Origin of the sequence: Proteiniphilum acetatigenes DSM 18083, assembly GCF_000380985.1 — a bacterium.
GTDB lineage: Bacteria > Bacteroidota > Bacteroidia > Bacteroidales > Dysgonomonadaceae > Proteiniphilum > Proteiniphilum acetatigenes.
This window is the reverse complement of the sequence record NZ_KB905713.1, coordinates 1-43,941: the sequence shown is the minus strand read 5'-3', so window position 1 is coordinate 43,941 and position 43,941 is coordinate 1. Positions and strand designations below refer to the sequence as shown.

The following is a 43,941-nucleotide window of genomic DNA, read 5'->3' as shown; positions in this document are numbered from 1 at the left end:
AAACGTCTCCATAAGGAATGATTTGAAACTTTTGTTTAACTTCGTGGTTAGTTCAATTAGAACATCACCGCAGATACCTCTATATTGGTTAAGTATGCTGGTTTTATCCATCTTTAATAGACTTTGATCAGCTATAAAGATACTGATAATCAGCTGCTTAACCATCTTTTTTATGTTAAACTATGTTATGTAAATCATTGAATTTTAATTAGTTAATTGAATATTTACCGAAGTATTGTCTTTATTAACAAGATAAAAATTCGTAACCGGGGATTGGCACTGCAAAAGGTCAATGGAGCGTCTAATTTTCAACTGTTAGCCATGCTTTTCTGTGAATTTATCTCGTTATTAGTGGTAGCCTTGATAGTCGGGTTGGTATTGTCGGAATTATTATATCCTTCTTTTGTGAAGTTTTCAATGATTGAAGTGCCCAAATCATTCTTTCTTCGAGATGTCCTTCTATTCGGATTGTCCATACTTCTGTTGTCACTATTTTTTGCTTTTGTACCCATAAGTTATTTCATGAAACGAAGTATTCAGGAAAATCTTCTTCCGGAAATACAGCGGAGTGGTGGTGTGAAAGATCGTTTCACACTAATAACAATTAGCTACTGAAGAAGAGATCAAAAGAATAGGGACTGAAAAAGTCGGAAATCGTTCAGTTAGTATTTTAAATATGGAGGAATTATATGCCGAATATACCAAGTCCGAACGCTATTTGCTTATACTATTGAGTGTGATGACCGGGGTCACAATCCTGATAGCTCTTTTCGGGATTTACGCCATGATCACCCTTGCATGTAACAGGCAGCGAAAAGAGATCGCCATACGTAAAGTAAATGGAGCAAAGGCAAGGGAGGTTTTTTTACTCTTTTTCCGGAGATACTTTATAATTACACTGTTTTCTTGCATAGTGGCATTCCCTGTAGGGGGGTATATTATGCAACGCTGGCTGGAGCAATATACCCGACGTGTTGAGATGGAGTGGTGGCTCTTTACTGGGATATTTGTACTCATTACGCTGATCGTGTTTGTAAGCATCTTTTCCCGTGTGAGTCGTGCCGCGAAGGAGAATCCGGCAAAAGTGGTTAAATCGGAATAATTCAATGTGACGATTTGCCAATAAGACTAATATGCCAATTCGAAGATATACTGATTTACTGACTCGAAGATGTGTCGATATGTTAATGTGTCAATTATAGAAATCATCTGCCGAAGATACGCGGCATAACAAATAAATAAATGAAAATAACCATTCGTACACTCAACCGATTCCGCCTGTACACGGTGGTCAATATCCTGGGGCTGGCATTGGGCCTGACGTGTGTTATCCTTATTGTCCGTTACGTGCATCAGGAAACAACGGTGAATCATTTCGCGGCCGATCTCTCCCGGACGTATCTAATGAGTATTGAAGAACAAATCGGACAAATCCGCTACGGTGGAGCAGAGAATCCGAATAATGATAACAATTACCGGGACCCAATGAACCAGAATGGTATTGAGTATTTTTCTGTTTTCATTCCTTTTGAAGAAGATTATATCCTTTACGAGGAGCATCGCTACAACACGAAATTGATCGTTCACTAAAGGGTTGATATGGAAAGGAACGGTCGAATTGATCCTGTTCCTATTGTTGGCATTTATTCTCTCGATGGCTTTTGTAGAACTAATTTACCCGTTATACAGCGATTATACGAGGTTAGATCATAAAGGAATTTATGAAAATTTTATACAGTATCTGTCAAAAAGCAAATTGATAAATATAGCGTTTTCCTTATAGGGGGGCTTTAGCTTTATATTTCTTGTACTAAGTCTGATACCGATCTGTTTTTTTGTGAAGAGAAAAAGAGAAGAAAGGAACCGATCTATGGGGAAGGGGATAATTATACAGATGCCAATGTAGTGGTAGTCGAACCCAATTTCCTCTCATTTTTCGGCATGCGGATGGAATCGGGAGAATGGTTATCTGAAAATGAAATTCCACAATATGTGATAAACCAGACAGGAGCAGAGATGATAAACCTGCCGGCAGATTTCAGTAAAATTTATGATATTCCAGAAGCAGGAGGGGCTCAATTCCATATTAGTGGTATTCTAAAAGATTATCACTATTTCCCTATTCAATATCCTTTGGAGAAAACATTTTTCCATATTCCTTCGGAAAGAGAAAGAGCCAATTTGTTACTGAAAACACCCTACATTTATATTAAGATTATCCCGGAAAATAAAGACCGGGCGCTTACTTTTGCCAAACAACACTATAAAGATTTCAGCAAAGGTGAAGTTACGCCTGAGAAGCAATTTCAATACCTGCCTGATATAATGAGGGAATTGAATGTAGCCGATATCTATATGTCAAGGATTTTCCTTACATTGGCCCTCATCTGCATTCTGATCTCCTCGTTGGGAATTTATTTATTGGTGGCATTATCCACCGAACAGCGGAAAAAAGAGATGGCTATCCATATCATTAACGGGGCTGCTTTCATAGATATATTGAAACTGTTCCTTGACAGGTATCTTGTATTGGCGTTGATGGCCAATGCACTCTCTTTACCCTTGGGTTACCTTTTTGTCCATCGATGGTTGCAAACCTATGCCTATCATTTTCAATTATCATTTTTAATGTTTGTACTCGTGCTATTGATCACGATAATGATCGTCATCCTGTCTGTCGCGATACAGGTAACACGGGTACTGAAAATGAATCCGGCGGAAGTAGTGAAATCGGAATAAAGGGATTCGATTTCACGAAAGGGCTTCGGGCTCCGGTGGACGGCTGGTTGTTCTGAATTTGCTTTCGGGTAGCGGGATGAACTCCTTGTTGTCGTTGGGAGGAAGGATGATCCTGCCCGACTGCCAGTCGGCCTTGGCCTGTTCGATGCGCTCCCGGCGTGAGGAGACAAAGTTCCACCAGATAAACCGCTCACCGAGGGGTTCACCACCCAGCAGCATGATGGTACAATCGCTCTTGGCGATTAGCGTTGGGTGCTCTGTCTTGGAGAAGACCAGCAGTTGCCCCATCGTATAGACTCTTCCGGATACCTCCAGCGTTCCTTTTGCAATATACACCCCTCTCTCGGAGTGTTCCCGTGGAAGATCCAACTTGGCACCGGCATCGAGCCTGACGTGCAGGTAGAAGAGAGGGGAGTGGGTACTTACCTTGCTTTGAAGGCCGTACGCTTTACCCGCTATAAGGCGCATCCAAATGCCCTTGTCAGAATAGATGGAGAGTTGCTCGGGCTGGTAATTGGTAAAGGTGGGTTCACACTCCTCGTCGCTCTCGGGAAGCGCCACCCAGGTCTGTAACATCTCCAGTGAGCTGTTGGCTAACAATTCCGGGTCTTCGAATCGCTCGGAATGGGATATGCCCTTGCCGGCAGTCATCCAGTTCACTTCTCCGGGTCGGATGGTTTGCAGCGAACCCAGACTGTCGCGGTGGGTTACCCGGCCGTCAAAGAGGTAGGTGACGGTAGAAAGCCCGATATGGGGGTGGGGCAGCACATCCATTGCGGTCACTTCTGCCGGTTGCAGCGTAAGGGGACCGGCATGATCCATGAAAATAAAGGGACCTACCATGCGTCGTTCGCGGAAAGGCAGGATGCGGCGCACTTCAAGCGTTTCGCTGATGGCGGCGCGGCGCGCGTTGATGATTAGTTCCGGCATAATATTATTTTTTACTGGTTGAGTCGCTTTATACAGTTTTAATTCATCCTCATTAAGTTCTATTTTTAACGTTATGTCAATAAATATTGATGGGCAGGAATAACGGAAATAAACCCTACGTCGGTACGAATGGTATCGGATGAAGCAGCAGTAACGATTATGCCATTATCGGTTTTGAAGTATTCCATAGCTGCAAGCAGTCCGCTCACTTCCCGTTCTTCATTTTCGAGGGTCAATTCCCAACAAACCTGTATAACCTGTGTCGTTTGATCTTTCTGGCGGACAACAAAATCGCATTCCTTGTCTTTTTCATTGAAATAATATACTTCTTTGGTCTTCCTGCGCCAATGCCAGAATACGACGCTTTCAAGTAAATGCCCTAAATTCCGACTGAAAGATGTACTGCCTATTTGTACCAACCCGGGATCAATCACATACATTTTCTTGGGGCTTAACATCTGCGCCTTATGCGACCAGTCAAATTTTGGAACCAAAGAAACCAGATATGAATTCTCAAAATAAGAAAAATAACTCAATACAGTTGAGCCGGACTTAACGCCAATGGCCGATGTCAATCTTGACGGAACCACAAGCGTACCGTTGTTGGCAAGCATATACGAGCAAAGTTTCTTTATTGAACCGGGGTCTTTCACACCATAGCGGACTATGATATCACGATTGAGTATATCTTCAATCAGAAATTCCAGGATTTCAGGTAGTTTTTGTTTTAGAAAGCCGGGAAAGCCGCCTTCATTCAGATAGGCCAATAGAGTTTCCGGATTAGCCTGAGCATGGTGGAAATCCAAATATTCGGCAAAAGAAAATGGAAAAAGTTCTTTGGTTATATGCCTTCCGGTCAGTTTTGTACCTAATTCGACACTCAGCGAAGTGGCATTTGAACCCGTCACGATAACCTGAAAATTCTGGTCTAATTTCTGGCGAATGTAAAGCTCCCATCCTTCAATAATTTGAATTTCATCAAAATAGAGCACTTTCAGTCCCGATTCATCAATCACCTTATCCAATAAAACAAAGTCTTTAATGTCAAAACCGTAAAGCCTTATATCCTCAAAATTCAAATAGAATATATCCTGAAATTGCTTGCGCACAAATTGCCGTAAGAGCGTACTCTTGCCACAACGTCTGACCCCAGACAGTATCAAGGCGTGTGTGGGAATATTCGGTAAGTCCGGAAGCAAGGTCCTTTCTATCACGTCTTCGGCTTCTGTGAAAGCATCCTGCTTTTGTTCCCACGTTATTTCTGCCAATGACGACTGTTGCATTTTTATGCTCATATCTTTTTTATTACAAATATATAGTGATTTTTGTATTATGCAAAATATTTCATTTGAAATGATGTATATATTTCATTTGAAATGATGTATATGTCTTATTATTGTTGATGTATTTATTTTTATCTAATATGAATTTAATTAAACGACTCATTCGGATTGTTTTACCCTCGAATAATTCTTCCCGGCTACGAACGATACCTTACTTTCCGAAAAGTTGGACCACACCTCATGCTTAGCACTTGTGTGAACATTATCCCGAAAACGGATGTTTACTTGACAGGTACATCCCTCGCTTTTGGATGTAGTTGGATATGAATTGTTTCAATCCCAAAATAATAAGTAATATGGATAAAATCACTTTAAACGCATTTATTATGTTGAGTATTGTATTGTTTGCTGCCGGATGTACCGGTAGCGGTAGCAGTGAAGAGAGACGATCGGAAGTGATTGTACCGGATGTGCAAGCAGTGAATCGCCCCCATGTAGCAGTATTGCTTACTGAGGGATTCCAGGATGCCGAGGCTTATATGCCGATCGGTTATCTGGAAAATAAAGATATGGATATTACGGTGATAGGTCCTGAAACGGGACGGGTGAAAGCGTATAACAGCGATTTTGAAATAGTTGTACAAAAGAAAGTAGGAGAGGTGAGCGTCGATGAATTTGACGCGCTGGTACTACCTGGAGGAAAAGCCCCTGCTGCATTGAGAGAAGACCCGACGGTAGTGGAGTTCGCCAAGAACTTTTTCAATTCAGGGAAGCCGGTAGCCGCCATCTGTCACGGTCCACAAGTATTGGCTACAGCAGGAGTACTTAAGGATGTAACCACCACTGGGGTGGGATCTATCCGGGGGGAACTGGAGGAAGTCGGTGCGAATTACGTGGATGAAGCACTGGTAATAGATGGGAACCTGATCACATCGAGGGTACCGGACGATTTGCCGGTCTTCAGTAAGGCCATCGAGGACGCGATCAAAAAGGCCCGCTGATTCCATATTCATTTAGTGTAGTATGTTAATAACAGCTTTATGCCGGTTACGGGAAACCGTGATGCAGGGGTAGGGCTGTTTTTCAATACATAGAAAACATGCCATACATTGATTATTACAAAATACTGGGAGTCGATAGGAATGCATCGGCGGAAGATATCAAAAAGGCTTACCGCAAGCTGGCGCGTAAGTTGCATCCCGACCTGAATCCGAACGACAAAGAGGCTCAAAAGAAGTTTCAGGAGCTCAATGAGGCCAATGAGGTGTTGAGCGATCCGGAGAAACGCGCCAAGTATGATAAGTACGGTGAGAACTGGAAGCACGGCGAAGAATATGAGAAAGCACAACAGCAGTACCAGCGGCAAAGTGGCCGGCAACAGCAGTGGAGCGACCAGGGTGGACAGACTTTCTATACCGAAGGAGATTTTTCGGACGACGATTTTTCCGACTTTTTTCACTCTATGTTTGGTAGCGGGTTTAGCAGGAGACAAGGCGGTACCGGCAGCCGTAACAGGTTCAAAGGTGCGGACTATCAGGCGGAATTGCGCCTGACACTTCGTCAAGCCATGCAAACACATCAGCAGACATTGTCGATCAATGGGAAAAATGTACGTATCACGATTCCTGCGGGAGTGGCCGACGGGCAGAAGATCAAACTGGCAGGGTATGGTCAGCCCGGGGTGAATGGCGGGCCGAACGGTGACCTCTATATCACTTTCACTATTGAGGATGATCCGGTCTTTAAACGCCTTGGGGATGACTTGTATACCGATGCTGTTATCGACCTCTATACAGCTGTGCTTGGGGGCGAAACAATGATTAATACTCTTGACGGACAGGTGAAAATGACCATTAAATCCGGTACTCAACCCAATGCCAAGCTACGGCTGAAAGGTAAAGGATTTCCCCTGTATAAGAAAGAGGGACGGTTTGGTGATTTATACGTGACGTTGAAGGTGCATCTGCCTGAACATCTTTCTGATAGAGAAAAGGAATTATTCACGGAACTATCAAAAATCAGGAAATAATGAGTGGAAACAGATTACTATACAGCGAATGTCTGAGGATCTACGAGATAGAAGAATCATTCATTGAATCGCTACGGGACGTGGGGTTGATTCATGTGATCGGTCAGGACGACGACAGGTTTATAGAATACGACGACCTCTCCGACCTGGAACAATTTATCCGGTGGCATTATGAGATGGATATCAATGTGGCGGGGATCGATGCACTCCGGCATATGCTGGTTAGGGTACGGTCGTTGCAATCGGAGATAGAAGAGTTACGCGGCGAATTGCAATTCTACAAAGCCCTTCAACAATGAATGTAAATCATGCTTTATATTTTTTTCGGAATTAATTCCGGTCTCTTACTTTTATACCGACAGCTTTCAGTTGTTGCCAACCCGATTTGTCTGTCAGGCGTATCATGAAATGATAATCCCCGGTATCCACATCATCGGGAACATGGATACTGCTCTCAGCTTGGTAGGAGACCATTCCGTCAGGGATACGGAAACTCTCATTATAGATAAACGGATTGACCGGTGTTTTCTTTTCATCCGGTTCACAGTCCACATCATCGGTGCTGTGTGAATGATGATCGAAATTGTTATGGATTTCGATATTATAATTTCCTAACTCCCGGTTATCGGTGAGGAGTGCTTTAAATGTAAAACTATCTCCTCTATATACTACATCGCAGGTCAAAGGAAAAGCCGATACCCCGCTCATGTCGATCTCCGGTTTTTCCATATCGTGATCATCTTCCTGACCGCATGAAAGTAACAACAAAAGGGCAGTCAGACAAAATAATGCTTTTCGGATCATATTATTTCTTTTTAAATTATAAAGTATTCTCAAAATAGGAATTTTATTGCTGAAAATAAGTTGTTTGAGATTATTTCCGGATAGAGGGAATTAAAGAGAGGGTGAAATCACATATTGTGATACACCCTCATGCCAATTTCTCTATTAGTGATTATGGTCGTGATCATGCTCATCATCATGGTCATGTCCGTCGTCATCGTTTTCGGATGCCGGTTTTATAATCAGTTCGGATTCTGCCATGCCTGTCTGTCCCTCCTGGTCTCTCACAACCAGATGCAGGTGATATTCACCTTCCGGTGCTTCGGCCGGTATTTCCAGGTGCTCGTGGAATGTGACGTTTTTTACCCCAACATATTTGGCATCGGTATATACCTTATTAAATTCGTAGTCTCCGTCCTCCTGATGGACTTCTACAGTGATGCTTTCAATCAACCCGTCGGCTGTTATCTCTGCTTCAATATGGGCGTCTGATCCGGCATAGGCGATCTTGTCGTTCGGATTATCATGTCCTGATCCCAGTTCGGTGATCTTGACGGTAGGTGCCGAAGGTGTATCCTCTTTCTCACAAGAAGAGAAAAACAGTACGTTCGTGCTAAGAAGGAGCATTGCTCCCAAAAATAATTTTCGTTTCATACAGATAAAATTTTGATGGTTTATATAAATTAAAAAGAGAAGCCAAGCATTACTGATACATTTCTGCCTGGTTCAGGTACATCGATCAACCGGTAGAAACCGGTATGGTCGTAATATCTTTTGTTCAGCAGGTTTTGTACCTGTAGCCGCAATTTTATACTATTATCTTTTATATCCCAGCTACGTCCTAATGATAGGTTCAACAATTGATAACCCTCCGTTTTTTCTTCCGGAGGAACGATCCTGTTTTGAGCACCTGTCACCCTGTACTCCAATACTATATCGCCTTCGGTTCCGAGAAAACCTTTGCCGGGCCGGTAACCGATGCTGAAATTGGCTGACCATGGCGGAGAAAAGGGGAGCGAATATCCTTTTTTATCTCCTGAAAGCTGCTCGGCATATAGATATTCCGATTGCATCATCAGGGAAAGCTGTCGGGTGAGCTGTAAGTGCACATCGGTTTCAAAACCGTAACGGATCACCCTTGCCTGTGCGTAGTGATACATTTGCAATCCCTCGTAATATTCAGGGGTGGGATTCAGGTAGATATAATTGGGAAAGTAGTTGAGGAAAGGCTCTAACTGGATCGTTAGCACACTGTTTTGCCAACGGATCCCCATATCGGCCTGATACGACTCTTCCGCCCTGAGGCTGTTATCACCTTTCTCATACCTGAATATGTGGTAATTTACCCCGTCCGATCCCAGTTCTTTTGGGGTCGGCGCACGAAAACTCTTACCGATATTGGCTTTCAGCATCCATCTGCCCTGTTGGTAGTTTAATCCTGCAGACCATGTGAAACTGTCGAAACTTTTCTGCAGGTCGGCAGCCCGTTCCTTATATACCGGGCTACCCTGTTCATCCGGTGTCTGGTACCAGTCCCGGTAACTATCGATGTGCACTTTCACCTTGTCGGCACGTGCACCCGAACTGATAATCAAATTATCCGAGATATGGTATCGCCCATAAACAAACACTCCCATGCTTGTAGTGCGAAAATCGGGAATCACAAATCCCCATCCGTCTCTTTTGTTATGCTGATGTTCTATGGAAAGTCCGCCCTGTAAGCTTAACCGATCCTTCACCGGCATCCTGAGCAGGGTAGATGCGGTATAGGTATTCTTGTCGAATTGACGTTCCAATGCATCGGGAGGAACAGGCATATAGCCGTGAGATACCGGTTCGGAGAACTCTTTCCTGCGGTTGTTCTGAAACGCGATATTTCCTTCCCAGGTAATATTCCCGATGCGCCATGCCGAGTTATTGATTAACTTGAAATGATTGACCGAGTGATAGGGTAGGTCTATATCTCTGGAAGACCTGTCGTAATTTATATCGGATAGTCTCACTTCTAACCCGTGTGCATCGGCAAAGAATCCACTTCGGGAATTAATATTCGAGACTAGTAGATGAGAACGGAAATTTTCTCCCAAATAACCCAGCGTAAATCCTGCATTCCGGTCTCTTCCCGCGGTATTGCGTAAACGACGGTTTTTTAATTGAATATAATAGGAGTAATACTGTATGCTGTCGGTCGGTACTTTATAATCCGCATAGTCCATATAGGTAGCATTGATTTTATAGTACCATTTGTTGATTCTGCCGCCGACCTGTCCCGAAACACCCATCGACTCGTTATTACTCCTCCCGTAGAGGTTAATATTGCCCTCTGCCTGTTCGGTGGGAATATAGTTATTACGCAGTTGGATTACTCCGCCAATAGCATCTGAACCATATAAGAGTGACCCCGGCCCTTTTACAATCTCTATTTCATCGACGGAAAACTGGTCAATCTCCAGGCCATGATCCTCACCCCATTGCTGGCCTTCATGTTTTATCCCATTTTCTGTTACGATCATCCGGTTAAAACCGAGACCACGGATAGCGGGTTTGGATTGGCCGGATCCTATGGTCATAGCCCTTATCCCCGGAATTTTTTCCAGACTTTGCATCAGGCTCCCGGAAAAGTTGTCTTCAATATAGGATTTATCGACGCGGACAATGTTTTGTGCAGACTTCATTTGGATATTTCTCATACGGTCACCTCGTACAATCACTTCATCCAACTCTATAGGGTTTGTATCCTCATCTTGTATAGTTCTACCGATTGTGTCGGGATGCTGTGGATGCAGGGATAAACGGGATTGTCCGGAGAACGACTGTGAAAACTCACCCGATTCAACCGAGTGCGCTGCTAATTGGGTACATAGAAGAAATATTAATATAGAATAGCAAAATTTCATCTGTATCTGTCTGGTGCATGTAAATTAAAATACTTTGCAAATATACAAAATATTCAATTGCAACAATGATGCAATATTGAAAAAGTAATAAAAAAACGTGAAAGATCAGGATTGTTGCCAAAATAGCTGTATATTCGTAACAAAATATCATTTGAAGTGTTGTTGCATTATGACAGTAGAAGAAATTTTACATGCCCACGATCTGAAGAATACCGGCTGCAGGAAATATATTCTTGGGGAGCTGCTGAAAAATGAGGCGGCGATGTCGGAAAATGAGTTGAAAGAGTCATACCCTGATCTGTTCGACCGGGTTACCCTATACAGGACATTAAAGACGTTGGAGGACCGGGGTATTATCCATCGCATTGTCCTGAATGACAACACGGTGAAATATGCACTGAACAGGCATCACCATGAAGATAACAACCTCCATTCCCATTTCCATTGTGAGAAATGCGACGAGGTGTTGTGTCTAGATGGCGTCACTCACTTTGACACAGAGTTGCCGAAAGGCTTTGTTACCAAGGATGTATTTGTAGTCGTGGAAGGATTGTGTGCTGATTGTGTGAAAAAATAAAGGAGGCACATGGTAGTCACACGCCTCTTTGTTTATTTTAGGAGAACCGGTTAGAGGTTCAATTACATTAGACTATTTGAATCGCCTTCGTTCCTCGATTTTCAATTCTACGCTAGACAGAGGCAAAACTTGTTTTGCCTCTGTACTCGCTTAACGAAAACGTTCAATAGGTTTATGCATTTAATGAGAATGTTCTTTCTCTTTTATTTTTTCGGACTGTTTGTCATGTAAAACACCAATGTGCTGCCGTTGATGATATCATCATGCGTGATGAACTTCTTCTCATAAGATTGCCCATTCAGTTCTATCTTCTCTATATACATATTCTCTTCCGAAAGGTTTTTCGCCTCCATGGTGAAGCGCTTCCCGTTCTCCACGTTGATGACAGCTTTGGGTATCTGCGGAGCGCCAATGACCAATTCGCCGCTCACCGGATTCATGGGGTAGAAACCCATAGCGGAGAACATGTACCATGCCGACATCTGCCCGCAGTCGTCATTGCCGATAAGCCCGTCCGGTTTGTTCCGGTAGAAATCGGTGGTAATCTGACGTATCAGCCGCTGAGTTTCTTCCGGCCTGTCGAGATAAGAATAGATATAAGCCACGTGGTGACTTGGTTCGTTACCGTGCGCGTACTGGCCGATAAGTCCGGTCACATCGGAGAGTTGAACGGTCGATTCCTGGGTGGTGTTGAAGAGATAGTCGAGTCCTTTTTCTGCCTCCTTTTTTCCGCCCATCAATTCGATGAGGCCGGGGATATCCTGTAACACATGCCATGTATATTGCAGGGCATTACCTTCCGTGTAGTGGCCCCCGATCTGTGAATCAGCGTGCGCCAGTGCATAAGGGTCGAAAGGGGAGAGCCATTGGCCTTTGGAGTCTTTGGGGCGCATAGTGTTGGTTTCCTCATCGAACAAATTTCTGTAATAGCCGGCCCGTTTCATAAAGAACTCGTAATCTTCCGTTTTCCCTAATTTTTTTGCCATCAGTGCGGCGGAATAGTCGCTAAATCCGCATTCAAGCGTACGGGAAACCGACTCCACTTTGATAAGGTCGTAAGGATAGTAACCATATTGGTCGTAGATCTCCCAGTCCGATTTATAGTGCTTGCTTTCGGTGATCGATCTTTTGATCTCCCGGTAGGCTTTCTCCGCGTCGAATCCGTCGAACCCTTTGAGGTAAGCATCCACGATCATAGAGATGGAGTGATTACTGATCATGGTATAGGTCTCCTGTCCCATCAGCGCCCAGATAGGAAGATGTCCTTTCTGTTCGCTGTAATCAACAAACGTATTTACCAGGTCGGCGATGATCTCCGGGCTAAGGATGGTGTACATGGGAAAAGCGGCGCGGAAGGTGTCCCATTGTGAGAGGGTGGAGTAGAATTTTCCGGTGCGCGACTGTGTGATCTCGCGGTTGGGCCCCACGTAGCGACCATCCACATCGGCTATGTTGTTGGGTTGTATATAGAGATGGTAGAGCGAGGTGTAGAAATTGACCTTGTCGTCTTCCGTACCCTCTATCTCCACCCGTGAAAGATAGCTGTTCCAGGCCTTTTTGGCGTCCCGGTGCACTGCGTCGAAATCCCATCCGCTTACTTCTGCTGCGAGGTTTTTCTTTGCACCCTCAACGCTTGTGGTGGACATGGCGATCTTCATTTGCAGGATAGGATCGTCCTGCATGTCGAAGGTCAGGATATAGCGGGGTGCTTTCTCCCGTGGATCCCGTGATTCGAGCTGTTCCGAAGAGAGGATCGGTTTGTCGAACTCGATAGCGAAATAGTAAGTGCGTTCTACCCATTCGGTGCGGCGGGTATAGCCGGTAATGAGCCGGTCGTTTTCGAAAGTGACCTCATTATCGAGTACGTGGGTGAAGAGTTTATCTTTCGTCCATACCAGCCCGCTTTGAAAGTCGGCTAACAAATTCGCCGGTTTGTCTTCGGCAAAAGTATAGCGGTGGAATGCCACATGCGGGGCGGTAGTGATTTCCACACCTACTTCGTTATCGGCCAGCTCCACCGCATAGTAACCGGGAGAAGCTTTTTCCGTAGCCTTGTCGAAACTACTGCTCAGGTCGTCGCGTTTCTCACCGGAGAAAGGCTGCATCAGCAGGTCGCCCAAATCGACACACCCTGTACCGTTCAGCCTGTTCTGCGAAAAGCCGTTGATGCGCTCATCGTCATAGAAATAGCCGGAACAGTATTCCCAGGAGAAATTGCCCGTCTCCGGCCCCGGTTGCATCATGCCTAACGGGTATGTGGCGCCGGGAAAAGTATGTCCCGTGAATGCTGTTCCTATAAAGGGGTTTACATATTGAGTAAAATCTTTTTCACTGTCATCTTGCTGTTTCGGCGTACAGGAAACGACCGCCAGTGCAAGTACAGTAAATAGAATTGGTTTTACTTGCCTAAATTTTTTTATCATCTGTCTATTAATTAAAAATTAAAAGTGAAAAATTGAATTCGTTATCTTGTATTTATCGCGCGAAGCGTACTATCATGCGAAGTATCTATCACTTTATCGTGCGAAGCACACTATCATTTTCCCACATTATCTCATCATCACATCATCACATCATTAAATCATCACATCAATCAATCCTCCCTCTTTGCCCGTCTGGTTTCCCAGATAAAGTAGGCAATCAGTCCGAGGAAAGCAAAGAGCGCCACAATCTGGGCACCTGTACCATGAGGGTCACTCCACAGGTTGAAGTTGAGTGCATTGCCGTCGCCGGTCATAAATATGATCAAGGCGCCAAATACGCCAAAGAGTGCAGCACCTGCTATGAATCCGGAAGAGATCAGGATAGCACGCTGGTGGCGTGCATTTGTCAACTGCTTATCAGCACCTTTTTTGTTGATCCAGTGGTTGAGTAATCCACCCACGACAAGAGGGGTATTCAGTTGGAGGGGGATAAACATACCGAGTGCGAATGCTAAGGGTGACACACCGAGCCAGTTCACGAGGATAGCGATCACTGCGCCGATCCCCAGAAGTATCCAGCTGACGCCACTTCCTGCCATCAGCGGTTCTATGATGGCGGCCATGGCGTTGGCCTGCGGAGCCACCATCGGATTTGGATGTTCAGGCGTAGCTACAAAGCCGTATGCTTCATTCAGGATAAAAATCACTGCTCCCACGGTTGCCGCTGAAACCAACGTCCCGAGGAACTTGTAGGATTCCTGCTTTGCAGGAGTAGTACCAATCCAGTAACCGATCTTCAGGTCAGTGACAAAGCCACCTGCCATTGAAAGTGCAGTACAGACAATACCTCCAATGATCAGTCCGCTCACCATTCCCTGCCAGCCTTCCAATCCCACGGCAACAAGGATTACCGATGAGAGGATCAACGTCATCAGCGTCATTCCCGATACAGGGTTAGTCCCCACAATGGCAATGGCATTGGCAGCCACGGTGGTGAACAGGAATGAGATAACGGTGATGGCGATCAAGGCTACAATAGCCTGTACAAGTGTGATTTTCACGCCGATGAGCAGAAAGATAAATACGGCGATAAGCGTGAAGAACAGGAATAACATCACGAATGACATCTTCAGGTCCCGGTTTGTACGCTTTATATCCGTTCCCACAGCACCGGTAGCCACTTTCTTGCCGACTGCCAGTTTAAAAGCGCTGCCGATCACACCGGCCGATTTGATGATTCCGATAATACCTGCCATCGCGATGGCGCCGATACCTATCGGACGTACATATTCTGCAAAGATCGCTTCTGCCGACATTGCTGCAAACGGATTGACACCTCCACTCATGGCTGCCGTCAATGCACCGATCTCATTTACTAACGGTATCAGTACCAACCAGGAGAGTAACGAACCGACGGTGATGATCAGGGCATATCGTAGTCCTACCAGGTAACCGAAGCTAAAGATCAGGGCACTTACGTTGAATTTGAGTACCATCTTGAATCGTTCGGCCATCATGGCGCCGGCAGGAATAATGCGTGTGGTGATCTCTTCGCTCCAGAGACGGAAGGCGGAGAAACAGAAATCGAATAATCCTCCGATGAGCCCACTGGTGATTAGTAACTTTGCTTTGTTGCCACCCTTCTCTCCGGTCATCAAGATCTCGGTAGTTGCTGTGGCTTCAGGGAAAGGTAATTTCCCGTGCATGTCTTTCACAAAATATTTACGGAAGGGAATAAGGAAAAGAATTCCCAGGAATCCTCCTAGCAGCGATGAAAAAAAGATTTGCCAGAAGTTAATCTGAATTTCGGGATATTTGGCTTGCAGGATATAAAGACCCGGGATAGTAAAGACTGCTCCGGCCACAATCACGCCTGACGATGCGCCGATCGACTGGATAATGACATTTTGCCCCAGTGCATTCTTTCTGCGGAATGCCGCCGATGCTCCTACGGCAATGATGGAGATGGGGATGGCGGCTTCGAAAACCTGGCCGATTTTCAGGCCTGAGTAAGCTGCCGCAGCCGAAAAGATGATCGCCATTAATAATCCCATACCTATTGACCATGGTGTTACTTCCGTTACCGGCCTGTCTGGTGGAAGTACAGATTTGTACTCTTCTCCCGGTTTTAGCTCCCGATATGCGTTCTCGGGCAATTCCGTAATTTTCTTTTCTTCTAATTCCATATATTTAATGTGCTAATATGTCAATGTGCCAAATTTGATACATACGCAACTAAAGCGGAGACTTTTAGACGAAATCTTTAGTTGCTCATACTACTTCCGAAAGTTGAGTGAATAATATTCGCCAAAATTTTTGCCGAAAATACAAAAAAATCTGTAAAAGAAGCTCCTATTTTCGTAACTTTGTCGGGATTGAGAAGGAATTAAACTATAATAATAACACAAATCGATGAGAAAATTTCTTTTTAAGGTTATAGTAACAATAAGTATTGTGATGGTAAGTGTTGTGACGGTATCGGCACAGCGCTATACACTGGAAAGTCTGTTGGGTGGTGAATTTACACCCCGCGGTATAAGGGAGATGGTGTCGTCGGAAGACGGGATGCATTTTTACCAGGCCGATCCACAGCAGACGGCGGTGATTAAATATTCATACGCTACCGGCGAAGCGGTCGATACCCTGTTTAATACACGTAGGGCCCGGAACTGCACTTTTGACAGCTTTCAGGGTTTTTTGGTAAGTCCCGATGAAACCCGGGTGCTGGTATATCGGGACCGGGAGCAGGTATATCGCCACTCTTTCCGTGCCGACTATTACTATCATGACGTACGCCGCAACATGGTGAGGAGGCTCTCGGAGCATCCCTCTAAACAAATGATCCCCACTTTCTCTCCCGACGGAAAAATGGTGGCATATGTGATAGAGAATAATATCTGGCTCACAAAGTTCGACTTCGATACCGAATCGCAAGTGACAAAAGACGGAGAGATGAACAAAGTGATTAATGGGGCGACCGACTGGGTGTATGAGGAGGAGTTCGGTACAACCCGGCTGATGGAGTTTTCTCCAGATAATCGTCTGTTGGCTTTTGTGCGTACTGACGAGTCGGCAGTGAAAGAGTTCTCTTTCCAGACTTTTAATAAACAGTTGTATCCTGATTTTTATCGATTTAAATATCCCAAGGCGGGAGAACCCAATTCTACAGTAGAGTGCCGGATATTCGATATAGAGGCACGTACCACACGCACTTTGGATGTGCCACTGGAGGAAAACGGTTATATACCCCGGATAAAGTTCACACACGATCCCGATCAACTGGCGGTGATGACACTGAACAGGGATCAAAACCGATTCGATATGTATTTTACAAGTCCCCGTTCTACGGTATCTAAACTGGTGTTGAGGGAAGAAAGCAAGTATTATATCGATTCGGAGTGGCTCAATTCAATCCATTTCTTAAAAGACCGTTTTACTTGCGTCTCTGAAAAAGATGGTTATAGTCATATTTATATTTACGGCCTTTCGGGTACGTTGCAAAAACAGCTTACTATTGGTAACTACGACGTGACGGCACTTCTGGCTGTGGACGAGCAAACCGAAACGGTTTTCTATGAGGCAGCCGATGAGTCGCCTATAAGACGTAATATATATAAGGTGAATATCAACAAGGGACAACCACAGAAATTGTCGCAGCAGACAGGATATAACAGCGCCTCTTTCAGCGGACAGGGTAAGTATTTTGTGAACCGCTGGTCGGATGCCGAAACGCCTACGGTGATTACTTTATACGATGGAAACGGAAAGCAATTGCGGGTATTGGAAGATAACCAGTCAGTCCGTGCCAAAGTGGCTTCCGCACAATTCCCCCGGAGAGAATATATTACCGTGACAGCTGCCGACGGTATAACCCGCCTGAACGGATGGATATTGAAACCCTATAATTTTGATCCTACCCGGAAGTATCCGGTGGTGATGATCCAGTACAGTGGTCCCAATTCACAACAAGTCGTAGACCGGTATAGTACCGACTGGTATTATGCATTGCTGAATGAAGGTGTTGTCGTGGCTTGTGTCGATGGACGTGGAACAGGCGCGCGGGGAGAAGAATTCCGTAAGAGTACCTATATGAACTTAGGTATAAAGGAGTCGGACGATCAGATTGCCGCTGCCCGTTACCTCGCCTCATTACCTTATATTGATGGAAATGGCATCGGTATCTGGGGATGGAGCTATGGAGGATATAACGTTCTGATGAGTATGAGCCGTGGAAACGGTATCTTTAAAGCTGGGGTAGCCATAGCACCGGTAACCGACTATCGGTTTTATGATACCATCTATACCGAGCGATTTATGCGTACACCGCAGCAGAACAACCAGGGATACGAAAATGGATCGCCCATTGCGCTTGCGAACCGGTTGGAAGGTAACCTGTTACTGATACACGGTACGGCCGACGATAATGTACATTTCCAGAACTCCGTTGAATATGCACGTGTATTGATCGAAGCCGGCAAACATTTCGACATGTTCTTCTTTCCTGATAAGGACCATTCTATCAGAGGCGAAAATACAAGGAAATATCTTTATGAAAAGGTGATCGATCATTTCAAACGGAATCTGAAATAAATTCTCTCTCCTTTTCTTAATTTTCAGGGATTTGTTGCCGGATGGTTTATAACTATCCGGTAACGTTTTTTAAGTCTAAACAAAAAGGCCGTTTTATTGTTATTAAAGGGAGCATTTCGAGAAAGGGTGTGTGAGATAGACGTTATTTATCAAGGAATTTTCCAGGTGGTTTTATCTTTTGTAGTGTACTAAAACCTACAAAAGATGGTTCGGTTTATGGTTCATTATGCAGAAAATATTAAAGAATCCGGCATTCGGACTTATGTCGATGTTCATTTTTTCAATCCTCGTGTTGTATGCGGACTCCCGTATTGCGACAGGAATTGCGTTGGCGTTGTCTGTGGCAGGATATATTGCAGTGAAGAAGTATAGCCGGCTTATCTATGATATTTCCATTATTACATTTATAATTGCGCTGTTATTTTCTTTTACCGTTTTCCCGAAATTGCCGGTATTTAACCGGTTTGCGATTGTAGAAATTATTTTTGTGATATCCCTTATTGCTATGCGACTTTCCAGAGGAAAGATCATTACCCGGGTAGCCAAAGGTCGTAACCTGATGTTGAAGAATTATCTGAAAGAGTCACTTAGAGTGGCTTTCCAGACGCAATACGGATTATCGATTCATCTTCTTCTGGTGCTGGCATTTTACCTGTTTGATGCCGCAGAGATTCGCTTCGTGAGTAGTGTAGCTATGGTGATACTGTGTCAGATTATAATGCTGATGATTATGATCATGGAGACTGCCAGGTTATCTATCTTGGATAAAAAATTGTTTCAGGAAGAGTGGTTACCCGTGGTGACGGAAAAGGGAGATGTGACCGGAAAAGTGGCGAAATCGATCACCAAAGACCTGAAGAATAAATTCATGCATCCGGTGGTTCGCCTCGCGTTGATCTACAAAGGAAGAATTTACCTCCAGGTGCGGGATCAGAATCGGCTGTTGAATCCCGGAAAGCTGGATTATCCGTTTGAGAAATATATGCAGTTCAACGACAAAGTGGATGAAACTTTGCGGAATAGTATCAGAAAAGAATGCGGCGGTAATGATATCCCTCTGCGTTTTTTGTTGAAATATACATTTGAAAATGAAATAACCAAACGTCTTGTATTTCTCTATGTGTCCGTTATTGAAGATGAAGCGGTTTTCAACAGCCTGCACCTGCAAGGAGGAAAATTATGGACAGCTTCACAGATTGAAGATAATATGGGTACCGAAATTTTCTCCGAGTGTTTCGAATTGGAATATGAATACCTGAAAAACACGGTTCTGCTGGCACACCAATTTTTGAATAACAGTAAGCAGAAGTAGTCGTGGTGATAACTGTCTTATAAACAGATCTATATGACTTTATTCGGTAAGGCTTATCATTGCGCCTATAAAATATTTTACACCAGACTGTAACTTTTTGGTTCCTCACCCGTCATTATACAATGAACATTGATTCTTTCCATACCGTCATCCTCCCCCTGAAGGACAAACTCTTCAGGCTTGCATACGGCATTGTAAGAGAACAGGCCGAAGCAGAAGATATTTTGCAGGATGTGCTCCTGAAACTCTGGAGTAAACGGGACGAATGGAGTTATATAGAGAATCTTGAAGCTTACTGTTTCAGGGTTACCAAGAATACGGCGCTCGACAGGTTAGCTTCCATGACTGTCCGAAAAACCGGAGTGATCGATCCCGAAAAAGAAAATCTCGTTTTCGTTGATAACCACTCTCCTCACAATGAAATGGTGAGAAAAGAGCAGCGCTCGGCCATAGATCAGTGCATTGAGACGCTTTCGGAAAATCAACGGTTAGTTTTCACGCTTAGGGAAATCGAAGGGATGAGTTACCGGGAGATAGCTGAAGCACTCGCTATCAGTGAAGATCTGGTAAAAATAAGCCTTCACAGGGCAAGACAAAAAATGAAAGAAATGTTATCGGCATATCACAAAGATGGATAGTGAAAAGATACATAGTTTATTAGAAAAATACTGGAACTGCGAAACATCGGTACAGGAAGAGAAAGAGCTACAATTGTTTTTCTCCGACGGTAATGTGCCTGAAGAACTTCGGCAGTACATTCCGCTCTTCTCTTATATAAGGGATGAACAGTCAGTTACATTGGGCGACGACTTCAGTGAAAGATTGCAGAATGCCCTCGGGGCGGAAGGAAAGGAGCGGTATATCACTATTCGTATTTTTAGACCGCTGTTGCGTATTGCGGTCTCAGTTTTACTTGTAGTAGGGATGGGAATAAGTTTCTACTTTATTTCGAAGCAGGATAACCGGCCGCACTTTGTGGAAACATTCGAAGACCCCAATGCAGCGATGCAACAGGCCACTTATGCCCTGGAAAAATTATCGCACGCATTGCGCAAAAGCGAAACAGTCTCGGTAGAAACTATTCATTTTATCGATGATCTGGATATTGATTGGACTGCCATCGACTCATTAAACAAAAACAATCCCGTTGAAACGGATAGTGTAAAAACAGAAAGGTAAATAGTGTATGAGAATAGTAATGGTGATGTTGTTTTCCCTCCTTCTACCGGCTGCCCTCCTGGCCGATAATTTCGTATCGGTATTTATGGAGAGATGTGCTGAAGATGAGAGACTGTTAAACAATGTGAACATCGGTAAGACAATGCTTGATAGAATGGCGGCCAATACCGATGATGAGGAGTTAAAGAGTACATTCAAAGAGTTGAATAGCATTCGTATAATAAGTTCCGACAATGTAGAGGACTCTAAATATTACTTTAAGAAAGCAAATGAACTGATCAAAGAATCATTCATGGATTATGAAGAAGTTGTCTCGCTAAGCGAAATAGGATCGAAGATCTCTGTTTGGGTGAAGAGGCAGGGTGAGGAAAAGCAGGATCTTATACTCATTGCACTTGATAGTGACGGAAAACTGTCTATCATTACGGTTTCAGGAAAGATAGATTTCGATTCCATATCCAAACTGTCAGGGTCGCTCCGGGATGGGCAGCAATTTCCCTGACGGTCAAACAATTGATAAAATAGGCTAATAATGCCTCAAAAGGTGTTTCTGATTTTAAACATACATTAGTGGTCTTTTTAAAATAACTTTTTTCTTTTTTATATTTAAACGATGAGCAGGCAGCCGAGCGTGAGTTTAGCTGCCTGTTGCTATATACCCCGTTTGCCGGTAAAAGGTGAGGCAGAAAAAATGATCTGATTTTTTCAAAAACATAGAGAAACACTTGCACATCTGATTGATTATTTGTAATTTTGTGCCGTTTTTCATGTGAAGGGAATGGTTATTAAATGATAATCAGGGTATTAATATTCTACCATAACGTGAAAGATAAGTGAGACAGTTAATTATTAAAAAACTGAAATAGATAAAAGAAAGCAGAAGATGCCTACAATTCAACAATTAGTAAGAAAAGGACGTACCACCCTTACGGAGAAAAGCAAATCGCCCGCTTTGGACTCATGTCCGCAACGTCGTGGTGTTTGTGTGAGAGTGTATACCACTACTCCGAAGAAGCCGAATTCAGCAATGAGAAAGGTAGCTCGTGTACGTTTGACTAACTCGAAGGAAGTGAATGCATACATTCCGGGAGAAGGACACAACCTGCAGGAGCACTCTATCGTGCTGGTGCGTGGAGGACGTGTAAAGGACCTTCCAGGTGTGCGTTATCACATTGTGCGTGGTACTTTGGATACTGCCGGGGTAAACGGCCGTACCCAGAGACGATCTAAGTACGGGGCTAAACGTCCTAAACCGGGTGCTAAACCAGCTGTAGCGGGTAAGAAGAAATAATTAAAAAATGTCGAATCGCTGTTGAATTTTTGGGATACGCTATTTTATGAAGGGTTGAGTAAATAAATTCGGAGGAATTTATTGAAGACTTTACAAAGGCAACCAAACAACACATAATTTTTTAAGCAATGAGAAAAACTAAACCTAAGAAAAGACAGGTTCTTCCTGATCCTGTTTATGGTGATGTAAGGGTGACAAAGTTTGTTAACCACCTTATGTATGACGGTAAGAAAAGTATCTCCTACGATATATTCTATACCGCATTGGAGAATGTAAAGGCTAAATTGCCGAATGAAGAAAAACCGGCTCTCGAGATATGGAAAGCCGCTCTCGATAATATAACCCCCCAAGTGGAAGTAAAGTCCCGCCGTGTGGGCGGAGCTACATTCCAGGTTCCTACTGAAATCAGACCGGAAAGAAAAGAATCCGTTTCAATGAAGAACCTCATTCTTTATGCTCGCAAAAGAGGAGGAAAGACGATGGCTGATAAGTTGGCTGCCGAAATTGTAGATGCTTACAACAGTCAGGGTGGTGCTTACAAACGTAAAGAAGATATGCACAGAATGGCAGAGGCGAACCGTGCTTTTGCCCATTTCAGATTTTAATTTAGATAGAAGGTAAAAAAGATGGCTAAGGGTTCAAAAGAAGCATTACAATTCACTCGTAACATTGGTATCATGGCTCACATCGATGCCGGCAAGACTACCACCTCCGAGCGTATCCTGTTTTATACAGGACTGACGCACAAGATCGGGGAGGTACATGACGGTGCTGCGACCATGGACTGGATGGAACAGGAGCAGGAGCGTGGTATCACCATTACTTCCGCTGCTACCACCACGAGTTGGAAATATGATGACAAAACATATAAAATCAATCTGATTGACACCCCGGGACACGTTGACTTCACCGTAGAGGTAGAACGTTCGTTGCGTGTACTGGACGGAGCGGTTGCTGCGTTTTGCGCCGTAGGTGGCGTGGAGCCACAGTCGGAGACTGTATGGCGTCAGGCAGACAAATATAAGGTGCCCCGTGTAGGTTACGTCAACAAGATGGACCGTTCGGGTGCTAATTTCTTTGACGTGGTACGTCAGGTAAAAGAGATGTTGGGCGCTACGGCATGTCCCATCCAGATACCTATCGGAGCGGAAGAGACTTTCAAGGGAGTGATCGACCTGGTTACTATGAAAGCGCTCTACTGGCACGATGAAACTATGGGAGCCGACTACGATGTAGTGGATATCCCTGCCGATTTGCTGGATGAAGCCAACGAGTGGCGTGAGAAGATGCTTGAAATCGTGGCAGAGTGTGACGACCAGTTGATGGAGAAATACTTCGACGATCCTTCCACTATTACTGAAGATGAGATCAGGGTAGCTATCAGAAAAGGTACGCTGGCAATGCAGATCAATCCTATGATTTGCGGATCATCCTTCAAGAACAAAGGGGTACAGACATTGCTCGACGCTGTTTGTGCTTACCTGCCCAGCCCGATCGATACAGAGGCTATTACCGGTACAGATCCGAGAGATCCGGACAAAGAACTGGTACGTCATCCCGATCCGTCGGAACCAATGTGTGCTTTGGCTTTTAAGATCGCAACCGACCCCTATGTAGGCCGTCTTTGTTTCTTCCGTGTTTATTCGGGAGAACTCGATGCCGGTTCATACGTATATAACACCCGTTCCAATAAGAAAGAGCGTATTTCGCGTCTCTTCCAGATGCACTCCAACAAACAGAATCCGAAAGATTTTATCGGAACCGGAGATATCGGTGCAGGTGTAGGTTTCAAAGATATCCGCACGGGAGATACCCTTTGCGACGAAAATCATCCCATTATCCTGGAAGCGATCGATTTCCCGGATCCGGTGATCGGTATCGCGGTAGAACCCAAAACGCAAAAGGATTTGGATAAACTCTCCAACGGGCTGGCTAAGCTGGCGGAAGAAGATCCTACCTTTACTGTTAAAACCGATGAAGATACGGGACAAACTGTGATCTCAGGTATGGGTGAACTTCACCTGGAGATCATTATCGACCGTTTGAAACGTGAGTTCAAGGTAGAAGCCAACCAGGGTCGTCCGCAGGTATCTTACAAAGAAGCTATTACCAAGCCGGTTGAATTGCGTGAAACCTATAAGAAACAGACCGGTGGTCGTGGTAAGTATGCCGATATGATCGTGCGTGTTGAACCGGCCGATAAGGATTTTGAAGGCGAATTACAGTTTGTGGATGAAGTGAAGGGTGGTAACATTCCGAAAGAATATATCCCCTCTATTCAAAAAGGGTTCCAGCGTGCAATGAAAAACGGTGTCCTTGCCGGTTACGCGTTGGATAAACTGAAAGTGACGGTGATCGACGGTTCGTATCACCCGGTAGACTCCGATCAGCTCTCGTTCGAGATCTGTGCTATGCAGGCTTTCAAATCTGCAGCTGAAAAAGCAGGTCCGGTATTGCTCGAGCCGATCATGAAAGTAGAGGTGGTAACCCCCGAAGAAAGCATGGGAGATGTGATCTCCGACCTGAACAAGCGTCGCGGACAAGTGGAAGGAATGGAATCGAACCGTTCCGGAGCACGTGTGGTGAAAGCCAAAACGCCGCTCTCTGAAATGTTCGGTTACGTAACCTCTTTGCGTACCATCACCTCGGGACGCGCCACATCCACTATGTCGTTCTCGCACTTTGAAGAGGTCTCTTCTTCCATTGCAAGACAGGTATTGACGGAAGTGAAAGGCCGTGTAGATTTGATCAAGTAATAAACATTTTACGCAACATATTTTATGAGCCAAAAAATCAGAATTAAACTGAAATCTTACGATTACAGCCTGGTGGATAAATCCGCCGAGAAGATCGTAAAAACCGTAAAAGCTACGGGTGCAGTGGTAAGTGGTCCAATTCCATTGCCTACGCACAAGCGTATTTTTACCGTGAACCGCTCCACGTTCGTCAACAAGAAGTCGCGCGAGCAGTTCGAACTGGCCTCTTTCAAGAGACTCATCGATATTTACAGCTCTACGGCCAAAACCGTAGACGCCCTGATGAAGCTTGAATTGCCCAGTGGTGTGGAAGTAGAGATCAAAGTTTGAGAAATTAAATAAAAACAAGAACCAAGATACAAGAACCAAGAGCCAAGACAAAAGAACCAGGATGTAAATCTTGAATCTGTCTTGAATCTTGCATCTTGGCTCTTGGATCTAAAAAAAGAGAGAAATGCCAGGATTATTAGGAAGAAAAATCGGAATGACATCCGTTTTCAGTGCCGAGGGGAAAAATATCCCATGCACTGTTATCGAAGCAGGTCCTTGCGTGGTGACTCAGGTGAAGACCGTTGAAAAAGACGGTTATGATGCTATTCAGCTCGGGTTTGAAGACAAGAAAGACAAGCATACCCCCAACGCTGAGAAAGGGCATTTTAAGAAAGCCGGAGTAAGCCCCAAGAGACACTTGGCCGAGTTCAAAGGTTTTGGAAACGAGTACAAAGCCGGATCTGAGATCAAAGTAGATCTTTTCAATGATACCGTCTATGTAGACGTGATTGGAAAATCGAAAGGTAAAGGATTCCAGGGAGTAGTGAAACGCCACGGTTTCGGTGGTGTAGGTCAGTCGACTCACGGTCAGCACAACAGGTTGCGTGCCCCCGGGTCAATCGGAGCATGTTCTTATCCCGCGAAAGTATTCAAGGGAACCCGTATGGCCGGACAGATGGGTAACGAACGGGTAACTGTTCAGAACCTGCAGGTAATCAAAGTAATTCCCGAACACAATCTTTTGCTTATAAAAGGTTCTATTCCGGGAAGTAAAGGTTCAATCGTAGCAATAGAGAAATAAAATGGAATTAAGCGTATATAATATCAAAGGAGAGGTAACAGACAAGAAGGTGACACTCGACGATTCCATTTTCGGGATTGAACCCAATGATCATGTTATCTGGTTGGATGTAAAGCAATACATGGCCAACCGGCGTCAGGGTACGCATAAGTCGAAAGAGAGAAGCGAAATCGCGGGAAGTACACGCAAGCTGATCCGTCAGAAAGGTAGTGGTGGTGCACGTCGCGGTGATATCAAATCGCCCGTACTGGTGGGTGGAGGCCGTGTATTTGGTCCCAAACCACGCGATTACAGCTTCAAGGTAAACAAAAAAGTGAAAGCGCTGGCACGTAAATCGGCCCTCTCACTGAAGGCGAAAAACAACGCCATTGTGGTGGTGGAAGATTTCGCTTTTGATACCCCTAAGACCAAGCAGTTTGTGGAGTTGACAAAAAATCTGCAACTCGCTGATAAAAAGCTACTTTTCGTTTTGCCGAATCAAAATAAAAACGTATATTTGTCGGCTCGAAATTTGAGCGGTATCAATGTGGTAACAGCTTCAGACATAAATACATACAAAATTATGGATTGCGCCAGTCTGGTGATGATGGAATCATCGGTCGCTGTAATTGATAACCTGTTTAAAGCATAAGGAGAATAGAAATGAGTGTAATAGTAAAACCCATATTCACAGAGAAACAAACCGCATTAACGGATAAATTCGAAAACCGTTACGGTTTTATTGTGGAGCCTTCTGCTAATAAGGTTGAAATTAAAAATGCCGTTGAAGCGCTTTATAATGTACATGTGGAAAGCGTGAATACGATGAAGTATGATGGTAAGCTGAGAAGCCGGTATACAAAATCAGGTGTTGTTCAGGGACGTACCTCTTCATACAAAAAAGCAATCGTCACCTTGAAGAAAGGTGAAATAATCGATTTATTCAGCAATATCTAAAAGTAATGGCAATACGTAAATTAAAGCCCACAACACCGGGGCAAAGACACAAGATTATCGGTTCATTTGAAAAGATCACTGCAAGTGTACCGGAGAAATCTCTTGTGGTTGGTAAGAGAGCGTCGGGCGGCCGCAATAACCAGGGTAAGATGACCGTTGGGTATATTGGTGGCGGACACAAAAGACGTTTCAGGGTTATCGATTTCAAGAGAACAAAAGATGGTATCCCGGCCGTAGTAAAAAGCATAGAGTACGATCCCAACCGTTCGGCACGCATCGCGTTGCTGTATTATGCCGACGGAGTGAAAACGTATATCCTCGCGCCCAACGGCCTTGAAGTAGGAACCTCAGTGATGTCGGGGCCGTCAGCGGCTCCTGAAGTTGGAAATGCACTACCCTTGTCGGTTATTCCCATCGGTACGGTAATTCATAACATTGAATTGCGTCCGGGACAGGGGGCAAAGATGGCACGCTCCGCCGGAACATTTGCACAATTGGTATCTCGTGAAGAGAATTATGCCATTATTAAAATGCCTTCCGGTGAAGTTCGCAAAATTTTGTCGGCATGTAAAGCTACTATTGGAAGTGTTGGTAATTCGGACCATGCTCTGGAACAATCAGGTAAAGCCGGTCGTTCTCGTTGGCTCGGACGTCGTCCCCGCACCCGTGGTGTGGTGAAAAACCCGGTCGATCACCCGATGGGTGGTGGCGAAGGTCGCGCGTCGGGAGGCCATCCCAGATCAGCCAAAGGCTTATATTCAAAGGGCTTGAAAACAAGAGCGCCTAAAAAACATTCTTCGAAATACATCGTAGAGAGAAGAAAAAAGAAGTAATCTGATTAATTAATAAACAACTATGAGCAGATCATTAAAGAAGGGTCCGTATATCAATCTGAAATTAGAGAAAAAAGTGAACGCCATGAATGAGAGCGGCAAGAAAACCGTAATCAAGACCTGGGCGCGCGCTTCGATGATATCACCTGATTTTGTGGGACACACCATTGCCGTACACAACGGGAACAAATTCATTCCTGTATATATCACGGAAAATATGGTGGGACATAAGCTTGGCGAATTTGCCGTAACCCGCACATTCCGCGGCCATGCAGGCAACCGCAAGAAATAAGATCAGGGCGCTTAACGAAATAAAAAACAGAAAAAGAGATGAGTGCTAGAAAAAGAATATCAGCCGAACAAAGAAAACAAGAGCGTAAAGAGGTTTCTTTCGCGGTGTTGAAAAACGTTCCGAGTTCGCCCCGTAAAATGCGTTATGTAGCAGATATGGTGCGCGGTATGGAAGTGTTTAAAGCATTGGGCGTTTTGAAATTCTCCAACAAAGAGGCATCGGGCAAGGTTGAGAAACTGTTGCTTTCGGCCATTGCTAACTGGGAACAGAAGAACGAACGTAAAGCCGAAACCGGCGAACTTTATATTAAGACCATATCCGTGGATGAAGGCGCTACGCTGAAGAGGCTTCGTCCTGCACCGCAGGGACGCGGATACAGGATTCGCAAACGCTCCAATCACGTGACGATTGTGGTAGATACATTGAACAAAGAAGAACAAGAACAAAACTAATAAGATGGGACAAAAAGTAAATCCGATAGCAAATCGTTTAGGGATCATCAAAGGATGGGACTCTAACTGGTACGGCGGAAATAATTATGGCGACATTTTGCTGGAAGACAGCAAAATTCGCAAATATTTGAATGCCCGTCTTGCCAAAGCAAGTGTATCCCGCATCGTGATTGAGAGAACATTGAAACTCGTGACGATCACAATTTGTACGGCCCGCCCCGGTATCATTATCGGTAAAGGTGGCCAGGAAGTCGACAAATTGAAGGAAGAATTGATGAAGATCACCGATAAAGATATCCAGATCAATATATTTGAGATCAAGAAACCTGAACTCGACGCCGTAATCGTTGCCAATAACGTAGCACGCCAGATAGAAGGTAAGATCGCTTATCGCCGTGCCGTGAAGATGGCCATCGCTTCCACCATGCGTATGGGAGCTGAAGGAATCAAAATTCAGGTATCCGGCCGTTTGAACGGTGCTGAAATGGCGCGTTCGGAAATGTATAAAGAGGGTAGAACCCCATTGCATACTTTCCGTGCCGACATCGATTATGCACAGGCAGAAGCGCTCACCAAAGTGGGGCTAATCGGTATCAAGGTATGGATTTGCCGTGGTGAAGTGTATGGCAAGAAAGATCTTGCACCTTCATTCGCTACTTCCAAGGAAAACCGCCCCAATAGCGGCGGTAACCGTGGTGGCAACCGTCCCGAAGGAGGCGGTAGAGGCGGCAGACGCAGAAGAAATAAAAACAATGCTTAATTGAAGAAAATATGTTACAGCCAAAGAAAACAAAATTCAGAAGACAGCAGAAAGGCCGCATGAAAGGCAATGCCGGACGGGGCAACCAGCTGGCGTTTGGCTCTTTCGGGATAAAATCACTGCAATCTAAATGGATTACCGGACGCCAGATTGAAGCTGCGCGTATCGCTGTGACGCGTTATATGCAGCGTCAGGGACAGGTTTGGGTACGTATTTTCCCCGATAAGCCTATCACCAAGAAGCCTGCCGAAGTACGTATGGGTAAAGGTAAAGGTAATCCTGAAGGATATGTGGCACCTGTTACTCCCGGAAGAATTCTCTTTGAAATAGAAGGTGTTCCTTTCGAAGTGGCAAAGGAGGCTTTGCGTTTAGCGGCTCAGAAATTGCCGGTTACCACCAAATTTGTGGTGAGAAGAGATTATAATTATGAGCAAAAATCGTAAGGTGAGATGAAGAAACAAGAAGAATTAAAAGAACTATCTGATAAAGATCTGAAAGAAAGATTGGATGCTGAAGTGATCGCGCTCACACAGTTGCGTATCAACCACACCATTACTCCTCTCGACAATTCAGGCTCATTAAAGGAAAAGCGCAGAAACATTGCCCGTATCCATACGGAGTTGCGTGCAAGAGAGTTGAAAAATGATCAATAAATGACAGAATGGAAACGAGAAATTTAAGGAAAGAAAGAATCGGGGTCGTTTTCAGTAATAAGATGGATAAAACCGTCACTGTTGCTGTAAAATGGAAAGAGAAACACCCTATATATGGGAAGTTCGTTAATAAAACGAAGAAATTTCACGCCCATGATGAGAAGAACGACTGTAACATCGGTGATACGGTCCGTATAATGGAAACACGTCCTTTGAGCAAGACAAAGAGATGGAGAGTGGTTGAAGTAATGGAAAGGGCTAAGTAAGATGATACAACAAGAATCAAGATTAACAGTAACCGACAACAGCGGAGCCAAAGAAGCGCTCTGTATCCGTGTTCTGGGTGGTACCGGAAGGCGTTATGCATCGGTAGGGGATGTGATTGTTGTAGCTATCAAGAGCACAATCCCTTCGAGTGATATTAAGAAAGGCGCTGTATCAAAAGCGATCATCGTTCGTACGAAGAAAGAGATCCGTCGTGCCGACGGTTCATACATCCGCTTCGACGACAATGCCTGCGTTCTTTTGAACAATGCCGGTGAGTTGAGGGCAAGCCGTATTTTCGGGCCTGTTGCCCGTGAGTTGCGCGCTACGAACATGAAGATCGTTTCCTTGGCTCCCGAAGTATTATAATCTATTAATCAATCACAGGCAATGAGTAAATTACATATAAAGAAAGGCGATACGGTTTACGTCAATTCCGGCGAAGACAAAGGAAAGACCGGCCGCGTGCTTGAGGTTCTGGTAAATAAGAACCGCGCCGTGGTGGAAGGAGTAAACCTGGTATCAAAACATACCAAACCCAACGCCCAGAATCCGAACGGAGGGATTGAGAAGAAAGAGGCATCCGTGCACATCTCAAACCTGAATCCGGTAGATCCTAAAACCGGTAAACCTACCCGCGTTGGACGGAAAGAAGACAGTAAAGGCAAATTGGTTCGTTACGCTAAAAAATCTGGGGAGGAGATTAAATGAGTACTACAACATACGAAGTAAGCTTAAAAAAGGATTATAAAGAGCGTATTGTTCCTGCGCTGGTGAAAGAATTCAACTACACCACCGTGATGCAGGCTCCCAGACTGGAGAAGATCGTAATCAATCAGGGATTGGGTATCGCTGTGGCCGACAAGAAGATCATCGAAACGGCTATCAACGAACTGACTACCATTACCGGCCAGAAGGCGGTAGCTACAGTGTCACGCAAGGATATCTCGAACTTCAAACTGCGTAAAAAAATGCCTATCGGCGTACGCGTAACGCTGCGTCACGATAAGATGTACGAATTCCTCGAAAGACTGGTGCGTGTGGCATTGCCCCGTATCCGTGACTTCAAAGGGATCGACGCTAAACTCGACGGAAGAGGTAATTATACGTTGGGTATCCAGGAGCAGATCATCTTCCCGGAAATCAACATCGACAATATTACCCGTTTACTGGGGATGAATATTACATTCGTTACCACTGCTGCTACCGACGAAGAGGGATATGCCCTTCTGAGAGAATTCGGATTACCGTTTAAAAATGCACAAAAATCGCAATAAGCTAAATGAGCATAGGGCAAGTTTACTTGAATGTTTTCGATAAGCGAGCACAGAGGCAAAACAAGTTTTGACTATGTCGAGTGCAGAAAACAACTAAATTTACTTGAACTATGCCATAGCGAGCGATTGACTAAATGAAATTGAAAAAAATCAGTAGATAATGGCAAAAGAATCAATGAAAGCCCGCGAGGTGAAGAGAGCCAAAATGGTTGCCCGTTATGCCGAAAAAAGAGAGAAATATCTGGCAGAAGGTAATTACGAAGCGCTTCAATCCATACCTAAGAATGCCTCACCGGTACGTTTGCACAACCGCTGCAAGCTCACTGGACGCCCTAAAGGATATATGCGCCAGTTTGGCATCTCACGTATCCAGTTCCGCGAAATGGCATCCAAAGGATTGATACCAGGGGTAAAGAAAGCAAGCTGGTAAGATTAATGTGATGATTTGATAATTTGATGATGTGCTGATTTATAATTTATCAATTGTACATTTTCAATTTTCAATTATCCATTTTCAATTGAATAAATATTGTCCCGGTAGTCGGGATCAATTTAAATTTTTTATATATGACAGATCCAATAGCAGATTATTTGACGCGGCTAAGAAATGCCATCATGGCAAAGCATAGAGTGGTGGAAATACCCGCATCAAATTTAAAGAAAGATATCACTAAGATACTTTTCGAAAAAGGGTATATACTGAACTATAAGTTCGTAGAGGACGGTCCCCAGGGCAGCATTATGATTGCCTTGAAATACGATCCGGTAAACAAAGTGAATGCAATCAAGAAACTGGAACGCGTTTCTACTCCCGGTTTGCGCAAATACGTGGGATACAAGGATATGCCTCGTGTGCTCAACGGTTTGGGTATTGCCATACTGTCTACTTCAAATGGAGTAATGACCGATAAAGAAGCCCGCGAACAGAAAGTGGGCGGAGAAGTTTTATGTTTCGTTTATTAATTTGAAGGAGAGAGAGTATGTCAAGAATAGGAAAATTACCCATCACATTGCCTGCAGGAGTTGCAGTGACAGTGGGAGAAGATAATGTGATTACGCTGAAAGGCCCGAAAGGGGAACTGAGCCAGCATGTGAGCGGCGATATGAAGATCGGAGTGAATGATGGCGTGCTTACCATTGAACGGCCCAACGATGAAAAAGAAAGCCGTTCGTTGCACGGTCTCTACCGCTCTTTATTGAATAACATGGTGATTGGTGTTTCGGAAGGTTTCCGTAAGGAACTGGAACTTGTGGGTGTTGGTTATCGTGTATCCAACAACGGTCAGGTACTGGAGTTATCATTAGGATATACACACAGTATCTTCATGCAACTCCCTGACGAGGTGAAGGTGGAAACCAAAATGGAAAGGAACAAGAATCCGCTTATTATACTTGAGTCCTGTGATAAGCAATTACTGGGACAGGTTTGTGCCAAGATCCGTTCATTCCGGAAACCGGAGCCTTACAAAGGAAAAGGTGTTCGTTTTGTGGGTGAACAGGTACGTCGCAAATCAGGTAAGACGGCATCTAAATAACATGTAAACTGAATTCACTATGTTGACAAAGAACGAAAGAAGATTAAAGATAAAGACCCGTGTACGGGGTAAAGTACACGGTACTCCCGAGAGACCCCGCCTCTCAGTATTCAGAAGCAATAAACAGATTTATGCCCAGGTGATCGACGATACCACCGGTAAAACATTGGCATCGGCATCTTCTCTGAAACTGGAAGAGAAACTTCCCAAGAAAGAGATCGCAGCCAAAGTGGGTGAACTGATTGCTCAGAATGCGCGGGAAGCCGGAGTAGAACAGGTGACATTCGACAGGAACGGTTACCTCTATCACGGACGTATTAAAGAATTGGCAGATGCAGCCCGTAAAGGCGGACTTAAATTTTAACGATCATGGCAGGAGTAATAAATAAAGTAAAATCGACCAACGATATTGAACTGAAAGACCGTTTAGTGGCGATCAACCGTACCACCAAAGTAACAAAGGGTGGACGTACGTTCACATTTGCCGCGATGGTAGTTGTCGGAAATGAAGACGGCATCATTGGCTGGGGTCTCGGAAAAGCAGGTGAAGTAACTACGGCTATCGCCAAAGGTGTGGAAGCTGCCAAGAAAAACCTGATCAAGGTTCCGGTATATAAAGGAACTATACCACATGAGCAGATTGCACGTTACGGAGGTGCAGAAGTCTTCCTGAAACCGGCTGTTACCGGTACCGGAGTAAAGGCAGGAGGTGCTATGCGTGCCGTGCTTGAGAGTGTAGGTATCACCGACGTGTTGGCTAAATCGAAAGGATCATCCAATCCGCACAACCTCGTGAAAGCGACTATCGCTGCATTGACCGAGTTGAGAGATCCTATTACGGTGGCCCAGAACAGGGGTGTGAGTTTGGAAAAAGTGTTTAACGGATAAAAATGATCTGAAATGGCTACAATAAAAATTAAACAGACAAAGAGCAGAATCGGAGCTCCTGAAGATCAGAAAAAAACGTTGGACGCTCTGGGACTTACCAAAATGCAACGTGTAGTGGAGCATGAAGATACTCCTTCTATCAGAGGACTTGTACGCAAAGTACAGCACCTGGTTACTGTAATTGACAATTGACAATTGAGAATTGACAATTGAGAATCCCGATAAATCGGGACAAGTAACGCCTGTGAGTTATAATGGTCTTGGATCTTGGTTCTTGACTCTCGGTTCTTGACGAATGACTCTTGGCAATTAGTGTATAACAAACAAAAAAAGACAATATACAATGGATTTATCGAATTTAAAACCGGCTGAAGGTGCTACCAAAACCCGCAAACGGATTGGCCGCGGCTCCGGATCGGGAAAAGGAGGAACTTCTACCAAAGGACATAAAGGGCAGAAATCAAGATCGGGTTATTCAAAGAAAGTCGGTTTCGAAGGGGGACAGATGCCTTTACAGCGTCGCTTACCCAAATTCGGATTCAAACCCCTGAAAAGAGTTGAATACAAAGCCATCAATCTGGAGACATTGCAGGAACTGGCTGAGGCTAAAAAACTCACCCAGATCAATCCTGAAGTGTTGATGGAAGCCGGGCTTATTTCCCGTAAACATTCAGTGAAGATTCTCGGCAGAGGCACTTTGTCAGCCAAACTGGAAGTATCGGCACACGCCTTTTCCAAAACAGCCGAGGAAGCTATTACTACCGCAGGTGGAACCGCAGTAAAACTCTAATGAAATGGGATTCGTACAAACAATAAAGAATATATGGAAGATAGAAGACCTTAGAAAAAGGCTTATTATCACCATAGGTTTCGTTGCTATTTACCGGTTCGGCTCGTTTGTCGTGTTGCCCGGAATCAACCCGGAACAACTTGTGGCGTTGCAGGCGAATGCCAGCACCGGACTGTTGAGCCTTCTCGACATGTTCTCCGGAGGAGCCTTTGCCAACGCATCGATCTTCGCACTGGGAATTATGCCCTATATTTCTGCATCCATTGTGATGCAGTTGCTGGGTATTGCCGTCCCCGCGTTCCAGAAGATGCAGCGTGAAGGAGAGAGCGGACGTACTAAAATAAACCAGTACACCCGTTATCTTACGGTGTTGATCCTGCTTGTACAGGGACCGGCTTATCTCTATGGAGCCGTGGGTAGCGCCATTCCCGGTGGTTTCTGGGATTGGGTATTGCCTTCTACGGTAATCCTTGCCGGTGGTAGCATGTTTGTGCTGTGGCTTGGAGAGCGCATCACCGATAAAGGTGTAGGAAACGGTATATCGTTTATCATTCTTATCGGTATCATCGCCCGTTTGCCTCACTCGTTAGTGGCGGAATACGACCGGTTGATCGATGCCCCCGGAGGATTGATCCTGCTCTTACTGGAATTGTTGTTCCTCGTAGCTGTTACTGCGGCCGCAATTATGCTTGTACAGGGTGTCAGGAAAGTACCCGTACAGTATGCAAAACGTGTGGTGGGCAACAGACAGTACGGAGGTGTGAGACAGTACATCCCGTTGAAGGTAAATGCAGCAAACGTAATGCCTATCATCTTTGCCCAGGCGATCATGTTCATCCCTATCACCATCGCGCAGTTCTCTGCACGTGAAGGAGGCGGATTCTGGGCTTCATTGATGGATTTCACCAGTTTCTGGTATAACTTCATTTTTGCTATGCTGATCATCGCTTTCACTTATTTCTATACGGCAATTACAGTGAATCCGGTACAGATGGCGGAAGACCTGAAACGTAACAATGGCTTTATACCGGGAGTAAAACCGGGAAAAAGAACGGCTGAGTATATCGATACTATCATGTCGAGAATTACATTACCCGGATCGTTTTTCCTGGCTATAGTTGCTATTTTACCTGCTTTTGCCGGGTTAATGGGAATCAACTCCCAGTTTGCCCAGTTCTTTGGAGGTACATCGCTGCTGATCCTCGTAGGTGTGGTCCTCGATACCTTACAACAGATCGAAAGTCACCTGTTGATGCGTCATTATGATGGTTTCCTGAAATCGGGAGCCAAGATTAAAGGCCGGACAGGATCAATAGCTGCTTACTAAGAACCAAGGATTACCTGAATAGATGAATAGCAAAGTGATTATATTGAAGACTGACGAAGAGATCGAATTTATGCGTGAAGCGAACCGGCTGGTGGGCATGACTCTCGGAGAGTTATCGAAGCATATCAGGCCGGGGATCACCACGCTGGAACTCGACCGCATCGGGGAGGAATTCATCAGAGATCATGGCGCTGTCCCAACCTTTCTGGGTTATGGAGGTTTTCCCAATTCACTCTGTACTTCCGTAAATGAAAACGTGGTACACGGAATTCCTAATAACAAGCCGTTGCAGGAGGGAGATATCATATCGATCGATTGCGGCACTAAATTGCGCGGCTTTTGTGGCGATTCGGCCTACACCTTTTGTGTGGGCGAGGTGAGCGAAGAGGTGAAATCACTTCTCCGTATCACAAAAGAATCGCTCTACAAAGGTATTGAGCAGGCAAAGGAAGGAAACAGAATCGGAGATATCAGTTCGGCTATCCAGACCTATTGCGAAAAACACAGTTATTCCGTGGTACGCGAATTGGTAGGGCATGGGATCGGTAGAGAGATGCATGAAGCGCCGGAAGTACCTAACTACGGACGACGTGGAATCGGCCCGCTCATCAGGAACGGGATGTGTATTGCTATCGAACCGATGATCAATATGGGTGGTAAGAAAGTGGTTTTTGAAAATGACGGATGGACGGTACGTACTAAAGACCGTAAGCCCTCGGCTCATTTCGAACATACTATTGCTATCCGTAACGGTAAAGCCGATATCTTATCGACATTTGAATTTATTCAGGAAAATAATTAAAACGGAGTATTTGATTCATGGCTAAACAAGCAGCAATAGAACAGGACGGAACAATTATCGAAGCATTATCAAATGCGATGTTCCGTGTAGAACTGGAAAACGGACATGAAATAACCGCCCATATCTCCGGCAAGATGCGGATGCACTACATACGCATACTACCCGGTGACAGGGTGAGAGTGGAAATGTCTCCTTACGATCTTTCGAAAGGAAGAATCTCGTTCAGGTATAAGTAAGTAGGAAGGTGGAAAAGTGGGAAGGTCTCAGATGACACGACCAAAAGATACGTATTGTAGTGAAAAATACGTAATTTCGCCTTTGAAACCTGAAACAGTGTGAAAAAAGAATAAAAATATAGATAATTTTCTGATCTTTGTAGTCGCGATTTGGCATAGGAGCCCTCGGGAACCGGAAAGATCTGAAAGATAAACAGATTTAATCGTATGAAGGTAAGAGCATCATTAAAAAAACGTACGGCCGACTGCAAGATAGTAAGAAGAAAAGGTCGTTTGTATATTATCAACAAGAAGAATCCCAAGTTCAAGCAACGTCAGGGATAAAAAGGTAATAATCAAAATAACTATAAAGTAATATATGGCAATAAGAATTGTAGGTGTCGATCTGCCGCAAAATAAAAGGGGTGAAGTAGCGCTCACATATATCTACGGCATTGGCCGCAGCGCAGCTAACACCATTCTGACAAAAGCAGAAGTTGACAAGAACATCAAAGTGAAAGACTGGACTGATGATCAGGCAGCCCGTATCCGTGAGATTATTTCTACTGAATTCAAAGTGGAGGGAGATCTTCGTTCCGAAGTACAGCTGAATATCAAACGACTGATGGATATTGGTTGCTATCGCGGTATTCGCCACCGTATCGGTTTACCCGTACGCGGACAAAGTACCAAGAATAATGCCCGTACACGTAAAGGAAGAAAGAAAACCGTTGCTAACAAGAAAAAAGCTACTAAATAACAGATAGGTAACATGGCAAAAAGAACAGTTGCAGCAAAGAAAAGAAATGTGAAAGTAAGCGCGGTCGGACAAGCGCATATCTCATCATCATTCAACAATATCATTGTTTCATTGACCAATGAAAACGGTGAGGTGATCAGTTGGTCATCTGCCGGAAAAATGGGTTTCAGAAGCTCTAAAAAGAATACTCCCTATGCGGCTCAGATGGTTGCACAAGATTGCTCCAAGGTAGCATACGACCTGGGGTTGCGCAAAGTGAAAGCCTATGTGAAAGGTCCGGGTAACGGACGTGAATCGGCCATCAGAACCATTCATGGCGCAGGCATTGAGGTGACTGAGATCGTGGATGTGACTCCGCTTCCGCATAACGGATGCCGTCCGCCGAAAGCAAGAAAAGTATAATCAACTATTTCGTTAAGCCAAATGAGCAGAAAACAAGCTTGCTTGTATTATGCCATGGCGAGAAATAGTGCAACGTGTTGAAAAATAATTTAAGTTTCATTTATCTTGGAACTTGAGCTGTGATTTGATTACACCACAACTTCTCTGTAATCGCGGCTGCACAGTTTAGGCTTCAGTTTTTAAAAGTTTAATTTGTAAAATGGCTAGATATACCGGTCCAAAATCAAAAATCGCCCGTAAATTCGGCGAACCCATTTTCGGCCCCGATAAAGTTCTCTCCAAGAAGAACTACCCCCCGGGACAGCATGGAAATTCACGCAGGAGAAAAACGTCTGAATATGGTATCCAGTTGCGGGAGAAACAACGTGCAAAATATACATATGGCGTACTGGAAAAACAGTTCCGCCTTACATTCGAGAAGGCAGTACGTAGCCGGGGTGTTACCGGTGAGGTATTGTTGCAGTTATTAGAATCGCGCTTAGATAATATCGTGTACCGTCTGGGTATTTCTCCTACGAGAGCAGGAGCCCGCCAGTTGGTATCACACCGTCATATTGTAGTAAACGGGAAGATCGTAAATATTCCCTCTTATACAGTGAAACCCGGTGACGTAGTAGGTGTAAGGGAAAAATCGAAATCGCTGTTGATCGTGGCCAATGCACTGGCTGGATTCAATCACAGTAAATATCCCTGGCTGGAATGGGACAAAGGTACAATGAGCGGTAAAGTACTGCACGTACCTGAAAGAGCCGACATTCCGGAAAACATCAAAGAACAACTCATCGTAGAATTATATTCTAAACAATAATTTCATGGCAATATTAGCATTCCAAAAACCCGATAAGGTAATCATGTTACAGGAGGACGCGTTCTCCGGTAAATTTGAATTCCGTCCGCTGGAACCGGGATACGGCATCACCATAGGCAACGCCTTGCGTCGTATTCTGCTTTCTTCGCTGGAAGGATTCGCTATTACATCGGTGAAAATTGAGGGCGTGGATCATGAATTTGCGACCATTCCCGGCGTGATAGAAGATGTAACAGGTATTATCCTTAATCTCAAGAAAGTAAGGTTCAAAAGGATAGTGGAAGAGTTTGAGACGGAAAAAGTAAGCATCGCTATTTCGGGAACGGAAGTGTTTAAGGCCGGAGATATTGGTAAACTGCTGACCGGTTTCGAAGTACTGAATCCCGAACTGGAGATTTGCCACATGAACAAAAAAGCAGATCTGCGTCTCGAATTGACTATCAATAAAGGACGTGGTTATGTGCCTGCCGACGAAAACCGTGAATTGATCGCGTCGGACGATGTGCAGACCCTGGTGATCGACTCTATTTACACTCCGATCCGTAACGTAAGTTTTGAAGTGGAAGATTACCGTATCGAACAGAAAACGGACTACGAGAAACTCACCATTGAGATTAAGACCGATGGATCCATCCAACCGAAAGAGGCGTTGAAAGAAGCGGCCAAGATATTGATCCAGCACTTTGTCCTGTTCTCCGACGAAAACAAGATCATGCTGGAAACATCCGATGCCGAAAGCATTGAGGAATTCGATGAAGAAGTACTCCATATGCGCCAGCTCCTGAAACGTAAATTGTCTGACCTCAACCTGTCGGTAAGGGCGCTCAACTGCCTGAAAGCTGCCGACGTTGAAACTCTTGGACAACTGGTTTCACACAACAAAAACGACCTGCTTAAGTTCCGTAACTTCGGAAAGAAATCGCTGACCGAGCTTGAAGAATTGCTCAGCAGCCTGAAGCTTACGTTCGGCATGGATATATCGAAGTACAAATTAGATAAAGACTAAAAACTGCAATGAGACATAATAAGAAAAATAATCATTTGGGACGTAAAACTGCGCATCGTTCGGCCATGTTATCCAATATGGCCAGTTCGCTCATCATGCACAAGCGCATCTTTACTACGGTTCCCAAAGCCAAAGAATTGAGAAAATACGTAGAACCCCTCATTACTAAAAGTAAAGAGGATACTACCCATTCACGCCGCGAAGTTTTCAGCAAGCTGCAAAATAAAGTTGCCGTCACGGAATTGTTCCAGACAGTATCGCAGAAAGTGGGAGACCGCCCCGGAGGATATACCCGTATCATTAAGACCGGATTCCGTTTGGGTGATAACGCTTCCATGTGCTTCATCGAACTGGTTGACTTCAACGAAAACATGTTGAGCGACGGCAAAGCCAAGAAAACAAGAACCCGCCGTTCACGCAGAAAAGCTTCCGACGATGCTGTGGCTACCGATGCTCCCAAGGCTAAAACTTCTGCACCCAAAACCAAAGAGGTGAAGGAAGCTGAAGAGAGCGTGAAGGAAGAAGCCCCTGCTTCGGAAATTGTTGTTGAGGAAACCGCGAACACCGATGTGATTCCTGAAGTGGAAGCAAAGACCGATAAAGAAAAGGCTGCTGCCAAACAAGAAGTAGAGGAAGAAAAGATAGCGGCAAGTGTAGAGGCTAAGTTACAAGAACAAAATCCTGACACAGGAAAAAAAGTTCCTCTTCCGAGAGATAATGCGTAATTGTCATTCCGGATAAAGGACGTAATAAAGGAAACGCTGTGGGTACATCGTCATGAAGACGGAGGCCTAAAAAACTCAGTCGATAATGTATTTACAGCGAAGCTGTGATTTTTAAAATGTTAAACATTAAAGAAAAGCGCCGCAAGTGATTTGTAGCGCTTTTTTGCTTTTTACCTTCAATCTGTCAACTTTTCGCACTACCAACTGTTTATTATTCGAAACTATGGTGAAACTCCCTGAAATGGGCAGCCGTCGTGGTAAATCATATTGAAAAATTCAAATAAGGACGTTGCAATCAAAGTAACGGAAGAAGGAGGTAATATGCAAAAGATTGTTGTAATAGGTTGCGGATTTGGCGGATTACAATTCGTGAATCATTTGAAAAAGGGACTGTTCGATATCATTGTGATCGATAAGATCAACCATCATCAGTTCCCTCCGCTATTCTATCAGGTGGCTGCCTCGCAGATAGAACCTTCTACCGTTTCGTTTCCTATCAGAAAAATATTCCAAAAGAGAAGGGATGTCCGCATCCGTTTGGCACATGTCTATTCCGTGCATGGTGAAGAGAAGTATGTAGAGACCTCTGTCGGCCGGTTCCCATATGATTATTTAGTGATCGCTACCGGTACACGTACCAATTTTTACGGGAATGAGCAGGTTGAAAAAAATTCACTTGTGCTGAAATCGACCTATCAGGCGATCAATGTGCGGAATGCCATCCTGTATAATTTCGAAAAGCTGTTATATGCTGAAAAAAAAGATGGATTATACAATATAGTCATCGTGGGAGGAGGTGCCACCGGTGTGGAACTGGCAGGCGCTTTTGCTGAGATGACCCGGGAAATACTTCCGAAGGACTATCCCAATATCGACTCCTCCAAGGTACAGGTTTATCTGCTGGAAGGCAGTCCGCATACGCTTTCCAACATGAGTAGTTTTGCACAAAAATATTCGGAAGAGTATCTCCGGTCGATGGGAGTGATCGTAAAAACCGGTACCATTGTAAAGAATTACGATGGGGAGAAAGTTACCCTTAATAACGGAGAGGTTATCCCGACCAGTAACGTGATCTGGTCGGCCGGTGTGACGGGGAACGTGATAGAAGGAATCCCCGGCGATTCGGTATTGCCGAACGGCAGGATCAGGGTTGACCGGATCAACAGGGTAGAGGGGTTACACGATGTGTTTGCCATAGGAGACGTGGCATATATGGAGACCGAAAAATATCCCAAAGGGCACCCGCAGCTGGCCAATGTGGCGATCGGACAGGGGAAGAACCTGGCAAAGAACCTTCAGAAGATTGTAGAAGGAAAAACCGACCTGAAACCCTATGAATACCGTAACCTTGGTACGATGGCGACTGTCGGGAGAAACAAGGCGGTGGTAGACCTTCCGTTCGTGAAATTCAAAGGGCGATTTGCCTGGCTGGTCTGGATGTTCCTGCATCTGATGCTTATCCTGAGTGTCCGTAACAAGCTGGTCGTCTTTATCAACTGGGCATGGAATTACGTCACCAAAAACAATTCACTGCGCCTGATACTGAAAGATAGTGATTGAAGTGTATCCGTATGGGATTTTTGAATTATGAATGATCAATGTGACTAACCACCCGCTTATCTCTATCGTAATCCCTGTCTATAACGGGGAAAAAACTTTAGTGGAAACGCTCAAAAGCGTGTTAAATCAAATGTATTCCCACTTTGAAATTATCATAGTGGACAATGGTTCTGACCAACCTGTTGAAACACTCATCCAATCGTTTTTGGAAGATAAACGTATTCGGGTATTGAGGACAAACGGTAAGAAATTTATTCCTTATTTCCGGAAGGAAAGATACGGTACAAGGAATGTATTAATTATCAATTGTATATATCGATTTGTGATTCACAGAACCATATCAGGGAGTGGATTGATAAATTGAGGTATGTTTTCTATATACTGAGAACCAAAACAAAATTTTAATCGGATGGAATGCACAGGGACTGGCCGGTATTGTTACTGAAGATATTTCGCTTCTCTAAAGGTTTTTTCTCTCAATAAAAGGACAATGAGCGAAAATATTTGATATAAAGCGAAAGAGACACATGAAGTATTGTTGAAAATTAGAGTTTTAGATATTTAGATTGTTATTTAGAAGTATTATAAATTACAATGTGTGTGTAAGGAAATTGGAAAATGCATTGTAAATGCAAAAAAATAAAGGGTATATTTGGGGTGTGCTTAATTACACCTTATGGGAGAGAACAGTGGACATGATCAAAAACTACTTCAAAGATTTGCAAACCATTTAGTCTTAACGGTATTTCTCAAATTTACTCCATAAGACAGAAAAGCAAAAGTAGTTAGGATTGTCAAATATATAGCTTAATACTTGTGATAACAAATGCATTCTTGCAATGTAATAAAACACTAACAGCATAATTAACGGAAAGGTACTTGTTTTAAACGAGAAGGTAATAGTGACAAAAATTCAAGTTACCGGTTTTATCGGATAATAGAGAATTTAGAGTTCGGATACGAGAACAATAGAGAGAAAATAAATGTCAACAAAAATGGAAGGAACGTATTCTACGATAAATTTGATTTGATTAGCTATCACAATATGAGATTATTAAAAAAATGGTTAATTCAAAAAATCTAAAATGAAAACAATTAGCAAATTAAAATTGAACCAACTCAGTAAAGTAGAGTTGGAAAAAAGAGAGATGAATGCTCTCAAAGGAGGAACGGATGCTGATCCAACATGTAATTGTAATTGTTCCGGATCAGGTACGCAGTCTGCGACCATTGGTGCAAATTCTAATTATGGATATCAGTATTCATATGGAGGTGATGGTTCGTATACCGGATATGTTGAATGTACATGCGTTACAGGATTTAATATGCAAAGTGTTAGAGGTGGGTTTTAAGTTACCTCTCTTCTAAAAGTAAGACAAGAAAGGTTGTTAGGTATAGATAACCTTTCTTATCTTGACACTGTCCAAAATTTTGTGTAAATAAGAAACGGAGGGTTTGGCTGTATTCTACAGCAGAACCCGATTTTCAAAGATAGCTAAAAATTGGTTCAAAACCAATCCCCAGTTATGAATGGGCTGTGAGCAGAGTCAAGCAGCAAGTGCAATTTACATTAATTGTTTGTAAAACTCAACTTTTGGTGTGCTGAAGCTTAATTTTTCTCTTGGTCGATTGTTCAATTTATGCTGTATTTGCTTTAATCTCCCCGGGGGATAGTCCTTGAATGATGCCCCCTTGGGGATGTATTGCCGGATGAGTTTATTAGCATTTTCAATCGCTCCTTTTTGCCACGATGAATAGGGGTCTGTAAAATATACGGGGACTCCCAGTCTTTTAG

General features: G+C 44.2%; 56 protein-coding genes and 2 pseudogenes. 49 read left to right on the top strand and 9 right to left on the bottom strand.

Features of this window, described 5'->3' with window-relative positions:
* The first annotated feature begins 216 nt into the window (after window positions 1-216).
* The 4 genes from F597_RS23190 to F597_RS0119110 all read left to right on the top strand — a co-directional run bounded on the left by F597_RS23190 (window position 217) and on the right by F597_RS0119110 (window position 2,739).
* On the top strand, window positions 217-615 hold the full coding sequence (locus F597_RS23190) for an FtsX-like permease family protein (protein ID WP_081624423.1): 399 nt from the start codon (window positions 217-219) through the stop codon (window positions 613-615).
* 61 nt (window positions 616-676) lie between these two features.
* Window positions 677-1,102 carry an ABC transporter permease gene (locus F597_RS0119120; protein ID WP_019541363.1) on the top strand — a complete coding sequence of 142 codons (426 nt, stop codon included), beginning with the start codon at window positions 677-679 and terminating at the stop codon, window positions 1,100-1,102.
* A gap of 140 nt (window positions 1,103-1,242) precedes the next feature.
* Window positions 1,243-1,590 carry an ABC transporter permease gene (locus F597_RS0119115; protein WP_019541362.1) on the top strand — a complete coding sequence of 116 codons (348 nt, stop codon included), beginning with the start codon at window positions 1,243-1,245 and terminating at the stop codon, window positions 1,588-1,590.
* Window positions 1,591-1,905: 315 nt separating this feature from the next.
* Window positions 1,906-2,739, top strand: a complete 834-nt coding sequence (locus F597_RS0119110; RefSeq protein ID WP_019541361.1) for an ABC transporter permease — start codon at window positions 1,906-1,908, stop codon at window positions 2,737-2,739.
* Window positions 2,740-2,751: 12 nt separating this feature from the next.
* Here the strand turns inward: F597_RS0119110 and F597_RS22950 are convergent, their stop codons facing one another.
* The 3 genes and pseudogenes from F597_RS22950 to F597_RS0119100 all read right to left on the bottom strand — a co-directional run bounded on the left by F597_RS22950 (window position 2,752) and on the right by F597_RS0119100 (window position 4,964).
* Entirely contained in the window at window positions 2,752-3,207 is a 456-nt protein-coding gene (locus tag F597_RS22950; RefSeq protein WP_245542059.1) for a pirin family protein, read from the bottom strand.
* A 150-nt stretch (window positions 3,208-3,357) separates the two neighbouring features.
* Window positions 3,358-3,561, bottom strand: a pseudogene (locus F597_RS23185) (pirin family protein); the annotation flags it as partial.
* 179 nt (window positions 3,562-3,740) lie between these two features.
* On the bottom strand, window positions 3,741-4,964 hold the full coding sequence (locus F597_RS0119100) for an ATP-binding protein (RefSeq protein WP_245542057.1): 1,224 nt from the start codon (window positions 4,962-4,964) through the stop codon (window positions 3,741-3,743).
* Window positions 4,965-5,308: 344 nt separating this feature from the next.
* Here F597_RS0119100 and F597_RS0119095 point away from each other — a divergent pair, with 344 nt between their 5' ends.
* The 3 genes from F597_RS0119095 to F597_RS0119085 all read left to right on the top strand — a co-directional run bounded on the left by F597_RS0119095 (window position 5,309) and on the right by F597_RS0119085 (window position 7,280).
* A complete protein-coding gene (locus tag F597_RS0119095) occupies window positions 5,309-5,953 on the top strand; it encodes a type 1 glutamine amidotransferase domain-containing protein (RefSeq protein ID WP_019541358.1) in 645 nt (214 codons plus the stop codon).
* 98 nt (window positions 5,954-6,051) lie between these two features.
* Window positions 6,052-6,981 (top strand): DnaJ C-terminal domain-containing protein, encoded by a 930-nt coding sequence (locus tag F597_RS0119090; RefSeq protein WP_019541357.1) that lies wholly within the window; start codon window positions 6,052-6,054, stop codon window positions 6,979-6,981.
* Window positions 6,981-7,280, top strand: coding sequence for a chaperone modulator CbpM (locus F597_RS0119085; protein WP_019541356.1), 300 nt, complete (start codon window positions 6,981-6,983; stop codon window positions 7,278-7,280). Before F597_RS0119090 ends, F597_RS0119085 begins: the two co-directional genes overlap by 1 nt.
* A 31-nt stretch (window positions 7,281-7,311) precedes the next feature.
* On the opposite strand, the gene F597_RS0119080 is transcribed toward F597_RS0119085, so the two are convergent.
* The 3 genes from F597_RS0119080 to F597_RS0119070 form a co-directional block, all read right to left on the bottom strand.
* Complete coding sequence (locus F597_RS0119080) at window positions 7,312-7,785, bottom strand: DUF4625 domain-containing protein (RefSeq protein WP_019541355.1); 474 nt, start codon at window positions 7,783-7,785, stop codon at window positions 7,312-7,314.
* 144 nt (window positions 7,786-7,929) lie between these two features.
* Entirely contained in the window at window positions 7,930-8,418 is a 489-nt protein-coding gene (locus tag F597_RS21295; protein WP_019541354.1) for a DUF4625 domain-containing protein, read from the bottom strand.
* A 29-nt stretch (window positions 8,419-8,447) separates the two neighbouring features.
* Window positions 8,448-10,661 (bottom strand): TonB-dependent receptor, encoded by a 2,214-nt coding sequence (locus tag F597_RS0119070; protein ID WP_019541353.1) that lies wholly within the window; start codon window positions 10,659-10,661, stop codon window positions 8,448-8,450.
* 169 nt (window positions 10,662-10,830) lie between these two features.
* Between F597_RS0119070 and F597_RS0119065 the strand changes: the two genes are divergently transcribed.
* Window positions 10,831-11,238: a Fur family transcriptional regulator gene (locus F597_RS0119065; protein ID WP_019541352.1), complete on the top strand. Its 408-nt coding sequence runs from the start codon at window positions 10,831-10,833 to the stop codon at window positions 11,236-11,238.
* 203 nt (window positions 11,239-11,441) lie between these two features.
* On the opposite strand, the gene F597_RS0119060 is transcribed toward F597_RS0119065, so the two are convergent.
* Window positions 11,442-13,661 (bottom strand): GH92 family glycosyl hydrolase, encoded by a 2,220-nt coding sequence (locus F597_RS0119060; RefSeq protein ID WP_019541351.1) that lies wholly within the window; start codon window positions 13,659-13,661, stop codon window positions 11,442-11,444.
* A gap of 170 nt (window positions 13,662-13,831) precedes the next feature.
* Window positions 13,832-15,847: an OPT family oligopeptide transporter gene (locus F597_RS0119055; protein ID WP_019541350.1), complete on the bottom strand. Its 2,016-nt coding sequence runs from the start codon at window positions 15,845-15,847 to the stop codon at window positions 13,832-13,834.
* A gap of 226 nt (window positions 15,848-16,073) precedes the next feature.
* Between F597_RS0119055 and F597_RS0119050 the strand changes: the two genes are divergently transcribed.
* The 41 genes and pseudogenes from F597_RS0119050 (at window position 16,074) to F597_RS0118845 (ending at window position 43,498) form a co-directional block, all read left to right on the top strand.
* Window positions 16,074-18,251 carry a S9 family peptidase gene (locus F597_RS0119050; protein WP_026327667.1) on the top strand — a complete coding sequence of 726 codons (2,178 nt, stop codon included), beginning with the start codon at window positions 16,074-16,076 and terminating at the stop codon, window positions 18,249-18,251.
* A gap of 226 nt (window positions 18,252-18,477) precedes the next feature.
* On the top strand, window positions 18,478-19,563 hold the full coding sequence (locus F597_RS0119045; protein ID WP_019541348.1) for an NUDIX hydrolase: 1,086 nt from the start codon (window positions 18,478-18,480) through the stop codon (window positions 19,561-19,563).
* Window positions 19,564-19,685: 122 nt separating this feature from the next.
* Entirely contained in the window at window positions 19,686-20,201 is a 516-nt protein-coding gene (locus F597_RS0119040) for an RNA polymerase sigma factor (RefSeq protein ID WP_019541347.1), read from the top strand.
* Window positions 20,194-20,742, top strand: a complete 549-nt coding sequence (locus F597_RS21830) for a hypothetical protein (protein ID WP_019541346.1) — start codon at window positions 20,194-20,196, stop codon at window positions 20,740-20,742. Before F597_RS0119040 ends, F597_RS21830 begins: the two co-directional genes overlap by 8 nt.
* A gap of 7 nt (window positions 20,743-20,749) precedes the next feature.
* Complete coding sequence (locus F597_RS0119030) at window positions 20,750-21,244, top strand: DUF4252 domain-containing protein (protein WP_081624422.1); 495 nt, start codon at window positions 20,750-20,752, stop codon at window positions 21,242-21,244.
* A gap of 381 nt (window positions 21,245-21,625) precedes the next feature.
* Window positions 21,626-22,033, top strand: coding sequence for a 30S ribosomal protein S12 (gene rpsL / locus F597_RS0119025; RefSeq protein WP_019541344.1), 408 nt, complete (start codon window positions 21,626-21,628; stop codon window positions 22,031-22,033).
* 128 nt (window positions 22,034-22,161) lie between these two features.
* Window positions 22,162-22,638: a 30S ribosomal protein S7 gene (rpsG, locus tag F597_RS0119020; RefSeq protein ID WP_019541343.1), complete on the top strand. Its 477-nt coding sequence runs from the start codon at window positions 22,162-22,164 to the stop codon at window positions 22,636-22,638.
* Window positions 22,639-22,659: 21 nt separating this feature from the next.
* Entirely contained in the window at window positions 22,660-24,789 is a 2,130-nt protein-coding gene (fusA, locus tag F597_RS0119015; protein WP_019541342.1) for an elongation factor G, read from the top strand.
* Window positions 24,790-24,813: 24 nt separating this feature from the next.
* Window positions 24,814-25,119, top strand: coding sequence for a 30S ribosomal protein S10 (gene rpsJ / locus F597_RS0119010; RefSeq protein WP_019541341.1), 306 nt, complete (start codon window positions 24,814-24,816; stop codon window positions 25,117-25,119).
* Between the two features lie 124 nt (window positions 25,120-25,243).
* A complete protein-coding gene (rplC, locus tag F597_RS0119005; RefSeq protein WP_019541340.1) occupies window positions 25,244-25,861 on the top strand; it encodes a 50S ribosomal protein L3 in 618 nt (205 codons plus the stop codon).
* A 1-nt stretch (window position 25,862) separates the two neighbouring features.
* Window positions 25,863-26,492, top strand: coding sequence for a 50S ribosomal protein L4 (gene rplD / locus F597_RS0119000; RefSeq protein WP_019541339.1), 630 nt, complete (start codon window positions 25,863-25,865; stop codon window positions 26,490-26,492).
* An 11-nt stretch (window positions 26,493-26,503) separates the two neighbouring features.
* Window positions 26,504-26,797: a 50S ribosomal protein L23 gene (gene rplW, locus F597_RS0118995; protein WP_019541338.1), complete on the top strand. Its 294-nt coding sequence runs from the start codon at window positions 26,504-26,506 to the stop codon at window positions 26,795-26,797.
* Between the two features lie 5 nt (window positions 26,798-26,802).
* Entirely contained in the window at window positions 26,803-27,630 is an 828-nt protein-coding gene (gene rplB, locus F597_RS0118990) for a 50S ribosomal protein L2 (protein ID WP_019541337.1), read from the top strand.
* A gap of 22 nt (window positions 27,631-27,652) precedes the next feature.
* On the top strand, window positions 27,653-27,922 hold the full coding sequence (gene rpsS, locus F597_RS0118985; protein WP_019541336.1) for a 30S ribosomal protein S19: 270 nt from the start codon (window positions 27,653-27,655) through the stop codon (window positions 27,920-27,922).
* 38 nt (window positions 27,923-27,960) lie between these two features.
* Window positions 27,961-28,374, top strand: coding sequence for a 50S ribosomal protein L22 (rplV, locus tag F597_RS0118980; RefSeq protein ID WP_019541335.1), 414 nt, complete (start codon window positions 27,961-27,963; stop codon window positions 28,372-28,374).
* 4 nt (window positions 28,375-28,378) lie between these two features.
* On the top strand, window positions 28,379-29,134 hold the full coding sequence (rpsC, locus tag F597_RS0118975) for a 30S ribosomal protein S3 (RefSeq protein ID WP_019541334.1): 756 nt from the start codon (window positions 28,379-28,381) through the stop codon (window positions 29,132-29,134).
* Window positions 29,135-29,145: 11 nt separating this feature from the next.
* The gene (gene rplP, locus F597_RS0118970) at window positions 29,146-29,577 is read left to right on the top strand and encodes a 50S ribosomal protein L16 (protein ID WP_019541333.1); all 432 of its coding nucleotides are present in this window, start codon (window positions 29,146-29,148) and stop codon (window positions 29,575-29,577) included.
* A gap of 6 nt (window positions 29,578-29,583) precedes the next feature.
* A complete protein-coding gene (gene rpmC, locus F597_RS0118965) occupies window positions 29,584-29,787 on the top strand; it encodes a 50S ribosomal protein L29 (protein WP_019541332.1) in 204 nt (67 codons plus the stop codon).
* Between the two features lie 8 nt (window positions 29,788-29,795).
* Window positions 29,796-30,053 (top strand): 30S ribosomal protein S17, encoded by a 258-nt coding sequence (rpsQ, locus tag F597_RS0118960; protein ID WP_019541331.1) that lies wholly within the window; start codon window positions 29,796-29,798, stop codon window positions 30,051-30,053.
* Between the two features lies 1 nt (window position 30,054).
* On the top strand, window positions 30,055-30,420 hold the full coding sequence (gene rplN, locus F597_RS0118955; RefSeq protein ID WP_019541330.1) for a 50S ribosomal protein L14: 366 nt from the start codon (window positions 30,055-30,057) through the stop codon (window positions 30,418-30,420).
* Between the two features lie 21 nt (window positions 30,421-30,441).
* Complete coding sequence (gene rplX, locus F597_RS0118950; RefSeq protein WP_019541329.1) at window positions 30,442-30,762, top strand: 50S ribosomal protein L24; 321 nt, start codon at window positions 30,442-30,444, stop codon at window positions 30,760-30,762.
* A complete protein-coding gene (gene rplE, locus F597_RS0118945; protein WP_019541328.1) occupies window positions 30,759-31,328 on the top strand; it encodes a 50S ribosomal protein L5 in 570 nt (189 codons plus the stop codon). The genes rplX and rplE overlap by 4 nt, the downstream gene beginning before the upstream one ends.
* 160 nt (window positions 31,329-31,488) lie before the next feature.
* On the top strand, window positions 31,489-31,758 hold the full coding sequence (gene rpsN, locus F597_RS0118940) for a 30S ribosomal protein S14 (protein WP_019541327.1): 270 nt from the start codon (window positions 31,489-31,491) through the stop codon (window positions 31,756-31,758).
* A gap of 137 nt (window positions 31,759-31,895) precedes the next feature.
* Window positions 31,896-32,291 (top strand): 30S ribosomal protein S8, encoded by a 396-nt coding sequence (rpsH, locus tag F597_RS0118935; RefSeq protein WP_026327665.1) that lies wholly within the window; start codon window positions 31,896-31,898, stop codon window positions 32,289-32,291.
* A gap of 17 nt (window positions 32,292-32,308) precedes the next feature.
* Complete coding sequence (gene rplF, locus F597_RS0118930; protein WP_026327664.1) at window positions 32,309-32,863, top strand: 50S ribosomal protein L6; 555 nt, start codon at window positions 32,309-32,311, stop codon at window positions 32,861-32,863.
* Between the two features lie 19 nt (window positions 32,864-32,882).
* A complete protein-coding gene (gene rplR, locus F597_RS0118925) occupies window positions 32,883-33,227 on the top strand; it encodes a 50S ribosomal protein L18 (protein ID WP_019541324.1) in 345 nt (114 codons plus the stop codon).
* Between the two features lie 5 nt (window positions 33,228-33,232).
* Window positions 33,233-33,751 carry a 30S ribosomal protein S5 gene (rpsE, locus tag F597_RS0118920; RefSeq protein WP_019541323.1) on the top strand — a complete coding sequence of 173 codons (519 nt, stop codon included), beginning with the start codon at window positions 33,233-33,235 and terminating at the stop codon, window positions 33,749-33,751.
* 12 nt (window positions 33,752-33,763) lie between these two features.
* Complete coding sequence (gene rpmD / locus F597_RS0118915) at window positions 33,764-33,943, top strand: 50S ribosomal protein L30 (protein WP_019541322.1); 180 nt, start codon at window positions 33,764-33,766, stop codon at window positions 33,941-33,943.
* A gap of 151 nt (window positions 33,944-34,094) precedes the next feature.
* On the top strand, window positions 34,095-34,541 hold the full coding sequence (gene rplO / locus F597_RS0118910; RefSeq protein ID WP_019541321.1) for a 50S ribosomal protein L15: 447 nt from the start codon (window positions 34,095-34,097) through the stop codon (window positions 34,539-34,541).
* Between the two features lie 4 nt (window positions 34,542-34,545).
* Window positions 34,546-35,868 (top strand): preprotein translocase subunit SecY, encoded by a 1,323-nt coding sequence (secY, locus tag F597_RS0118905; RefSeq protein ID WP_019541320.1) that lies wholly within the window; start codon window positions 34,546-34,548, stop codon window positions 35,866-35,868.
* A 34-nt stretch (window positions 35,869-35,902) separates the two neighbouring features.
* Window positions 35,903-36,670, top strand: coding sequence for a type I methionyl aminopeptidase (gene map / locus F597_RS0118900; protein ID WP_026327663.1), 768 nt, complete (start codon window positions 35,903-35,905; stop codon window positions 36,668-36,670).
* A gap of 17 nt (window positions 36,671-36,687) precedes the next feature.
* On the top strand, window positions 36,688-36,906 hold the full coding sequence (gene infA, locus F597_RS0118895) for a translation initiation factor IF-1 (protein ID WP_019541318.1): 219 nt from the start codon (window positions 36,688-36,690) through the stop codon (window positions 36,904-36,906).
* A 207-nt stretch (window positions 36,907-37,113) separates the two neighbouring features.
* Window positions 37,114-37,230 (top strand): type B 50S ribosomal protein L36, encoded by a 117-nt coding sequence (ykgO, locus tag F597_RS22155; protein ID WP_076929107.1) that lies wholly within the window; start codon window positions 37,114-37,116, stop codon window positions 37,228-37,230.
* Between the two features lie 34 nt (window positions 37,231-37,264).
* Complete coding sequence (rpsM, locus tag F597_RS0118890) at window positions 37,265-37,645, top strand: 30S ribosomal protein S13 (RefSeq protein ID WP_019541317.1); 381 nt, start codon at window positions 37,265-37,267, stop codon at window positions 37,643-37,645.
* Window positions 37,646-37,657: 12 nt separating this feature from the next.
* Window positions 37,658-38,047: a 30S ribosomal protein S11 gene (gene rpsK / locus F597_RS0118885; RefSeq protein ID WP_019541316.1), complete on the top strand. Its 390-nt coding sequence runs from the start codon at window positions 37,658-37,660 to the stop codon at window positions 38,045-38,047.
* Window positions 38,048-38,246: 199 nt separating this feature from the next.
* A complete protein-coding gene (gene rpsD, locus F597_RS0118880; RefSeq protein ID WP_019541315.1) occupies window positions 38,247-38,855 on the top strand; it encodes a 30S ribosomal protein S4 in 609 nt (202 codons plus the stop codon).
* Window positions 38,856-38,859: 4 nt separating this feature from the next.
* Complete coding sequence (locus tag F597_RS0118875; protein ID WP_019541314.1) at window positions 38,860-39,861, top strand: DNA-directed RNA polymerase subunit alpha; 1,002 nt, start codon at window positions 38,860-38,862, stop codon at window positions 39,859-39,861.
* Window positions 39,862-39,869: 8 nt separating this feature from the next.
* Window positions 39,870-40,352, top strand: a pseudogene (gene rplQ / locus F597_RS22940) (50S ribosomal protein L17); the annotation flags it as partial.
* A 555-nt stretch (window positions 40,353-40,907) separates the two neighbouring features.
* Window positions 40,908-42,146, top strand: coding sequence for an NAD(P)/FAD-dependent oxidoreductase (locus tag F597_RS0118860; RefSeq protein ID WP_052319843.1), 1,239 nt, complete (start codon window positions 40,908-40,910; stop codon window positions 42,144-42,146).
* A 31-nt stretch (window positions 42,147-42,177) separates the two neighbouring features.
* Entirely contained in the window at window positions 42,178-42,510 is a 333-nt protein-coding gene (locus F597_RS23180) for a glycosyltransferase family 2 protein (RefSeq protein ID WP_019541311.1), read from the top strand.
* A 721-nt stretch (window positions 42,511-43,231) separates the two neighbouring features.
* A complete protein-coding gene (locus F597_RS0118845) occupies window positions 43,232-43,498 on the top strand; it encodes a TIGR04149 family rSAM-modified RiPP (protein ID WP_081624421.1) in 267 nt (88 codons plus the stop codon).
* Window positions 43,499-43,711: 213 nt separating this feature from the next.
* Here F597_RS0118845 and F597_RS0118840 read toward each other — a convergent pair.
* On the bottom strand, window positions 43,712-43,941 hold a 230-nt coding region (locus F597_RS0118840), incomplete at its 5' end, for an IS30 family transposase (protein ID WP_019541308.1).

Bases quoted from the DNA above. Each gene is read 5' to 3' on its own strand.
- rpsE (WP_019541323.1), top strand. From the start codon at position 33,233: ATGGCAGGAGTAATAAATAAAGTAAAATCGACCAACGATATTGAACTG.
- rplB (WP_019541337.1), top strand. From the start codon at position 26,803: ATGGCAATACGTAAATTAAAGCCCACAACACCGGGGCAAAGACACAAG.
- F597_RS0119080 (WP_019541355.1), bottom strand. From the start codon at position 7,785: ATGATCCGAAAAGCATTATTTTGTCTGACTGCCCTTTTGTTGTTACTT.
- infA (WP_019541318.1), top strand. From the start codon at position 36,688: ATGGCTAAACAAGCAGCAATAGAACAGGACGGAACAATTATCGAAGCA.
- rpsH (WP_026327665.1), top strand. From the start codon at position 31,896: ATGACAGATCCAATAGCAGATTATTTGACGCGGCTAAGAAATGCCATC.
- F597_RS0119095 (WP_019541358.1), top strand. From the start codon at position 5,309: ATGGATAAAATCACTTTAAACGCATTTATTATGTTGAGTATTGTATTG.
- rpsS (WP_019541336.1), top strand. From the start codon at position 27,653: ATGAGCAGATCATTAAAGAAGGGTCCGTATATCAATCTGAAATTAGAG.
- F597_RS0119100 (WP_245542057.1), bottom strand. From the start codon at position 4,964: ATGAGCATAAAAATGCAACAGTCGTCATTGGCAGAAATAACGTGGGAA.
- rpmC (WP_019541332.1), top strand. From the start codon at position 29,584: ATGAAGAAACAAGAAGAATTAAAAGAACTATCTGATAAAGATCTGAAA.
- rplX (WP_019541329.1), top strand. From the start codon at position 30,442: ATGAGTAAATTACATATAAAGAAAGGCGATACGGTTTACGTCAATTCC.
- F597_RS0118875 (WP_019541314.1), top strand. From the start codon at position 38,860: ATGGCAATATTAGCATTCCAAAAACCCGATAAGGTAATCATGTTACAG.
- rpsC (WP_019541334.1), top strand. From the start codon at position 28,379: ATGGGACAAAAAGTAAATCCGATAGCAAATCGTTTAGGGATCATCAAA.
- F597_RS21295 (WP_019541354.1), bottom strand. From the start codon at position 8,418: ATGAAACGAAAATTATTTTTGGGAGCAATGCTCCTTCTTAGCACGAAC.
- rpsJ (WP_019541341.1), top strand. From the start codon at position 24,814: ATGAGCCAAAAAATCAGAATTAAACTGAAATCTTACGATTACAGCCTG.
- rpmD (WP_019541322.1), top strand. From the start codon at position 33,764: ATGGCTACAATAAAAATTAAACAGACAAAGAGCAGAATCGGAGCTCCT.
- rplW (WP_019541338.1), top strand. From the start codon at position 26,504: ATGAGTGTAATAGTAAAACCCATATTCACAGAGAAACAAACCGCATTA.
- F597_RS0119115 (WP_019541362.1), top strand. From the start codon at position 1,243: ATGAAAATAACCATTCGTACACTCAACCGATTCCGCCTGTACACGGTG.
- rplE (WP_019541328.1), top strand. From the start codon at position 30,759: ATGAGTACTACAACATACGAAGTAAGCTTAAAAAAGGATTATAAAGAG.
- F597_RS0119070 (WP_019541353.1), bottom strand. From the start codon at position 10,661: ATGAAATTTTGCTATTCTATATTAATATTTCTTCTATGTACCCAATTA.
- rpsN (WP_019541327.1), top strand. From the start codon at position 31,489: ATGGCAAAAGAATCAATGAAAGCCCGCGAGGTGAAGAGAGCCAAAATG.
- F597_RS22950 (WP_245542059.1), bottom strand. From the start codon at position 3,207: ATGCGCCTTATAGCGGGTAAAGCGTACGGCCTTCAAAGCAAGGTAAGT.
- rpsQ (WP_019541331.1), top strand. From the start codon at position 29,796: ATGGAAACGAGAAATTTAAGGAAAGAAAGAATCGGGGTCGTTTTCAGT.
- F597_RS0119120 (WP_019541363.1), top strand. From the start codon at position 677: ATGGAGGAATTATATGCCGAATATACCAAGTCCGAACGCTATTTGCTT.
- secY (WP_019541320.1), top strand. From the start codon at position 34,546: ATGGGATTCGTACAAACAATAAAGAATATATGGAAGATAGAAGACCTT.
- rplO (WP_019541321.1), top strand. From the start codon at position 34,095: ATGGATTTATCGAATTTAAAACCGGCTGAAGGTGCTACCAAAACCCGC.
- F597_RS0119090 (WP_019541357.1), top strand. From the start codon at position 6,052: ATGCCATACATTGATTATTACAAAATACTGGGAGTCGATAGGAATGCA.
- F597_RS0118845 (WP_081624421.1), top strand. From the start codon at position 43,232: ATGAAAACAATTAGCAAATTAAAATTGAACCAACTCAGTAAAGTAGAG.
- F597_RS0119085 (WP_019541356.1), top strand. From the start codon at position 6,981: ATGAGTGGAAACAGATTACTATACAGCGAATGTCTGAGGATCTACGAG.
- F597_RS0119055 (WP_019541350.1), bottom strand. From the start codon at position 15,847: ATGGAATTAGAAGAAAAGAAAATTACGGAATTGCCCGAGAACGCATAT.
- F597_RS0119040 (WP_019541347.1), top strand. From the start codon at position 19,686: ATGAACATTGATTCTTTCCATACCGTCATCCTCCCCCTGAAGGACAAA.
- rpsD (WP_019541315.1), top strand. From the start codon at position 38,247: ATGGCTAGATATACCGGTCCAAAATCAAAAATCGCCCGTAAATTCGGC.
- fusA (WP_019541342.1), top strand. From the start codon at position 22,660: ATGGCTAAGGGTTCAAAAGAAGCATTACAATTCACTCGTAACATTGGT.
- rpsM (WP_019541317.1), top strand. From the start codon at position 37,265: ATGGCAATAAGAATTGTAGGTGTCGATCTGCCGCAAAATAAAAGGGGT.
- F597_RS0119065 (WP_019541352.1), top strand. From the start codon at position 10,831: ATGACAGTAGAAGAAATTTTACATGCCCACGATCTGAAGAATACCGGC.
- ykgO (WP_076929107.1), top strand. From the start codon at position 37,114: ATGAAGGTAAGAGCATCATTAAAAAAACGTACGGCCGACTGCAAGATA.
- F597_RS0119060 (WP_019541351.1), bottom strand. From the start codon at position 13,661: ATGATAAAAAAATTTAGGCAAGTAAAACCAATTCTATTTACTGTACTT.
- rpsL (WP_019541344.1), top strand. From the start codon at position 21,626: ATGCCTACAATTCAACAATTAGTAAGAAAAGGACGTACCACCCTTACG.
- rplC (WP_019541340.1), top strand. From the start codon at position 25,244: ATGCCAGGATTATTAGGAAGAAAAATCGGAATGACATCCGTTTTCAGT.
- F597_RS21830 (WP_019541346.1), top strand. From the start codon at position 20,194: ATGGATAGTGAAAAGATACATAGTTTATTAGAAAAATACTGGAACTGC.
- F597_RS0119030 (WP_081624422.1), top strand. From the start codon at position 20,750: ATGAGAATAGTAATGGTGATGTTGTTTTCCCTCCTTCTACCGGCTGCC.
- F597_RS0119050 (WP_026327667.1), top strand. From the start codon at position 16,074: ATGAGAAAATTTCTTTTTAAGGTTATAGTAACAATAAGTATTGTGATG.
- rpsK (WP_019541316.1), top strand. From the start codon at position 37,658: ATGGCAAAAAGAACAGTTGCAGCAAAGAAAAGAAATGTGAAAGTAAGC.
- F597_RS0118860 (WP_052319843.1), top strand. From the start codon at position 40,908: ATGCAAAAGATTGTTGTAATAGGTTGCGGATTTGGCGGATTACAATTC.
- rplF (WP_026327664.1), top strand. From the start codon at position 32,309: ATGTCAAGAATAGGAAAATTACCCATCACATTGCCTGCAGGAGTTGCA.
- rpsG (WP_019541343.1), top strand. From the start codon at position 22,162: ATGAGAAAAACTAAACCTAAGAAAAGACAGGTTCTTCCTGATCCTGTT.
- F597_RS0119045 (WP_019541348.1), top strand. From the start codon at position 18,478: ATGCAGAAAATATTAAAGAATCCGGCATTCGGACTTATGTCGATGTTC.
- rplR (WP_019541324.1), top strand. From the start codon at position 32,883: ATGTTGACAAAGAACGAAAGAAGATTAAAGATAAAGACCCGTGTACGG.
- rplD (WP_019541339.1), top strand. From the start codon at position 25,863: ATGGAATTAAGCGTATATAATATCAAAGGAGAGGTAACAGACAAGAAG.
- F597_RS23180 (WP_019541311.1), top strand. From the start codon at position 42,178: ATGATCAATGTGACTAACCACCCGCTTATCTCTATCGTAATCCCTGTC.
- rplP (WP_019541333.1), top strand. From the start codon at position 29,146: ATGTTACAGCCAAAGAAAACAAAATTCAGAAGACAGCAGAAAGGCCGC.
- rplV (WP_019541335.1), top strand. From the start codon at position 27,961: ATGAGTGCTAGAAAAAGAATATCAGCCGAACAAAGAAAACAAGAGCGT.
- rplN (WP_019541330.1), top strand. From the start codon at position 30,055: ATGATACAACAAGAATCAAGATTAACAGTAACCGACAACAGCGGAGCC.